Source organism: Stenotrophomonas sp. YJH_SMC_12-1 (assembly GCF_059370935.1).
Window position 1 is genome coordinate 166,702 of record NZ_JCAFUD010000006.1, and the last position, 57,671, is coordinate 224,372.

Consider the following 57,671-nt stretch of genomic DNA (forward strand, 5'->3'; position numbering starts at 1 on the left):
GGGGAGCTCCTATCGGGGAATGGCGGCCACTTTATTCATCGCCCCAGCGGCGATAAATTGGCTCCATCGCAAAACATCTGTTCCCCGGAGAGCCAAATGAGCCGCAAGTTCGACTACCTGGGCGATGTGGAGGTGTTCCTGGCGGTGATCGAGCACGGCTCGTTCACGGCCGGCGCGGTGGCGCTGTCCACCACGCCCTCGGTGCTGAGCCGCGCCGTCACCCGCCTGGAAGCGCGGCTGGGCCGGCAGCTGCTGCAGCGGACCACCCGCCGCGTGGGCCTGACCGACGCAGGGCGGCTCTACCTGGAACAGGTGCGCACCGCCTTCGGCCTGCTGGACGACGCCGAGCGCGACGTACTGGCCCAGGACGGTGCGCTGGCCGGCCGCGTGCGCCTGAGCGTGCCCACCACCTATGGTCACTACCGGCTGCCGCCCGTGCTGGCGCGCTTCGCGCAGCAGTACCCGCAGGTGCAGGTGGAGCTGAACATCACCAACCGCAATGTGGACCTGGTGGCGGAAGGCTTCGACCTGGCCATCCGCCTGGGCCAGCTGCCGGACAGCGGGCTGGTGGGTCGGAAGCTGGAAGATGCGCCGCTGCTGCTGGTGGCTTCGCCGGACTATCTGCAGCGCCATGGCACGCCGCAGACGCTGGACGACCTGCAGCAGCACCTGTGCCTGCCGTTTGTGATGCCGCGTACTGGGCGGCTGGCGCCGTGGATCTTCCGCGACGGCGGGCGCGACGTGGACTGGCTGCCGCGTTCGTCCATCGAGACCTCCGACGATGTACTGGGCGTGGTGTCGCTGGCCGAACAGGGCATCGGCATCTGCCAGAGCTATGCGTTCATCGTGCGCGAGCGGTTGCGGCGCGGGCAGCTGGTGGAAGTGCTGCCGCAGCTGCGCGGGCGGTCGAGGCCGTTCTCGGTGATCTACGCGCCGCATCGGCGCCAGTCGGCGGCGGCAAGGGCGATGATTGAGTTGCTGGTGGGGAATGCGCGTGAGGATGGCGCTGGTTGAAGCCGCTAGGCTCGCTGGCGGTGTCGGGTTTGAACCGATTTTCGGGGTGTGCGGCCGATCGCGGGCCGTTGCTTGGCGAGGCGGACTAAGAACTGTTGCAAAGCAAGCTGTCGCGCTATTCGCTTGTGGTGTGGTCGATTGCGGCACTTGTATTCGCAATCGACAGAGCAACTGCGCGAATGCGTCTGCTGAAGTCGCGGCCTGCACGAATGGTGCGTGCAACAATAGCTCCTCGCTCTCGGATTCCGCGATTCCTTCGCGAATTTCTATTGGCATTCAGAGCGACGGCGTAAACACCATGACGCGCCACCGACAACGGGTGGCCGGGTCTGCAAACCCGCATTGATGTACGCGTCTGTAGTTTGCGCTTGCCCGCCGGCACCGCCCTTAACCGGTGCCGGCGGGCAATCCGTCGGCCTTTCTGGCGGGCGGTGCGTGGGGATCTTCGGATCCACCGGTTCTATGACGCTACATCATCCCGGTTTGCAGCCATGCATCGTCCGCCACCTCTTCACGGTGGCGCTGTTAAGCACAGCCACGGAAGCCGACGCTATGAACGAATCCGATACCTTCACCTCGTACACCGTTGTTGAGCCCATCAACGACGACACGCCCCTGCCCGACCTGAACTCCCTGCTTGGCATCCTCAAGCGCATGCGCGGCTGCGAGGGGGCTGATGGGCATCCTTGGCCAGAAACCGATGTGTCACCTGGCCGTCGCGTGAGTCTGGCCAGGACCGAGCGCGCGATGGTGGGAGCGCTGACGGTACTGGAGCTGCTGCACGCGGCAGACCGCTGCCGGGTGGCAGCGGATCCGGAGCGGCATCTGGATGAGGGGGTTGTGGATGGGCTGTTTCTGGCTTGCCGGGGATTGGTTGAGTGGGCTTGTCAGGAGGTTCGGCCAGACTAACAGCCGCCGGGACGTGGCTAGTGCGCTTCCAAGACGCCAAGACCCGTCGACAAATAGCACTCGATCTAGATTAGATTCAGGCCTGTACCGCTCTTTCTTCCAGTCCAGCAGCTAGAGAATCAGCGTCTCAAGCATCCATCGAAGGACACTTGAGACGCATACTAATCGACCTTTCTCATCCCTTGCGTGGCAGCGAAATACTAGCCCTTTGCCACTTCGGTCAAAAGATCACCAACCGAGCGCGCAACCACATACCGGGCCGGGTTCTCCCCCACCCCCAGCGCAGTGAAATGCGCCTTGCCGCATTCGATCTTGGCGCTTTCCTTGTCGCGCAGGTCATCGGTGAACAGGCTGCTCTTGGTTTCCACCACAAAGTACAGGTGCTGAGTTCCGTCTTCTTCTACCAACACGGCCCAATCGGGGTTGTATGTACCCAGCGGCGTGGGCACTTTGAACCAGCCTGGCAGCTTGGCGTAGAGCTTGATGGCGTCGTTCTTCTCCAGCCCATCGGCGAAGTCGCGTTCGGTGGTCGAGTCGTATACCACATGCTCATAGACCGACTTCTGTGTATCCAGCAACATGTTCTTGAGATAGCCGGTGAGCTCTTCCTTCTCGAACAGCTCCTGCGCATAGACATGCTGGTCACCCAGCTTCTGGTACTTGATGCCATCGACCAGGGCCAAGCGCTTGCAGCGGTTGATGGTTTCGGTGGTCAATTCGATGAACTGCTGCGGATTGCGCTTGAAGTCGTCAAGGCGGCCGCTTCCCGTCAGGATGCTGACGAGGCTGCGCCGGGTGAGCTGGGTGCGGTCCTGCAGGTCGGTCAGCAAATCCGGCAGCTCGATATCCGCCTCGTCCAGCACCACGGTCGCCGCGCCCGCCTTCTCTGTCGCGGCGACACCTGCCTGGCCGATAGAGATGTCAGCCTTGCGCCATTGCAGCCGTGCCTTGGCAATCACCGGGGCATTCTGCAACGCTGCGATGCAATCCGCCACCAGCTTGGCGTTATCGAACTGCACGCGGTACGTTGTCTGGTGCTTGATCCGGTCCCACAGTGCCTTGAACTCGTCGCTCAGATAAACGGCCTTGCCATCTTTGCCCTTGCGAAGCGGCACTTGCCTGCGCTCATCGGCATTCTTGATGTCTAGCCGGCCAGACAGCTTGCGCAGCACTTCGGCAATCTGGGCTTTCTGCGCATCAAACTCGGCCGGCAGTCCCAGGGTGCCATTCTTCAGCGCCGTTTTCAGTGAATCCTGCACCTTGCCCTTGGCATCGATATGTCCGGCAGCTTTCAGGTGCTCCCACAGTGCCTTCGATTGCTCCATGCCCAACGGTGCGGCATGTCCATCAGCGCCGGTCACGGCAATGGCGGCAAATTGGTGCGGCTCCACAATGCCAAAGCGGATGCCCGTGTCTTTCTCGATTTCCTTCTGCAGGTTCTCGGCAAACTGTTCGTAGTTTTCCGTAGCTACCACAGTCAGGGTGTTGACCTCGAAACCGCGCACCCGCTCGCCATTCTGGTTGACGCACAGACGCAGGCCGCGACCAATGGTCTGGCGTCGCTCGCGCTCGGTCTGAATGTCGCGCAAGGTGCAAATTTGGAACACGTTGGGGTTGTCCCAACCCTCCTTGAGCGCAGAGTGGGAGAAGATGAACTTCAGCGGTGTGTTGAAGGACAGCAGTTTTTCCTTCTCCTTCATGATCAGGCTGTAGGCCCGTTCGGCATTCTCCCGGTTGCCCGCATTGTTCTCGGCGGTGTCAGTCCAGCCGCCCTTCTTGTCGATGGAGAAATAGCCGTTGTGCACTTCCTCGGCGGCGGACGCCAAGTCGATCTCGGCAAACAAGCTCTGGTTGGCCGGCAACTTGGCAGCACGGCAATACTCCTCCTCAAACATCTGCGCATACACGCCCTTGACTGGCTGGCCGTCCGCACCGTACTGACGGTACTTGTCCACCGCATCGATGAAGAACAGGCTCAATACCTTGATTCCCAAGGGGCGCAGGTGCTTTTCCTTGTCCAGATGTTCCTTGATCGTGCGGCGGATCATCTCGCGCTGCACGGCCAGCGCATCCACATCACCGTGGGCCTGCCCAAGCTGCAAAAATACTTCGCCGCCAGGGTAACGCAGCTCCATGAACTCTTCGCCCTTGGCCGTATTGATCACGCCCACCCGAAAACCGGCGTAGATCGCGCGGCCATCGGCGCTCTGCTGAAGGTCGTCACCATCGCTGACCGTCACCTCAACCCGCTGCACGCGAGTGGTGGCCTGTTTATCCAGCTCGACGTTGGCGCTGATGTGGCCTCGCTTGTTCTGCACCTTCACCAGGCGCACGAAAGGCTTGTTGTGCGCATCCTCTACCGTGGCCGACGCCACCTCAATCTGTTTGACTAGCTTGCGCTCATAGGCATCCACTGCATCCAAGCGGAACACCATGTGGTGCTTGTCGACATGGGTGGCGGAGTAGCGCAGCGTGCAGAGTGGGTTCATCGCATCCAGCGCTTCCTTCCCCCGGCCTTCTAGGCCGCCATCCACGCTTTGTGGCTCATCCACAATGATGATTGGCCGGGTTGCCTTGATCAGGTCGATGGGCTTCTCGCCACCGGTCTTCTCGTTCTCTTTGTAGAGGCTGTTTACATCCTTCTTGTTGATGGCACCCACTGTCACCACCATGATCTGAATGTTGGAACTAGTGGCGAAGTTGCGCACGGGCCCAGGCTTTGCCGAGTCGTACAGGAAGTAATCGAAGGGCACGCCCGCATACAGCCCCTTGAAGTGCTCCTCGGTGATTTGCAGGGTCTTGTAAACACCCTCCTTGATCGCCACCGAGGGCACGACGATCACGAACTTGGTAAATCCGTAGCGCTTGTTCAGCTCGAAGATTGTGCGAAGGTAAACATAGGTCTTACCGGTACCGGTCTCCATTTCCACTGTGAAGTCGCCGGACGTCAGCGAGCCGGAAGGCGACAGGCCACCACGCAACTGGATGTCTGACAGGTTCTTGAGCAGCTCGTCGTCGAGCAGCGTCAAGCGATTGCCAGAGCCAAGGTCGGACTGTGCCACGCCCAATGACATCTGCGCTTCGTCGGGCAGCTTCATGGTCACCGTGAACTCGGTGCGACAAATCTCCTGACCACGGAAAAGATCGCACACGGCCTCTATGGCCTGCATCTGGTAGTCGAGGTTTGCCTCAAAATGCAGTTTCATAGACTCACACCCTCAACCAAACGGGAATTTTTATCGTGGCGGGCACTGTCTGGATCATCTATCGAAACCACGAGATTTAGCTGTTCAACATATTCTTTCGGCAAGCCGTGTTCCAGAGCACCGGCAATCACGAGGGCTTTGTACCAACCATAAGGCGCTAATGATTCATCTGTCGCTGTTGCCTGGTACGCCTTCGCAATGAGGCTGTTGCCGTCATGTAGGACCTGGGCCTCGATCTCTCCATATCCACGCCCGAGGCCCTCTTCACGGTCGAGAACGTCCTTATCAGAATTTTCAATTCGATAAAGTACGCCAATGACGCGCCTGCCCGGGCAGGCGACAACATCGCACTTCCCCGAGCCGTCTCTGCTTCGCTTGTGCCAGAGAAGTTCATGATCCACCAATTCAGCAACGCCCACGGGATCAGCAGAAGGACAGCGCTCCTGCAGACGGCTGGAAAGCATGTTGGAGCCATAAGCGAAATACAGAAAAGTACCTACTGGCATTACAGACTCCTTAGTTTCTGGATGCCGTACTGTTCCAGAATGGCAGCGAGGTTGGTCTTGACCACGTCATCGGCGAAGGCACTGTCGCGGAATACGCAAGTGGTATCGCCAGCGGGCGCCAGTTGCCTATGCCAGGAGATGATGCCTTGAGCAAGAGATTCCACCTGCCCACGAGTGATCTTCTCAGCCAAACAAGCCAGTAGGACGCCCCCGCCAACGGCATGCACATCGAGCCCTTCCACACTGCTCTTCACAATGGGCACGCACAGGTCGAGGCCGAGCTTGAGCAATAGTTCATAGAGCACATCGCCCTCACCGCGGCCCTCGAGCAAGTGATCCTGATGGTCGAACAGCGAGGCTTCCAGATCATCCGGCCTCGGGTTCCATGCGCGGATATTAGAGGTGTCGAGCTTGAAGACGCGGAAACCGGTATCGCCTTTCCAGCCGGGGTTATCGGCTTTGATTTTTGCTCCGGCGCGGCGCAGGCGCTCCTTGGTTAGCTCGGCGATGGTGCGCGGCCTTCCAATGCTGTCGCAGTATTCGGCAGCTGCCCTTTGGTTCTCAATGGATGGATAAAGCGGCTCCGGGATCTGCGCTAGAATGTATCGCCTACTGCCAGCATCTTTGGCATTCTGCTCCATCACAGCATGACCGCACGGACCCGACCCCGCAAAAAAGTCCAAGAAAATTCCATCATTTCCATGAGCCATCTGAACGACATATCTGATCAGATCCACGGGCTTTGGATAACCGTTGAAGAAAGCCCCAATTTCATTCAGCTGCGCAGTCGCCCTTTGCGCCCCACCAAACCCATTGAGAACAGAAATAACATGACTCTGGTAGTCAGATCGACGCTTAACAGCCTCAACCGAACCCGATCTTGATATTACAAATGAGGTCTCTTGACCCTTACTATCTGCAATTGGCGCGCAATCATTCTTGATAAATTCAAGAACTAAATCTTTTGAACTCCATCCACTTTCAACTATAACGGCGTTTGCCAGCCTTCCATTCTCAATGAATGCATCATCCAGATATGAAGGCCAAGGTGTCACCCTAGATGTTATGCAACCACTTTCAAAGTCAGCGGGAAATCCTTTAGGAAGGGCAATCTTGCTAACTGGATTTTTAGGCCCGTTCTTTACAATGGTATTTCTGATCTCTGGCCGAAATAATTTGCTATCCGCGGGCGTACTCGGATCCACTACCGGCGGGTGAGGGAATTTTTCCAACGACTTTGCATATAGCAGAATGTACTCGTGGCAAACTTTAACTTTTGCCTGATTATCAAAATTGCCGTCAGTGCGCCAACTGAACTGAGCCACGAAGTTCTCTTCACCAAAAATTTCGTCAAATAGCGCCCGCAACCGAGATACTTCAATATCGTCTATAGAGCAGAAAATAACCCCATCTTCACGCAGCAAATTCCTCGCAAGCTTCAACCGCGGGTACATCATATTCAACCAGTCGGTATGAAATCGCCCACCAGCCTCCGTATTGCTACTGACCTTCTGCCCGCCTTCAATTTGCCCGGTCAACTCCAGATAGCTCTTGATGCTGTCCTGAAAATTGTCCGGGTACACAAAATCCTTGCCGGTGTTGTACGGCGGATCGATGTAGATCAGTTTGACCTTGCCGGCATAGCTCTTTTGCAGCAGCTTGAGCACTTCAAGATTATCGCCCTCGATCATCAGGTTCTGGGACGTATCCCAGTCAACGCTTTCTTCCGGGCAGGGGCGCAAGGTACCCGTGCTGGGCGTGAGTGACAGTTGCCGCGCGCGGCGCTTGCCATGCCAGTTGAGGCCGTACTTTTCATCAGCATCGCTCACGGCCGCGTCGCCCACCAAGGCCTTGAGGACGTCCACATTCACGGCCACGCCGTCCGCGCCCTCGGTAATCAAATCCGGGAACAGCGCCTTCAGCTGTTCGATGTTGCTCGTCACCAGATCAGCGGATTGGGCTTCTGGGCTGGCTGCCGTGAATTTTTCCATGATCTTCTCCGTCATTCGTTCAATCTTCAAAGCTGTTGTTGTGCGGCGGCCAGTTCGGCCTCGAGACGCTTAAGCGTCAGGTTCAGTTCCACTTGGCGCGCCAGTTGCTTTTCTTTGGCCGCCGCAGTCCGCAGGCGACTGATCTCGCCTTCCAACCGCTGGCAATCAGCCAATGCCTGTCGGCGCACTACGGCCTGCTCGGGTGTTGCTGCGGCTCGATAAATCTGTGTTCGCCGCGCAGCGTGAAGGGTCTGCACGCATTCGATCCAGCCTTGGTAAAGGGCATGTAGCGAGGCCTGAGGCTGACGCGCGAGGGCAAGCGATTGCATGAAATCCAGCTCGATGTCGGAAGCCAACCTCGTATCTGCTCGAGATGTGCTATCGACTGCCCGAAACAGCGAGGACGACACTAGGTCGCCGTCAAGCACGATCTTGCCCGCCCCATTCTGCGCCCAGCGCTTATGCACCAGCGAGAGGATCAGCGTTGACCCATCAACCAGCAGCAACAGCACGGGATAAGGCACGGCCCGGTGCACCAATTGGCCAAGGCGTGAAAGGCTGGCTGGCTTGATGGCTCCGCGCAAGGTAGTAGCCAGCACCGCGACCTCCAGATATTCGCGCTGCGTATCGCAGTATACCGGCACGCCGATGGTGTTGGGCTTCAGGGCGGCCAGCCACTGAATGTCTTCAATCGCATCGGTGATCAAGCGCGTGTCAGACGCCGTGGGTGCACCGTTTTCCAGCAACAGCTTCTTGGGCACGCGCTGATCTACCCGTGCGCTATCGGGAAGACCCAGGGCACTGACGACATCCGACCCGTTCATCACGAAAGTGCGGATCCAAATGCCTTGACCGTTTCTTCGCTGTCGCGCCCGGCAATGGCTTTGCCCATGGCCTGTTCGATCAGCTTCAACAGTGCGGTGGCGCGTTGGCGGACAAACGCATCGAAGTCATCCGATCGCAGCGCAGGCACCGGAATCACGTGGGAGAGAAGAAACTCGTCCAGGCTATCGGGGGCCACCTGCTTGGCTTTCTGGATGCGGGCGAGGTACACGCTGGGCGCATCCCCGCTGATGAAGCGATTGGTGCCAGCGGCCAGAGGGGCCTTATTGACCACACTGTTCCATTTCTCCTTGGGCAACTTCTGCTTTTCGCACCAGGCACGGGGGAACACATGGTGGATGTCGATGGCGTTGTTGAAGTAGGTGTTGAGGTCGATCGGCGTACCGCTGACGAAATCCCGACCACCGTGTTTCATGAGCAAGGCTGCCAGCCCCTTGTAAGCGGCAGCAAGGCGGCTTTGCAGGGACAGCAGGCGTGTTGGTGCAAAGTTGGCGTCGCGCACCGTGCGCGGTTCGCTGCCACCTTCGACCCAGGCGACCACATCCTGAATGTCCATGCCGAAACGGGTTTCGTTTGCGCCGCCGTACAGCTCGCCCAGAACACCACTCCAGTACCAGCGCAGCAGCTTTTGCTTGACGCCATGTTGCGTTGTGCGGTCTGCCAGGTGCGCACAGATGGCCGACAACGGAACGAGCTGTGTGGCATACGGCAGGCTTCGGTCATCGAAGATTTTTTCCTCAGCCAGCAATTCGGCAGCCCGCTTGAAGCCTTTCTCCAAATCGGACTCCAGCGCCTTGAAGTCCGCCAGCGGCAACTTCAGCACGTCAGCGCGTTTGCAACTGACGGATGTGCCAAGCGCTTTGTGCCTTTGATAACTGGCCAGCAGCGTGACTGCGGTGAGAAAGCTGGTGCCATCCACTGCCATGAGTACATCGTGCTTGGCGGTTATTCGCTCCTGCCGTGCATCCCAGTCATCGCGCAGGTTGAATTCATCCGCTGCGAAGGTGGCGGTCATCAACTCAAACACCGTCAGCGTGACGCCGCCGGTATTGACCTTCTCGAAGACTTGGCACACGGCTTCGCGTGGCGTGTCTTGGGTCAGTTCGATGGCGGGCACCTTGAACTGTTGGAAGCGCAACCAGATTTCGTTGCGGAACCGCTGCATGAACTGCATGGCTTCCGCTGCGAACTGATGGTGTGCGCTGAAGCCGCTTTCCCAGGCCATGAACCCTTGGATGTCGAACAACAATGCCACGGGAAAGAGCCGCTGGCTGTACTGTCGGTCTGGCGTACTGACGTCCAGATCGACCTTTCGGCCGAAATCCGACGTGACTTGCAGCGTCTCTGGCACCGAGAGTACGGCATCTTCACGGTCCGCCGACTCATCCAGGCATTTGCTCATGTCGAGGAAATAAAGACGACGAATATCCGCGCCTTTCTCCGTGCGTGTCAGCACGGGCTGGCCGCTGCGCAGCGCCAGGTACATAGAGGTCAGGCGTTGCTGACCATCAAGCACGAGAGTCTTTGGAGCAGGCGCAGGCTGCAGGTTCACACTGGCAAACAGTCGGGGTTTGAATGGCACCCCACCTGCTTCCAGAAACATGACCGCGCCAATCGGGTAGGAGAGCGAGAGGCTTGCGATCAAGGACCGAATGTGATTGTCATCCCACACCCAACCGCGTTGGAAGTCAGGAAGCTGGATTTGTCCCGATGCAATTCCATCGAGGACATCTTTCAATGCAGGTTCGGCGGTGCGAAAGCTCATGCTGGTCCTTGTATTCAAATACTGAGCTGATCGGGCAACACAACGAGGAATGCCACCACCTCAAAGTCGCCGCTGCCGGCAAACTCGCCTTTCATGGCGTGCGTGCCACCGGGCGTGAACAGGCTGGCCACGGCTCGTTCCTCTTGCTTCCCGGCGACGGAGGCCACCGCCGCAGCGAGCAGCTTCTGGGCGTGGCGCATGTCCTCGCCGCCTTTGGTTGCCTTATCGAAGCGCGCGCAGGCACTGTCATCTGGCCGTTCGCGCCCGAGCGCTAGGCGCTTGAGGCGATCCAGGATGCGCTTGGCCTGCGGGTACTGCAGCAACACGGTGCTGTCATCGCTGACATGCACCAGGTAGTGCGGTGCGAGCGGGTAGTCGGATGTCGTGGCAGGCCTTGCCGCCGGGCCGCAGGCTTGCAGGCAGAAGATCACGCCGGGCGGAATGTCGGCATCCAGCGCGGTGGTGACGGCATAAGCGCCCAGCGGCTGGGTGTCCAGCTTGCCGGGGTGCGTTTTCAGGAACTGCGCCAGGTCGATGCGGAAGTCGGTCAGGGTGAGGTCGGTGATCGCCACGCCAGTCGACAGGTCTTCCATGTCGATCACCGTGTCCTGCAGCTTGAGCAGTTGCTTGCGCCGGTACTCCAGGTCGTTCATGGCGTTGCCGGACTGCTGCTCGATCAGGTTTTCTTCGCCAGTGGCCGAGACATCGAGCAGCACCATGCGGCCGCTGACGCGCTGCTCCAGGTTGATGTATTCCTCCAGCTCCATGTTGGGCCAGAAATTCACGAGCTGGATGCGCTGATTGGGCGAGCCGATGCGGTCGATACGCCCGAAGCGCTGGATGATGCGCACCGGGTTCCAGTGAATGTCGTAGTTGATCAGCCAGTCGCAGTCTTGGAGGTTCTGCCCTTCGGAGATGCAGTCGGTGGCGATCAGCAGGTCGATTTCGCCTTCATCCGCCAGGTCTTGCGGGCGCTCCTTGGCGCGCGGCGCGAAGGCCGAGAGCACGTCGCCCATGCGCTTACTTAAACCCGGCATGGTGGTTTGAATGCCGGCGCTGCCTGTGACGACCGCCGAATGCACAGCCAGCGTGTCCCTGGCCCAGGGGGCAAGTTGGGCGTAGAGATAGTGCGCCGTGTCAGAGAAGGCGGTGAACACGATGATCTTGCGGTTGGCTTTGCCATCGTGGGTGTTGATGGGCTGGGAGCATTTGCGGGCAATCATGTCGCGCAAGGCTGCCAGCTTGGCATCGCGCACGGAATCCACTTGGCGCGCCGCCGCCAGCAGGGTCGCTAAGCGGTTGCGGTCTTCCAGTAGGTCCTGCTTCCAGCGAATCAAATCCACATCGCCCAGCAGCACCTTGACTTTGCGGCCTACCAGCAAGGCCTCAAACGCCGGGTCGTCGATATCGACGTCGGCAATGTCAATTTCTTCCAGCGCTTCAGCATGGGACTCGATGCGTGCCAGCGTGTTCTCTACATCCTTGAGTTGGCGCTGTACGGTCAGGGTGAAGGCCGACACACAGCTTTCCATGCGTTTGAGCACGTTCACACGCAGCAGATGGATCAGGCTTTCTTCACGATCCGCCTGCCGGAAGAAACCTTCGCCGCCACGCACCTGGGTGCTGTACTTGGCGTCGTAGGCCGCCTGCTTGTGGGGCAGCACATAGCGCAGCGGCGCGTAGCTGGCGAGGGTGAGTCGGCGGATTTCCTGGTTGATGTCGCGGATGGCACGGAACTCGCCCGCAAGGTCTACGTCGGCCTTGATGTTGATGGGCGGCAGTCGGTCAGGGAAACGGCCGGTCTCGCTGGTGCCGTAGTACTTCTCCACATGCCGCCTGGAGCGGGCAATGGTGAGATGGTCCAACAGGGTGAAGTAGTCAAAGCCCAGCATCTCCACCAACTGGGTGGGGGTCTTCTCAGCTTCGTCCAGTGCCAGCCAGCGATTGAATTGCGCCTGCGCCTTGCGGGTCGTGGCCTCGATGCTGGCGATGCCGTGTTCCAACAGGGCGGTGTCATCGCCTTCGGTGGCAAAGGCAATCTGGTTGCGCAGGTCGCCCAAGCGGTTGTTGACCGGCGTGGCCGAGAGCATCAGTACCCGGGTCTTGACGCCTTCACGAATGATGCGTCGCATCAGGCGGTCGTAGCGCGATTCCTTGCCCTTGTGCGTGGCCTTGTTGCGGAAGTTGTGCGACTCGTCGATCACTACCAAGTCGTAGTTGCCCCAGTTCACATGAGACAGGTCGATGTCGCCCGACAGGCCGCCATCACGCGACAGGTCGGTGTGGTTGAGCACGTCGTAGTTGAACCGATCAGCCGCGAGGATGTTGCGCTTGTCGTTGGCCTTGTAAAGCGTCCAGTTGTCGCGCAGACGTTTGGGCGCCAGCACCAGCACGCGGTCGTTGCGCAGTTCGTGATACTTGATGATAGCTAAGGCTTCAAAGGTTTTGCCCAAGCCCACACTGTCAGCAATGATGCACCCCCCAAAGCGATTCAGCTTGTCAATGGCCCCGACCACGCCATCGCGCTGAAACCTGAAGAGCTTTTTCCACACAACGGTGTTGCGGATGCCGGTGGCGGAATTGACAATGCGCTCCTCATCCAGCCTGCCCCCGTTCTCACGGAACAAGTGATACAGCATCAAGTTGTAGATTGTGCATGGATCGCGGTGCTCGCCAAGGCCTCTTAGCGCTTCAAGAATCGATTCTTGTTTGCCTTCTGGCCCAGTGTAGGCTTCGACACCCTCCAGGCCGACCCACTGGCGATCGAACCACTGAGCGAGCTGCAAGGCTTCATCGGCAGTTTCTGAGGCTTGAATCAAATTCAGAGGATTACTCGGCGTCACGCCGAGACCTGAAGTGCTGAAAGAGAATGATCCCAGTACGGCCTGTGCAGGCACCCCCCCATGCACCCGCATGACAGCAGCTCCCTGCGGGACCGATCCTTTTGCTAAACGCAGGTCCACCTTCTCACTGATCCATTTCGCACACTGATTTGCCAACCAACGTGCCTGCAGGCGATTTCTCTCGGCACGATCATCATCCGTACCGAGTAGATCAAGAGATTCACTGTCGGCAGGAACGATTAGTCGGACTCGCTCCACGGAGCAAAGCGCCTCTCGGAGTTGTGCAAACGCGTAGAGAGAGAACGAAGGCGTTACGCAGTCAAGCCGATTTCCCGGTTCAAGAAAGGGACGCATCAGATCAAGCACGCGTTGCGAACCAGCATTCGAAATTAGCCTCATACCCCTCTCCCCTTGAATCTCTGAGGCGCCGCGAATTAAGCTCCATCGCTAACTCGCCTGAAGCGGCCACGGCATCCAGTTGCCAGAGAGGGATTAAATCACAAAAAAGCCCGCAGTTACGCGGGCTTGGGGCAGCCGCCTAAGTTTATAGGGGCCTCAACTGAGGTCCAACTCATTCCCACTCAATAGTCGCCGGCGGCTTCCCCGAGATGTCATAAACAACCCTCGACACCCCCCGCAACTCATTGATGATCCGGTTGCTCACCGTACCCAGGAACTCATACGGCAGATGCGCCCAATGCGCAGTCATGAAGTCAATCGTCTCCACCGCCCTTAGCGCAATCACCCACTCATAAGCCCGCGCATCACCCACCACGCCCACCGACTTCACCGGCAGGAACACGGCAAACGCCTGGCTGGTCTTGTCGTACAGATCGGCCTTGCGCAGCTCGTCGATGAAGATGGCATCGGCCTTGGCCAGCAGTTCGGCGTATTCGCGCTTCACTTCGCCCAGAATGCGCACACCCAGGCCCGGGCCCGGGAACGGATGGCGGTAGACCATGGTGCGCGGCAGGCCGAGCTCGACGCCCAGGCGGCGCACTTCATCCTTGAACAGCTCGCGCAGCGGCTCCACCAGGCCCAGCTTCATGTGCTCCGGCAGGCCGCCCACATTGTGGTGGCTCTTGATCACGTGCGCCTTGCCGGTCTTGCTGCCGGCCGACTCGATCACGTCCGGGTAGATGGTGCCCTGCGCCAGCCACTTGGCGTTCTTCAGCTTGTTCGACTCTTCGTCGAAGATCTCAACGAACAGGTTGCCGATGATCTTGCGCTTGGCTTCCGGGTCGCTCACGCCTTCCAGCGCCTTGAAGCAACGGTCCGCGGCGTTCACGCGCACGACCTTCACGCCCATGTGCTCGGCGAACATCGCCATCACCTGGTCGCCTTCCTGCCAGCGCAGCAGGCCGGTATCCACGAACACGCAGGTCAGCTTCTCGCCGATGGCCTTGTGCAGCAGCGCCGCCACCACGGACGAATCGACGCCGCCGGACAGGCCCAGGATCACTTCGTCATCGCCCACTTGATCTCTTACGCGGGCGATCTGGTCGTCGATGATGTTGGCGGCGGTCCACAGGGTCTGGCAGCCGCACACGTCCACCACGAAGCGGCGCAGCAGCGCCTGGCCCTGCAGGGTGTGGGTCACTTCCGGGTGGAACTGCACGCCGTACCAGCGCTTTTCTTCGTTGGCCATGGCGGCCACCGGAATGCGGTCGGTGGTGGCGGTGATGGTGAAGCCCGGCGGTGCAACGGAGACGTGGTCGCCGTGGCTCATCCAGACATTCAGCTTCGGCTCGCCGCCGTGGTCGCTCAGGCCCTTGAACAGTGCATCGGGGTTGATCACGTTCACTTCGGCGTGGCCGAATTCGCGCTGGTCCGCCGCTTCGGTGGCACCGCCCAGCTGCGCGGCCAGGGTCTGCATGCCGTAGCAGATGCCGAAGATCGGCAGGCCGCTGTCGAACACTTCCTGCGGCGCGGCCGGGGCACCCGGCAGCGTGGTCGATTCCGGGCCACCGGACAGGATGATGCCCTTGGCGCCGAACGCCGCGATCTCGGCCGGGTTGTGGTCCCAGGCCCAGATTTCGCAGTAGACGCCCAGCTCGCGGATGCGGCGGGCGATCAGCTGCGTGTACTGCGCGCCGAAATCGAGGATGAGGATCTTGTCGTTATGGATGTTGGTCATGGTGCCCCGGCAATGCAGTAGGGAAAACGAAATCAGATTTACGGCGGCAGATGGAGAAAGAGGAACGGGAAGTGCTTCCCCGTTCCTCTTTGCTCGGCCCGCGTCAGGCGCGGTAGTTCGGCGGCTCTTTGGTGATCGTCACGTCGTGGACGTGGCTCTCACGCTGGCCGGCGCCGCTGATCTTCACGAACTTGGGCTTGCTGCGCATGTCTTCGATGGTGGCGCAGCCCACGTAGCCCATGGTGGCGCGCAGGCCGCCCATCAGCTGGTGGATGATGCCGCCCACCGGGCCGCGATACGGCACGCGGCCTTCGATGCCTTCCGGCACCAGCTTGTCGGCGGTGGCGGCGTCCTGGAAGTAGCGGTCCTTCGACCCCTTCTCCATGGCAGCCAGCGAACCCATGCCGCGGTAGCTCTTGTACGAACGGCCCTGGTACAGCTCGGTCTCGCCCGGCGATTCCTCGGTACCGGCCAGCAGGCCGCCGACCATGATGGTCGAGGCACCGGCGGCCAGCGCCTTGCCGATGTCGCCCGAGTAGCGGATGCCGCCATCGGCGATCAGCGGGATGCGGTCCTGCAAGGCTTCGGCCACCAGGTCAATGGCGGTGACCTGCGGCACGCCGACGCCGGCAACGACGCGGGTCGTGCAGATCGAGCCCGGGCCGATGCCGACCTTGACGGCGTCCGCGCCGCTGTCCAGCAGCGCCAGTGCGGCTTCGCCGGTGCAGATGTTGCCACCGATGACCTGCACGTTCGGGAAGTTCTTCTTGACCCAGCTGACGCGGTCCAGCACGCCCTGCGAGTGGCCGTGCGCGGTATCGACCACGATCACGTCCACGCCGGCGGCGACCAGCGCTTCCACGCGGCGATCGGTATCGCCACCCACGCCGACGGCAGCGCCGACCAGCAGGCGGGTCGACAGATCCTTGGCAGCGTTCGGGAAGTCGGTGTTCTTCTGGATGTCCTTGACGGTGATCAGGCCACGCAGTTCGAACGAATCGTTGACCACCAGCACCTTTTCGATGCGGTTGCGGTGCAGCAGCTGCAGCACTTCGTCGCTGGCGGCGCCTTCCTTGACCGTGATCAGGCGATCCTTCTTGGTCATGATGTGGCGGACCGGATCGTCCAGCTCGGTCTCGAAGCGCATGTCGCGGTGGGTCACGATGCCGGCCAGCTGGCCGTCGCTGCCCACCACCGGCACGCCGGAGATGTTGTGCGCCTGGGTCAGGGCCAGCACGTCGCGGATGGTGGTTTCCGGGCCGACGGTGATCGGGTCGCGGATGACACCGGCCTCGAACTTCTTGACCTTGGCCACTTCCGCGGCCTGCTGTTCCAGGCTGAGATTCTTGTGGATGATGCCCATGCCGCCGAGCTGGGCCATGGCGATGGCCAGGCGGGCTTCGGTGACGGTATCCATCGCGGCGGACAGGATCGGAAGCTTCAGCTTCAGGTCTCGGGTCAACCGCGTTTCGAGGTTGACGTCCTTGGGCAGGATGGTCGAGTGGGCGGGGACGAGCGAGACGTCGTCGTAAGTGAGTGCTTCAGCCTGGATGCGCAGCATCGGCATACCCGAGATGTGGGGAAGCGCGACATTTTACCCCTTTTTCGCGCCGCGTGGCAGGGGGTAGATGCGACGCAGTGTCGCGCCGGCGGCGATTGGTTCAGGGCGGCTTGGGTGGGTGCCAACCTTGGTTGGCACGATGCGTCCGGCACCGGCACCCCAGATGGGCCGATGGCCCCGATGGATGTGTGCCAACCAAGGTTGGCACCTACCAGGAGCAGGCCAACAGTCGGCACCCGCCCCAAAGGTCAGCTCAGCGCTTCCGCGGCTTCCAGGGTGTTCTGCATCAACGTGGCCACGGTCATCGGGCCCACGCCGCCCGGCACCGGGGTGATCCAGCTCGCCCGCTGGGCGGCCGCCTCAAACCCAACGTCGCCCACCAGGCGGCCGTCATCCAGCCGATTGATACCCACGTCGATCACCACCGCGCCCGGCTTCACCCACTCGCCCGGCACGATGCCCGGGCGGCCCACCGCCACCACCAGGATGTCGGCGTTGCGCACGGCCTGTTCCAGCACGTCCTTGGGGGTGAACTTGTGGCAGCTGGTCACGGTGCAGCCGGCAATCAGCAGCTCCAGGCCCATCGGGCGGCCGACGTGGTTGCTGACGCCGACGATGGTAGCGTTGCGGCCACGCACCGGCTGGTCGGTGTGGCCCAGCAGCGTGGTGATGCCGCGCGGGGTGCACGGGCGCAGGCCGAACTCGCGCAGGGCCAGGTGGCCGACGTTTTCCGGGTGGAAGCCGTCCACGTCCTTGCGCGGGTCGATGCGCTGGATCAGCCGGCGCGCGTCGGGGATGCCCGGCAGCGGCAGCTGGATCAGGATGCCGTTGATCTTCGGATCGGCGTTGAGCTGGTCGATCAGGTCGAGCAGCTCGGCCTCGGTGGTACCGGCCGGCAGATCGTAGTCGTGCGCCTCGATGCCGACCTTCTCGGCGGCGCGGCGCTTGTTGCGCACGTAGACGGTCGAGGCCGGGTCCCCACCGACCAGCACCACGGCCAGGCCCGGGCGGCTGCCACCGGCGGCCACGCGAGCGTCGACGCGCACCTTCAGGCTGTCGAGCAGGTCCTCGGCAATGCGGCGGCCATCAAGGATGCGGGCAGGATGCTGGGGGGCGGAATCGTTCATCGGGGGCAGGCGTGGGGCGGCGGGGACGCTATTGTCCCCGATTCAGGCCCCCTCGCCCACCGCCGTGCGCCGACTCCGCGCACCGGTAGTGCCGGCCGCTGGCCGGCAACCCCATGACGTCGGAACGTTTCCGTATCCGCCGGCCAGCGGCCGGCACTACCAACCACCGGCTCCGGCAATTCCCCACACGGGTAGTGCCGGCCGCTGGCCGGCACCCCCATGACGGCGGAACGTTTCCGCATCTGCCGGCCAGCGGCCGGCACGACCGGGCTTTATTCTTCCTCCTCCGGCACGTCCTGCGGGTTCAACGTCTTGCTTGCCCGCTTCGGCGCGGTGAACGGCGTCGGCGTCGGCACGCCCTGGCCGGAGTTGCCGAACACCATCTTGGCGCCGGCGTTCAAACCACCACCCGCAATTTCCAACTCAAATCGCTCGGCATCGCGGCGGCGGATCTGCTCGGCAATCTCCACCGCGTCGTCCTCATCCGCACCCAGTTCCACCAGCGCGGCTTGGCCGAACAGCACCGCCGATTCAAACGTCTCGCGGATCTGGAAATCGACACCGGCATGGATCAGCCGCAGCGAATGCTCGCGGTCGAACGAGCGCACCATCAGCTTGGCCTGCGGGAACTCGTGCGACACCAGTTCGACGATGCGGTCGGCGGCCTCGGCCTTGTCCACGCACACCGCAATCGCACGCGCGGTGGCCGCGCCCGAGGCATGCAGCACGTCCAGTCGCGTACCGTCGCCGTAATAGATCTTGAAACCGAAGCGCGCGGCGCTCTGGATCATCTCCACATCGTTGTCGATGATGGTCACGTCCACGTCGCGCGCCAGCAGCGACTGGCTGGCGACCTGGCCGAAGCGGCCGAAGCCGATCAGCAGCACGCTGCCGGACAGGCCCTCGGCCTCGTCCACGCCGTCCATGTTCACCGTCGGCTTCGGCGCGATGCGCTTGTAGACCAGCACCACCAGCGGGGTCAGCGCCATCGACAGCACCACCACCGCGGTGAAGTTGGCATTGATCTCCAGGTTGATCACGCCGGCCGATGCGGCGGCAGAGAACAGCACGAAGGCGAACTCGCCGCCCTGTGCCATCAGCACGCCCCGGTCCAGCGCCTGCGCGTGGTCGCTGCCCATGATGCGCGCGACCACGTAGATGCACAGCGCCTTGGCTGCCATCAGCGCCAGCACCAGGCCGAGGATCAGCTGCCAGTTGCCGGCCACCACGCCCAGGTCCAGCGCCATGCCCACGCTGAGGAAGAACAGGCCCAGCAGGATGCCGCGGAACGGTTCGATGTCCGCTTCGATCTGGTGGCGGAAGGTCGACTCGCTCAGCAGCACGCCGGCCAGGAACGCGCCCATCGCCATCGACAGGCCGGACAGCTGCATCAGCAGCGCCGCACCCAGCACCACCAGCAGCGCGGCGGCGGTCATCACCTCGCGCGCCTTCGATTCGGCCAGCACGCGGAACAGCGGATTGAGCAGGAAGCGGCCGACCAGCACCAGGCCGACGATGGCGCCCACGCCGATGGCCACCGACAACCAGCGTGAACCCTCGCCATCGGCACTGCCCGCGCTCGGCGCCATCCACGCCACGAGCGCCAGCAGCGGCACGATCAGCAGGTCTTCGAACAGCAGGATCGAAACGATCTTCTGCCCCGACGGCAGCGCGATGTCGCCGCGCTCGGCCAGCAGCTGCATCACCACTGCGGTGGAGGTGAGCACGAAGCCGGTGGCGCCGATGAAGGCGACCTGCCAGGGGAAGCCGAACAGCTTGGCGATGCTGGTCAGCACCAGCGCACAGGTGACGATCTGCAGCGTGCCCAGCCCGAAGATTTCCTTGCGCAGGCTCCACAGGTGCGAGGGCCGCATTTCCAGGCCGATCACGAACAGGAACATCACCACGCCGAGTTCGGCGGTATGCAGGATCGCCTGCGGGTCGGAGAACCAGCCCAGGCCGAACGGTCCGATCGCCAGGCCAGCAGCGAAGTAGCCCAGCACCGAGCCCAGGCCGGCCCGGCGGAACAAGGGCACCATCACCACCGCCGCGCCCAGCAGGGCGACGACCTTGACCAGCTCGCTGGTCGCTGCTTCTACCGCCATGCGGTGTGTTCCCCAAGATCCAGAATCGGGTTCAACAATAGAGCAATGCCGATGACGGCAATAGCACGCATGTTGCGCCGGATTGTCTTGGAGGTGGAACGATGGTGGGTACCCGCCCCAGCATCATCCCGAAACCATTGCACGTCGCTGTAGATCCACGCCCTGCGTGGATGACGCCCGGCCGGATTCACCCACCCCGGCAGAACGCGGCGTAATCGATATACCCCGGGAACGGCACACCCGGCGCACATACCGGGCACTGCGGGTCCGGCCGGATGCCGGTCTCACGAAATCGCATGCCCAGCGCATCGAAGCGCAGCAGCCGACCGACGAGTGGTTCACCGATGCCCAGCAGCAGCTTCAGCACCTCGGTGGCCTGCAACACGCCGGCCAGGCCAGGCAGCACGCCCAGCACGCCGGCCTCGGAACAGTTCGGCGCGAACTCCGGCGGCGGCGGTTCCGGGAACAGGCAGCGGTAGCATGGCGCCACGCCACGCTGGCGGCCGGCATCAAACACGCTTACCTGGCCGTCAAAGCGCTCGATGGCGGCGTAGACCAGCGGCATCGCGTGCTTGATGCAAGCGTCGTTGAGCAGGTAGCGCAGCGGGAAGTTGTCCGACCCATCCAGCACCACGTCCACGCCCTCAAGCAGCGCATCCACATTCTCGGAGGTGACCCGCTCGGGAACCGACTCGACCTCGATCGACGGATTCAACGCCAGCAACCGCTCGCGCGCCGAATCGACCTTGAGCTGGCCGACGCTGGCTTCGGTGTGCACGATCTGGCGGTGCAGGTTGCTGCGCTCCACGCGGTCGTGGTCGGCGAAACGCAGGTGCCCTACCCCGGCGGCGGCCAGGTAGAAGCCGGCTGGCGCACCCAGGCCACCCGCTCCCAGCACCAGCACGCTTGATTGCTGCAGTCGGCGCTGGCCGGCCTCACCCACCTGCGGCAGCAGCAGGTGGCGCGAATAGCGATCAAAGAAGTCACGGTCGGCGGCGCTGGCCAGCGGCTGCACCAGCGGCAGCGACTGCTCGCGCCAGGCCACGGTGCCGCCGGTCACGGAAGCCACATGGGTGTATCCAGCCTCCAGCAGGCACTGCGCGGCATCGGCCGAGCGCTTGCCGCTCTGGCAGATCAGCAGGATCTCCTGGTCGTGCCGCGGCAGATGCGCGGCCGGGTCGGCCTGCAGTTCGCCCTTGGACACGCCGCGCGCGCCCTCTGCCATGCCGCCGGCCCGTTCGTGCGCCTCGCGCACGTCGATCAGCACGGCGCCATGGGCCAGGCGCTCGCGTGCCTGTGCGGGGGAAAGCTCTGGGATGCTCATGGGCGCATTATCACGCACGTGGCGGCAGGCCGCCTTGGCCGATACCTGCAAACATGGGGGAGTGGCGGCTGCTGGCCGGCATGGCCATGAACGCACGGGATGACGCGAGGTTGCCGGCCAGGGGCCGGCACTACCACAGACAAGAAAGGCGGCCCTGCGGCCGCCTTCCCGTGAATCACTTGCCCTTGACGTGCTTCATCAAGCGCCGCTTGGCCTTGACCTGCCGCTCGGTGAGGACGTTCTTCTTGCCCTCGTACGGGTTGGTGCCCTCGCGGAAGATGAAGCTCACCGGCGTACCGATCAGCTTGAAGCGCTTGCGGAAGAAGTTCTCCAGGTAGCGCTTGTACGACTCCTGCAGCTCCTTCAGGCGCGTGCCGTGCACGATGAAGGTCGGTGGGTTGGAACCGGCCGGGTGCACGTAGCGCAGCTTGGAGACGTGGCCGCGGATGGTCGGCGGCGGATTGGTCTCGTACGCGACTTCCAGCGCCTTGTTCACTTCGCTGGTGGTGAAGGTCTTGTTCGCCGATTCGTGCGCGCGGTGCACCGCACGGAACAGCTCACGCAGGCCCGAGCCGTGCTTGGCCGAGATGCGCACCGATTCGGCCCACGGCACGAAGCCCAGCTTCAGCGACAGCATGGTTTCCGCCTGCTCGCGCTGGTACTCGGTCAGGCCATCCCACTTGTTGATGGCGATCACCAGCGCGCGGCCGGCGTCGAGCACGGCACCGAGCACGGTGGCGTCCTGGTCGGTCACGCCTTCGGTGGCGTCGAGCATCAGCACGGCCACCTGGCACTGCTCGATCGACTGCATGGTCTTGACCACCGAGAACTTCTCGACGACCTCATCCACGCGCGAACGGCGGCGCAGGCCGGCGGTGTCGATCAGGCGGTACTCACGGCCGTCGCGCTCCAGGTCCACCGCGATCGAGTCGCGGGTGGTACCCGGCACGTCGGAGGCGATCATGCGCTCCTCGCCGAGGATGCGATTGACCAGGGTCGACTTGCCCACGTTCGGGCGGCCGACGAAGGCGATGCGGATGCGGTTCGGGTCGTTGTCCAGCTCTTCGCCGCTGCCTTCTTCCGGCAGGCGCTGGATCACTTCGTCCAGCAGGTCGTCCAGGCCCTGGCGATGCGCGGCCGAGACGGTCAGCATCTCGCCGAAGCCATAACGGGCGAACTCGGAACGCACGCTGTCCTCGTCGGTGCCGTCGATCTTGTTGATCAGCAGCAGCGTCGGGCGCGACAGCTTGCGCAGCCAGGCCAGGATCTCGTCGTCCAGCGCCGAGGTGCCCTCGCGGGCATCGACGACGAACAGGATCAGATCGGCTTCGGCCGCGGCCGCACGGGCCTGGCGCGTGGTGGCGCCGGCCAGGCCTTCGTCTTCCCCGGCGATACCGCCGGTATCCACGACGAGGAAATGATTGTCCTCGTCGAGGCGGCAGACACCGTAGTTGCGGTCGCGGGTGACGCCGGGCTGGTCGTGGACCAGCGCGTCACGGGTGCGCGTAAGCGCATTGAAAATAGTCGACTTGCCGACATTCGGCCGTCCAACCAGGGCGACCAGAGGCAGCATCGCGATTACTCCAATTTTTTAGTTTGCCAACCGGAAGGCGGTCAGCTTGCCATCCACGTTCTGCACCAGCAGCACCCCGTCGACGACGACCGGCTGGGCCAGCAGGGCGTCACCGCCGCTCTTCGCCCGTGCCGCCATCGCACCATCGGAGGTCTTCAACCAGTGCACGTATCCCTTGTAGTCGCCGACGACCACGTAATCACCGTGCAGCGCCGGGCCGGTCAGCGAACGACGCGCCAGCTCGGTCTGCGACCACATGGCAGCGCCGGTCGCCTTGTCCAGGCCGAACACGCCACCCTTGTTGTCGGTGACGAACACATTGCCCGACGACACTGCCACGCCACCTGCACCGCCATGGTCGCGCGCCCACAGCGGGCGACCGGTCGGGCCTTCGATGGCCATGGTCTGGTTCTTGAAGCTGCTCACGAAGAGGGTGTTGCCCTCCAGCACCGGGGCACCGTCGACATCGGCCATGCGGTCCAGCTCGGTACGGCCTTCGCCGTTGCCAAGGTTCTGTTCCCACAGGGTTCGCCCATCCTGCATGGCCAGCGCGGCAACCGCGCCTTCGTCCTTGCCGATGAACAACACGCCCGGACCGGTGACCACCGGCGCGTTGCCGCGCACGGTCAGCGCCGGCAGTTCGCTCGGGTTGAACCACTTCTGCGTGCCGTTGCCGGCATCGAACGCGGTGACGCGGCCGTCGTTGCTGCGCACGAACACCAGGCCCTGGGCCACGGCCGGCGCGGCAATGACCTCACCCGGAACACGGGCGCGCCACTTCTCGCTGCCGTCATTGATGTCCAGGGCGATGACCTGGCCATCGAGCGTGCCGATCACGACCAGGTTCTCACCGACACCCGGGCCGCCGGACAGGCGCAGCTTCGGCTTCTTCTTTTCCTTCTGCGGCTCCCAGGTCCAGACCTTCTTGCCGGTCTGCAGGTCGATGGCGTGCACGCCGCCGGTGATCGCCGCAGCGAACACGTGGCCATTGGCAACGGCCGGGCCCTGGCGCACGCCGATGCGGCGCTCGCCCTTGCCGAGGTTGACCGACCAGGCCTTGTTGACCTTGACGCTCGGCTCGAACTTGACCAGCTCAGCCGGCTCCTGGGCCTTCTTCGCTGCCGCGTCCTTGCCGGCGAACCAGCCCTTCATGGTGCTGCAGCCGGTCAGGGCCATGCCCATCAGGAGCACGGTGGCGACGCGGGTGATCATGACCTTCTGACTCATCAAACCGACTCCGCAGGGGCGGCGACCGTGCCGCCGGCATCCATAACCTTGGTTTCCAGCAGGCGCCGCTGCGGCGCTGCCACGTCCAGCGACTTCAGCGCCTTCTCGTACTGTGCGCGGGCGTCATCGCGCTTGCCCTGCGCCATCAGCGCATCGCCATGGATTTCCAGGCTGCTGCTGTCAGTGGCGCTGCCCAGCAGCTTGATCGCCTCGTCGCTCTTGCCGGTGGCCACCAGCAGGCGGGCCACACGCTGGTCGACCACGCGCTGCAGGTCGCTTTCGACCTTCACGGCGCGCAGGGTGGCCAGCGCTTCTTCGTTCTTGCCGGCGTCGACCTGGGCCTTGGCCAGCTGCAGCGCCGCGAGGTCGCCATAGATGCTGGACGGGCCCGCTTCGAGCGCCTTCACTGCCTTGGCAGCGTCGTCGAGCTTGTTCTGCTGAAGACCGACCAGGGCCTTCTGGTATTCCACGTTGGCCGAGGCCAGCTTGCCGCCCTGATCCTTCTGGTACCACTGCCAGCCGGCAATGGCACCGATGGCGATGACTACGCCACCGAGGATGCTGGCGCCATTCTTCCGCAGCCAGCTGCGGACGCGTTCACTTTGTTCGTGCTCGTCGAGCAGATCGTCGATCGCCATGCGTACTCTCGCCCCGCCCATCGGGAGGGACCATTGGGATTATCGAAGGTGGTGAAACCGCGCCTCAGTGCGAAACTGGGACCACGGAGCCTTCAGAGGATACCTGAAAGCGTGCCACGTTGGCTCGCTGGTAGGGGGTCAGATCGACGATAGCGCCGTTCTGCTGAACCTGGACCGCCGAGGCGTTGCCCAGGGTCACCCGGGTCACCTGGCCCGGCGTGAAGCTGCGGGTTTCGCCGGACCTGATCAGCGCCTTCTCGACGGTGCTGCCGTCCGGGCCGCCGATGTCGACCCAGCTGTCGCCGCTGAACTGCATCTCCAGCGTATTGGCGGCTGCGGGCGCAGCGGGTGCCGAACGCGGCACCGGGGACAGCGAAGCGACATACGGGGTTGCGGCCGGCTTGCTGGCCGGGGCACTCGCGACTTCAGCCGGGGCTGCCGGCTCGACACCCGCAGCGGACGGGGCCACCGGCACAGCGGCCGGGATTGCGTCCAGCGAGGCCGTGTTCGGCGACGGCGTGGTGCTGCCATCGAAATGGCCGCGGGTGGCGAACCACACCGGCACGGCCAGCACGGCGGTGATGCCGACGTACAGCACGCGCCGGCCGAGATTCTCGGCAATGCGGCGCGCACGCGGGGTATGGGTATGGCTGACCAGGGTGGGCGGCACGACAGGGCCCACCTGGGCCTGCTCCAGCAGCTGGCTCACATCGACGTCGAGCAGGCGCGCGTAGCTGCGCAACTGGCCGCGCACGAAGACGGGCGCGCCCAGCTTCTGCCACTGCTCTTCCTCCAGCGACCTGACCACCTGGACCGGCATGCGCAGGCGCGAGCCGACATCCTCAAGGGTCAGTCCGGCCGCTTCACGGGCCTGGCGCAGGCGGGTGCCGCAGCCGGCCGCAGTCTCGAGAGCGCTCACAGTCTGGTCATCAATCACAATGCATCAACCCTGGAGTTAGGAGCCCGCTTCCTGCGGAAATTCCTGTCGAATGCGCTGAAGATAGCGGTCAGATGCCGCCCGATCACCCAGCCGCGCTTCGATTTGAGACGCAAGTTGTAACACGGAACGCGTTGCGGGTGCAGCCGCAATCCTACGTTCGGCGAAGGCCCGGGCCTCCATGTAGCGGCCCTGGCGGAAGCTGAGCTGGGCCATGGCCTCCAGCGCGACCGGGTTTCCCGGCAGCGCCGACAGCGCCGCGCGCAGGTCGCGCTCGGCACGCTCGAACTGGCCTGCATCCAGCGCACAGCTGCCGGCATTGGACTGCGCTTCGGCGACGGCGGGATTGCCCGGCGCCCGCTGGGCACGATCGAACCACACCAGCGATTCGGCCGCCTGGCCCTGTTGGCACAGCCAGGCACCATAGTTGTTGAGCACGTCGCCACGTTGCGGCGCCAGCTCGGCAGCCTTGCGGAAGTTCTCGCCGGCCTGCTGGCTGCGACCGCGACGCTCGTCGATGCCCGCAAGCAGGACCAGGCCGTCGGGGGCCGTCGGCACCAGCTTCTGGGCTTCGCGCGCCTTGCGCTCGGCAGCATCGAGATTGCCGCCCTGGATGTCGCGGCCGGCCAGGGTCAGCAATTCCTGCCAGCGCACCTGCTGCCGCACCCCTTCCGGATCACGGACGGAGTAGACCGGCGCCTCGCTCGGGCCAAGCTTGGCCTTGGGATGGGATTTGCAGCCGCCGACCGCGAGGGCCAGCGTGCCTGCGAGCAGAACCAGCCAGAGGCGGTCAGGCCGCGGCATCGCTCCCCTTCCCCGCCTGCAGCGTCTTGTTGAACTCCGCCTGGCGGCGGGTGCGGTCCATCACCTGGCCCTTGAGCTGGCCACAGGCGGCGTCGATGTCGTCGCCACGGGTACGGCGGACCATGGTCAGCACGTTGCTGTCGAGCAGGATCTTCTGGAAGGCGCGGATGTGCGCCTCTTCCGAACGCTCGTAGCGGGTACCCGGGAACGGGTTGAAGGGGATCAGGTTGACCTTGCCCGAATCCTTGGCCTGCACCGCGTTGTCGAACTGGCGCATCAGGCGGGCCAGCTCGCGGGCATGCTCGGGCTTGTCGTTGATGCCCTTCATCAGGGTGTATTCGAAGGTGACCGATTCGCGGCGCTTGTTGGCGCGCAGGTAGCGTGCGCACGAGGCCATCAGCTCGGCGATCGGGTACTTCTTGTTGAGCGGCACCAGGGTCTCGCGCAGCGCGTCGTTCGGCGCATGCAGCGACACCGCCAGCGACACGTCGCTTTCGGCAGACAGGCGGTCGATCTGCGGCACCAGGCCGGAGGTCGACAGGGTCACGCGCTTGTTGGCCAGGCCGTAGCCAAGGTCGTCGCGCATCACGCTCATGGCGCGCACGACGTTGTCGAAATTCATCAGCGGCTCGCCCATGCCCATCATCACCACGTTGGTGAGGCGGCGCATCTGGTGCGGCACGTTGCCCAGGTGGCGCGCGGCAACCCACACCTGGCCGATGATCTCGGCGGTGGTCAGGTTGCGGTTGAAGCCCTGGGTAGCAGTGGAGCAGAACGTGCAGTTCAGGCCGCAACCGACCTGCGAGGACACGCACAGCGTGCCGCGGGTCTTGTCCGGGATGTACACGGTCTCGATGGCGTTCTTGCCATCCACGCCCATCGCCAGCAGCCACTTGTGGGTGCCGTCGGCGGAGGGCTTGTCGAACACGATGTTGGGAACCAGCACCTCGGCATGGGCCTGCAGCTTGGCGCGCAGGACCTTGCCGAGGTCGGTCATTTCATCGAAGTCGGTGACGTAGCGATGGTGGATCCACTTCATCACCTGATGGGCACGGAACTTCTTTTCGCCGAGAACCTCGACGAAGAACTTCTCCAGGCCCGCGCGATCGAGGTCGAGCAGGTTCTGCTTGCCAGCCGTGGGTGCCGACTTCGGCAGCGGCTGGATGGCGGGGGACTGTACGACCTCGTTCACGGCATTACTCTCAGCGCGAAACGACTTCGGTGGCGGCGAAGAAGTAGGCGATCTCAATCGCGGCATTCTCGACCGAGTCCGAGCCGTGGGCGGCGTTGGCATCGATGGATTCGGCGAAGTCGGCGCGGATGGTGCCCGGCGCGGCTTCCTTCGGGTTGGTGGCGCCCAGCAGGTCGCGGTGGGCCAGGACGGCGTTCTCGCCTTCCAGGGCCTGGATCATCACCGGGCCGGAGATCATGAACTCGACCAGCGCGTTGAAGAACGGACGCTCGCGGTGCACGGCGTAGAAGCCTTCGGCTTCACGGCGCGACAGCTGCTTGTACTTGGCGGCCACGACCTTCAGGCCGGCCTTCTCGAAGCGGGCGTAGATTTCGCCGATGACGTTCTTGGCAACGGCGTCCGGCTTGATGATCGAAAGGGTGCGCTCCAGCGCCATGGGATGTCTCCAATGGAATCGGGCCGCTGATGGCCCGAAGGGTAACATGAAAAAAACCCGCGTCGGGACGCGGGCTTAGCCTGATAAACGTAGGCGAATTGTAAAAGATAAAGCGGCGGCATGGTAGTGCCGGCCGCTGGCCGGCATAGGGCGCCATTCAACCTCGGGGCTGCCGGCCAGCGGCCGGCACTACCCCATTCACCGACCTGAGTGAAATCTGACCGGGTCGGCCGATTTTGCTGCACTGCAAAATGCCATACGGTACCGTCTGGTCCTAGTATCAAACAATCGTTTGATTAAGGTCCGACCACCGATGGCCAAGCCCGCCCACTTCTCGACCAAGGACCGGATCCTCGGTGCCGCCGAGGAGCTGTTCGCCCAGCACGGCTTCGCCGGCACCTCGCTGCGCCAGGTGACCAGCCAGGCCGACGTCAACATCGCGGCGGTCAACTACCACTTCGGCTCCAAGGAAAACCTGGTCAACGAGGTGTTCCGCCGCCGCATGGACGAGATGACCGGCGCCCGCCTGTCGCAGCTGGAACGCGCCCGCACGGAGCACCCGGGCGAACTGCGCCCGGTGCTGGCCGCCTTCGTCGAGCCTGCCCTGGCGCTGGCCCAGGACCGCCAGAACGGCGGCGCCTTCGTGCGCGTGATCGCCCGTGCCTACGCCGAGAAGAACGACAACCTGCGCAAGTTCCTGTCCGACCACTACGGCCACGTGCTGCGTGCGTTCGGCAAGGCCATCGGCGAGTGCGTGCCGGACCTGAGCAAGGAGGAGCTGTACTGGCGCCTCGACTTCCTGGCCGGCTCGCTGACCTATGCGATGGCCGACTTCGGGCTGATCAAGCGTCCCGCCGGTGTCACCGAAGCGGCGCATCGTGCCCATGCCGCCCACGAACTGATCCATTTCGCCGAAGCCGGGTTCCGCGCCGCCGCACGCGCCAGCGCCCTGCCCGCTTCCCTTGATTCCACCCAGTAACTGCTGACCAACAAAGGCCCTACACCATGTCCAATTCCCTGCTAGTCCGCCGCGCCGCCGTGCTGGGTGCCGGCGTCATGGGTGCCCAGATCGCCGCCCACCTCACCAACGCCGGCGTCGACACCGTGCTGTTCGACCTGCCTGCGAAGGAAGGTCCGGCCGATGGCATCGTGCTGAAGGCGATCGCCAACCTGGGCAAGCTGAGCCCGGCGCCGCTGGCCAGCAAGTCGCTGGCCGAAGCCATCACCCCGGCCAATTACGACTCCGGCCTGGAGCAGCTGAAGGACTGCGACCTGATCATCGAGGCCATCGCCGAGCGCATGGACTGGAAGCAGGACCTGTACAAGAAGATTGCGCCGTTCGTGGCCGACCACGCGGTGCTGGCCTCCAACACCTCGGGCCTGGGCATCAACAAGCTGGCCGACGTGCTGCCCGAACAGCTGCGCCACCGCTTCTGCGGCGTGCACTTCTTCAACCCGCCGCGCTACATGCACCTGGCCGAGCTGATCCCGGCCACCACCACCGACGCCGCCGTGCTGGAAGGCCTGGAAGCCTTCCTGGTCACCACCCTGGGCAAGGGCGTGGTGTACGCCAAGGACACCCCGAACTTCATCGGCAACCGCATCGGCGTGTTCTCGATCCTGTCCACCATCCACCACACCCAGCAGTTCGGCCTGGGCTTCGATGAAGTGGACGGCCTGACCGGCCCGCTGGTCGGTCGCCCGAAGTCGGCGACCTATCGCACCTCCGACGTGGTCGGCCTGGACACCATGGCGCACGTCATCAAGACCATGGGCGACACCCTGCCGAATGATCCGTGGCATGAGTTCTTCAAGTCGCCGAAGTGGCTGGACGCGCTGATCTCCAAGGGCGCACTGGGTCAGAAGACCGGCGCCGGCATCTTCCGCAAGGTCGGCAAGGACATCGTGGTGCTGGACCTGGAGAAGCAGGACTACCGCCCGGCCGATCGCGCTGCCGCGCCGGAAGTGGTCGAGATCCTGAAGATCAAGAACCCGGCCGAGAAGTTCGCCAAGCTGCGCGAGAGCCAGCACCCGCAGGCGCAGTTCCTGTGGGCGACCTTCCGCGACCTGTTCCACTACAGCGCCTACCACCTGGCCGACATCGCCGAGACCGCGCGCGACGTCGACCTGGCCATCCGCTGGGGTTACGGCTGGTCGCTGGGCCCGTTCGAGACCTGGCAGGCCGCCGGCTGGAAGCAAGTGGCACAGTGGATCGCCGATGACATCGTGGCCGGCAAGAGCATGAGCAACGCCCCGCTGCCGGACTGGGTGTTCGATGGCCGCGACGGCGTGCATGCCGCCGAAGGCAGCTACAGCCCGTCGCGCAACGCCAAGCTGCCGCGCTCGTCGCTGCCGGTGTACCAGCGCCAGCGCTTCCCCGATCCGCTGCTGGGCGAGAAGTTCGCGCCGGGCGAGACCGTGTTCGAGAACGACGGCCTGCGCATGTGGCACGACGGCGATGGCATCGCGGTGGTCAGTTTCAAGACCAAGATGAACACCGTCTCCGACCAGGTGCTGGACGGCCTGCAGGAATGCGTCAGCCGCGCCGAGAAGGACTTCCAGGGCCTGGTGATCTGGCAGCAGAAGGAACCCTTCTCCGCCGGTGCCGACCTTGCCGGTGCACTGGGCCTGCTGCAGGCCGGCAAGGTCGACCAGTTCGAAGAAATGGTCGCCAACTTCCAGCACACCAGCCAGCGCATCAAGTACTCCCTGGTGCCGGTGGTGGCCGCCGTGCGTGGCCTGGCCCTGGGCGGCGGCTGCGAGTTCCAGATGCACAGCGCCAAGACCGTTGCCTTCCTGGAAAGCTACATCGGCCTGGTCGAAGCCGGCGTCGGCCTGCTGCCGGCCGGTGGCGGCCTGAAGGAACTGGCCGTGCGTGCCTCGCAGGCCGCAGGCCCGGGCGGCGACGTGTTCGCCGAACTGAAGAAGACCTTCGAGACCGTGGCGATGGCCAAGGTGTCCAACTCAGCGGTCAACGCCAAGGAGCTGGGCCTGCTGCGCAGCACCGACAAGGTGGTGTTCAACAGCTACGAGGCCCTGCATATCGCCAAGGCCGAAGCACGCGCCCTGGCAGAAGCGGGCTACCGCCCGCCGCTGCCGGCACGCCGCATCCAGGTCGCCGGTGACGTGGGTATCGCCACCTTCAAGATGATGCTGGTCAACATGCTGGAAGGCCGCTTCATCAGCCCGTACGACTACGAGATCGCCGAGCGCATCGCCACCGTGCTGTGCGGCGGCAAGGTCGACCGCGGCACCCTGGTGGACGAAGAGTGGCTGCTGACCCTGGAGCGCAAGCACTTCGTCGAACTGGCCCAGCAGGAAAAGACCCAGGCCCGCATCGCGCACATGCTGAAGACCGGCAAGCCGCTGCGGAACTGACGGAAGACATCGGTAGTGCCGGCCGCTGGCCGGCAACCTCTTCCACCCCCTATTCAAGAGATCACTGCAATGACCAAGCAAATCCAGGACGCCTACATCGTCGCCGCCACCCGCACCCCGGTCGGCAAGGCGCCCAAGGGCATGTTCCGCAACACCCGCCCCGACGACATGCTTGCGCACGTGCTGCGCAGCGTCGTCGCGCAGGCCCCGGGCGTGGACGTCAACCGCATCGATGACGCGATCATCGGCTGCGCCATGCCGGAAGCCGAGCAGGGCATGAACGTGGCACGCATCGGCGTGCTGCTGGCCGGCCTGCCGAACACCATCGCCGCGCAGACCGTGAACCGCTTCTGCTCCTCCGGCCTGCAGGCCGTGGCGCAGGCCGCCGACGCGATCCGCCTGGGCAACGCCGACCTGATGCTGGCCGGTGGCACCGAGTCGATGTCGATGGTGCCGATGATGGGCAACAAGATCGCCATGGCGCCGAGCGTGTTCGACAACGACCACGTGGCCATCGCCTACGGCATGGGCATCACTGCCGAGAAGGTCGCCGAAGAGTGGAAGGTCTCGCGCGAAGACCAGGACGCCTTCGCCCTCGCCTCGCACCAGAAGGCCATGGCCGCGATCCAGAACGGCGAGTTCAAGGACGAGATCAGCCCGTACGAGATCGTCTCGCACCTGCCGGACCTGGCCGACGGCCAGCGCATCATCACCCGCAACAAGATCGCCGACACCGACGAAGGCCCGCGCCCGGATTCCTCGGCTGAAGGCCTGGCCAAGCTGCGCCCGGTGTTCCGCAACGGCCAGTTCGGCGGCACTGTGACCGCCGGCAACTCGTCGCAGATGAGCGATGGCGCCGGTGCCGTGCTGCTGGCCTCGGAACAGGCGATCAAGGACTACGGCCTGACCCCGCTGGCCCGTTTCGTCAGCTTCTCGGTGGCCGGCGTGCGCCCGGAAGTGATGGGCATCGGCCCGATCGCCGCGATCCCGAAGGCACTGAAGCAGGCCGGCCTGACCCAGGACCAGCTGGATTGGATTGAACTGAACGAAGCGTTCGCCGCGCAGTCGCTGGCGGTGATCCGCGATTGCGGCCTGGACCCGAGCAAGGTCAACCCGCTGGGTGGCGCGATTGCCCTGGGCCACCCGCTGGGTGCGACCGGCGCGATCCGTACCGCCACCCTGCTGCACGGCCTGCGTCGTCGCCAGCAGAAGTACGGCATGGTGACGATGTGCATCGGCACCGGCATGGGCGCAGCGGGTATTTTCGAGGCGCTGTAAGGATCAAGGCGTTGCCGGCTGATTGTTGGTTGGCTGTGGGGCCCGGGTGGGTGAGGCTGCCCGGGACACGCCGTGAACCCCCAGACCGGCCCAGCCGCTGGCGGCTGTGCGTTCGGGCGCTTGCGAAGCAGTGCTTCGCAAGCAAAGCGCCCTCACCCATGGGGGCTTGGCAGCGGCTTGCTAGCGTGCGCAATCCTGCGCACGCAGCAAGGCCGGGGTTGGGCGTCCTGCCCAACCCGCCAGGCGCATGCGCCTGGCCCATGCCGCTGACAGTCCCGGTCAGCCTCACCCACCCGCGCCACCCAACATTCCGCGCGGCGGAGGGTTTAGCAAAAGCAAGGTCAAAAGCTGGGGTCAGAGCCCTTTGCTACGCAAAGGGATCTGACCCCAACAATCAAAAAAGGCAGCCATAGGCTGCCTTTTTTGATTGTGCTCCCGCCCTTGATTCCGCCCTTCCCGTCCGCGCCCGCAGGAAACCTGGCAGGCGGGACGGGTGGGCCTTTGCAGGACCGTTGGCGCCATGGGCCCGAGGCATGCCTCGGGCGGGTTGGGCAGGACGCCCAACCCCGGTCTTGCCGTGTGCGCAGGACAGCGCACACGAGCAAGGCGCCATCGAGCCCCCATGGATGGGTTTACGGCGTGTCCTGCAAAGGCCCACCCGTACCCCCCACCACGTATCAATCAAGGCGCCGCGAACGGAGCGCTTGATAAAACCCTTACTCCGCCAACATCGCCGTCAGCTTCTCCCGCGCCGGCCCTGCGAGCTTCGGGTTGTCCAGCGCGAAGCGGATCGTCGCTTCCACCAGCCCCAGGTGCGTACCGCAGTCGAAACGAGTGCCCTCGAAACGGTAGGCATCCACCTCTTCGGTCTTCAGCAGCTGCGCGATCGCATCGGTCAGCTGGATCTCGCCGCCGGCACCGCTGCCGGTCTGCTCCAGCAGCTCGAAGATCTTCGGGCTCAGCACGTAGCGGCCGACCACGGCCAGGTCGCTCGGCGCGTCCTCCGGCTTCGGCTTCTCCACGATCTGCGAAATACGGCCCTTGCGGCCATCGAAGGCCTCGGTCGCGACGATGCCGTAACTGGCGGTCTTGTCGTGCGGCACATCTTCAACGGCAATGACGCTGGCGCCACTGGCTTCGTTGAGATCGGCCATCTGCTTCAGCGCACTGTCGCCGCGGTTCCAGATCAGGTCGTCCGGCAGCAGCACCGCGAACGGCTCGTCACCGATCACGGCCTTGGCACACAGCACCGCATGGCCCAGGCCCAGCGCCTCGGCCTGGGTCACGAAGATCGCGCGCACCCCATTGGGCAGCACGTGACGGATCAGCTCCAGCTGCTCCTGCTTGCCGGCGCGCTCGAGCTTCTGCTCCAGCTCGTAGGCCTTGTCGAAGTAGTCGGCGACCGCGTGCTTGTAGCGGTTGGTGATGAACACCAGCGTGTCACAGCCGGCCTCGATTGCTTCATCCACTGCGTACTGGATCAGCGGCCGGTCAATGATCGGCAGCATCTCCTTCGGCACGGTCTTGGTTGCTGGCAAAAAACGCGTCCCCAAACCCGCTACGGGGAAAACTGCCTTGCGAATTCGCTTGCTCATTGGTGCCTGTTGGCCTCGCGTGCGGGAAAGGGCACGACTTTAGCGGATGAAATGTAAGCATCCTGTTCGATTGGCGAGAACTCGGGCATCGTCGCGAACAGGACTTCCTTGATGGTTTCGGTGTCGTAGCTGCACACCGCCTCGCGCAGGCGCGGGACGTTGCCCAGCACCAGATCGCGCGAGAACATGCGCACGCCGGCCTCGAGGACCTTCGGATGCGCGGTTGCGCGGTAGTCCTCGTCCGAATAGAACAGCGTCTCGTGCAGCTTCTCGCCCGGACGCAGGCCGGTATAGATGATCTGCACATCCTTGTACGGCTGCTTGCCCGCCAGACGGATCATCTGCTCGGCCAGCAGCCGGATCGGCACCGGCTCGCCCATGTCGAGCGTGTAGATCGCACCGTGCGAGGCCGAGGCCGCGGCCTGCAGGATCAACTGGCAGGCCTCGGGGATGGTCATGAAGTAGCGGGTGACTTCCGGATCGGTGACCGTGACCGGGCCACCGCGCAGGATCTGCTCGCGGAACAGCGGCACCACGCTGCCGGCCGAGGCCAGCACGTTGCCGAAGCGCACGGTAACGAAACGGGTGTGCGTGGACTTCTGGTCCAGGCTCTGGCAGATCATCTCGGCATAGCGCTTGCTGGCACCCAGCGCGTTGACCGGATCGACCGCCTTGTCGGTGGAGATGAACACGAAATGCTCGACGCGCGCTTCCAGGCAGGCGCGGGCCACGTTCTCGGTCGCCAGGATGTTGTTGCGCACGGCTTCGCGCAGCTGCCGCTCCAGCACCGGCACATGCTTGTACGCTGCGGCATGGAACGCGGTGTCGACCGGATGCAGCGACAGCGCATGGCGGATCACCGCAGGATCGCCACAGTCGCCCAGCACCGCTTCGATCTCGATATCGGGGAAGCTGCGACGCAGCTCACCCTCGATGGTCAGCAGCAGCAGTTCGCTGATCTCCAGCAGGATGATGCGGCCGGCACCGTGGCGCGCGCACTGGCGGCACAGCTCCGAGCCGATCGAGCCACCGGCACCGGTCACCATCACGGTGCGACCGCCCAACCAGCCACGGATCAGGTTCCAGTCCGGGGTGATCGGCTTGCGGCCGAGCAGATCCTCGATCGCCACCTCCTTCAGTTGGCCGGGCAGCGACTGCCCCTGCAGGATGTCGCTCAGCTTGGGCACGGTGCGGAACGGCACGCCGGTGCTTTCGCAGATGGCGACCACCCGCTGCATGCCTGCGGCATCCAGCGAGGGCATGGCGATCACCAGCAACTTGGCTGCAGTCTCGCGGACCACCGCCGGGGCATCATCGAGGCTGCCCAGGATCGGCAGGCCCTGCAGCTTGGCGCCGCGCAGGTGCGGTGCGTCGTCCAGCAGGCCGACCGGTTCGAAGTTGCCGGAGCGGCGCAGATCGCGGACCAGCGTCTCGGCGGCTTGCCCCGCACCGAGGATCAGCACGCGGCGCGCGCTCGAATCCGACTGCAGTGCCTGGTAATCCTTCCAGGCCCGGTAGAGCAGGCGCGGCGCGCCGAGCAGCGCCGACAGCGCGAACGGATAGATCACCAGCACCGACATCGGCACGCCGTCGAAACGCTTCCACATCAGCACCAGCACGATGCCGACCAGGCCGATGAAGCTGGCCTTGAAGATGTTCAGCAGGTCGCTGACGCTGGCGAAACGCCACAGCCCGCGATACAGGCCCACGCGCCAGAACACCAGGCCCTGCAGCAGCAGCACCAGGGTGGTGTCGACATTCCAGAGCGGAAGCGAGGGCGCGTTGGGGAGGATCGAGTACCGCCCGGCGTGGAGCAGCTGCCAGCATGCCCAGACCATGAACAGGTCGTGGCAGACGATGGCCGAACGCGGCATCAGGCCGAGGATTCTGTCCCGCCAGGGTGAAGCCATAAGTCAGGTATTTCCTTGTCGGTGACGCAATCCATTGCGCAGGAGGATCCAGAGGACGCTCAGCGCGAGAAACCACGCGACCGCCAGGACAGCCTCCCACCTCGGCTGCAAATTGGAGCAGACATTAAGCACTGTAATACTGAACAGGCCCAGAGCAAAGTACATCCCTGTCACCTGGGCGTGGCTGGCTCCTGCCTGCACCGCCCGCTGGTAGACGTGCTGGGTATGGGGTTCCATCCAGCGTTGTCCGGAGATGATGCGCGCCGCCAGTGTGAAGCCCGCGTCCACGAGGAACGCCGAAGCCGGCACCAGCAGCAGGATCCAGTTGATATCGGTACGCACCGCAGCGATCGCCAGGACGACGGCGACTGCATAGCCCAGCGCGCCACTTCCGACATCACCCATGAAGATCCGGGCCCGCGGGAAATTGAACGGCAGGAAGCCCAGGCAGGCCAGGCCCAGCGCCACCGCGGCCAGCGAATACGGCCAGGGCAGCACCGGCGCCAGGCCCAGCGCAACAACAATGGCCTGGCTGGCGGCAATACCGTTGATGCCATCCATGAAGTTCCAGATGTTGATCAACGAGGCGGTGAATACCAGCACCAGCCCGGCCAGCAACCAGCTTCCACCATGCACCTTGACCAGGGCGGCCAGCAGCGCGGCGGCAATGAAGTGCACCAGCAGGCGGCGCATGGCCGGCAACGGCCGGTGGTCGTCCCACCAGCCGATGCCCGCCACCAGCACCAGGCCCAGGCCGGCCACCAGCAGGCTCGGTGTCGATTCAGGCCAGACCCACATCGCTGCACCGGCGGTGACCAGCAGGCTGATGACGATGGCGATGCCACCACCGCGCGGCGTTGCCACGCTATGGCTGCGACGCTCGCCGGGGTGATCCAGCAGTTGCTGGCGCAGGGCATAACCCCGTGCCGCCCAGGTCAACCCCGCACTCAGCAGGGCCAGCCCCAGCAGCGCGCCCATCACGAGCCACGGCATGGATCAGAGCACCGCGTAGTTCAGCAGTGGCTTGACCGTGCCCCATTCCTTGCAGCTCGGGCACTGCCAGTGGTGGGTGCGTGCACCGAACCCGCAACGGGTGCAGCGGTAAGCGGGATTGCGCACCAGCAGCTGGTCGGTGATGTGCTTGAGGTCATGCAGGGTCGCCGTGGAATCGGCGCCCTCGGCCAGGGTCAGGTCGATCAGCGCCGATTCGCCACGCACCGACGGACGATCCTTGAGCTGGCGGCCAAGGTAGGCTCGGGCCGGAGCCACGCCCTCCTGCTCTTCCATCAGCCGGGTCAGGGCCAGCACCGGGGCGATGCCACGGTAGTGCTCGGTCATTTCCGACAGGAACGCACGTGCGCCTGCCAGATCGCCTACCTTGCGGTAGTTTTCCATCAACGCCGGCAGCAGCTCCGGCAGGTACTCCGGATCGTTGCGCGCAGCGCGCTCGAAGGCGCGCACGGCCGCTTCCGGATTGCCGGCATCGGTTTCCAGGCGACCTTCAATGATGCCGGCACGCACCGACATCGCATCGGCCTGGTAGGCGCGTGTGATCGCTGCCCTCGCCTCTTCCAGCTTGCCGGCGCCGCGGAAGCGCTCGGCCAGTTCGCACTCGAACTGCCCGATCAGCTTGCCCATCGGCTCGCCGGTGACGTCTTCGAAGCGGGTGGCGTTGTCGATCGCCTTTTCCCAGTCGCGCTCGGCCTGGTAGATGCCGATCAGGTGCTTGAGCGCCTGCGGGGCGCGCTGGTCCAGCTGCGCCAGCTCGGTGAACACCGTCTCTGCACGGTCCAGCAGGCCGGACTTCATATAGTCCTCGCCCAGCGCCAGCAGGGCCTGCACGCGCTGCGCGTCGCTCAGGTCGTGGCGGTTGACCAGCCCCTGGTGCAGGCGGATGGCGCGGTCGACTTCACCGCGGCGGCGGAACAGGTGGCCCAGCGCGACCTGGGTCTCGAAGGTTTCCTTGTCCAGCTCGGCGATGTGCAGGAACAGTTCGATGGCCTTGTCCGGCTGCTCGTTGAGCAGGTAGTTCAGGCCACGGAAGTAGGTGCTGGACAGGCGGCTGACCTGGTTGTCACCGTGGCGCTGGCCACCACGCCGGCCGATCACCCACCCGGCCAGTGCGGCCAGCGGAACGAACAGGAAAAACCACAGCCACTCGGTGACGAAATCCATCTTCGATCAGCGTCCATCAAAAGATTGGGGGGAAACACCCGCGGCCGGCGTTGCCGCCACGGACTTGTTGGCACGGCGCAGCTGGCTGTAGAGCGGAATGACCACGCTCACCAGTACCAGGCCGGCACCGACCACGACACCCACCAGCAGTGCAGCGATCAGCGCCACGCCCACCGAGGTGTGCAATTGAGTGAAAAGCAGGTTGATCGACATCGCGGTCATGTTGACCGCACCAATGATCAGCCCAAGGATCAGGACCGCCAGCAGGACCAGCAGACGAAAGACCTTCATGCGACAGCTCCAGTGGCAGGAGTCCGTAGCTTATCCGACCCGCGGCTGGATTCGCACGCGGTGGCGCGACGGGGGCTCAGGCCGGATCGGCGTCCAGCGGCAGCACACTGCTGACCCGCTCGCGCAGTTCCTTGCCCGGCTTGAAATGGGGGACGTGCTTGCCCGGCAGGGCAACCGATTCGCCGGTCTTCGGGTTGCGACCCAGGCGCGGCGGACGATAGTGCAGCGAGAAGCTGCCAAAACCACGGATTTCGATGCGATCCCCGGCGGACAGCGATCCGCCCATCATCTCCAGCAACGACTTCACCGCCAGATCGACATCATCGGCCTTCAGGTGCGCCTGGCGGCGCGCAAGGATTTCGATCAGTTCGGATTTGGTCATCACCGGCTCACATCAGGGGCATCTCAGCCTGAAACGGCCCGGGCAGAAGCCCGGGCCGTCCAGGAAACAACAAACAGCGTAAGGCCGATTACTCGGACTTGTTGCCGTTCAGCTGTGCACGCAGCAGCGCGCCCAGCTGGGTGGTGCCGCTGGAAGCCGAAGAGGACTGGTATTCCTCCAGCACTTCGCGCATTTCCGCGTCGTCCTTGGCCTTGATCGACAGCTGCAGGGTGCGGCCCTTGCGGTCCATGCCCACGAACTTGGCTTCGATCTTGTCGCCGACCTTCAGGTGCTGGGTGGCGTCGTCAACGCGCTCGTTGGCGATGTCGCGAGCCGAAACGTAACCCTCGATGCCGTCAGCCAGCTCGATGATCGCGCCCTTGGCGTCGACTTCCTTCACCACGCCTTCGACCTTGGAGCCCTTCGGATTGGCAGCCATGTACTGGCCGAACGGATCCTGCTCCAGCTGCTTCACGCCCAGGGAGATGCGCTCGCGCTCCGGATCGACAGCCAGGACGACGGCGTCCAGGGTATCGCCCTTCTTGAAGTTGCGAACGACGTCTTCGCCGGTGGTGTTCCAGCTGATGTCGGACAGGTGGACCAGGCCGTCGATGCCGCCGTCCAGGCCGATGAAGATGCCGAAGTCGGTGATCGACTTGATCTGGCCCGACACCTTGTCACCCTTCTTGTGGGTGGCAGCGAAGGTTTCCCACGGATTGGCGGCAACCTGCTTCATGCCCAGCGAGATACGGCGACGCTCTTCATCGACGTCCAGCACCATCACTTCGACTTCGTCACCAACCTGCACAACCTTGGACGGGTTGACGTTCTTGTTGGTCCAATCCATCTCGGAGACGTGCACCAGGCCTTCGACGCCCGGCTCGATCTCAACGAACGCACCGTAATCGGTGACGTTGGAGACCTTGCCGAAGACGCGGCTGTTGGCCGGGTAACGACGGCCGATGTTGTCCCACGGATCCTCGCCCAGCTGCTTCAGGCCCAGCGAAACGCGGTTGCGCTCGCGGTCGAACTTCAGCACGCGGACGTCCAGCTCGTCGCCGACGTTCACGACTTCCGACGGGTGACGCACGCGCTTCCACGCCATGTCGGTGATGTGCAGCAGGCCGTCGATGCCGCCCAGGTCCACGAACGCGCCGTAATCGGTCAGGTTCTTGACGACACCCTTCAGGATCGCGCCTTCCTGCAGCTTGTCCATCAGCTGCTCGCGCTCTTCCGAGTGCTCGCTTTCGACGACAGCGCGGCGCGAGACCACGACGTTGTTACGCTTGCGGTCCAGCTTGATGAGCTTGAACTCGAGTTCCTTGCCTTCCAGGTAGGCCGGATCGCGCACCGGGCGCACATCGACCAGGGAACCCGGCAGGAAGGCGCGGACATCCTTGATGTCCACGGTGAAACCACCCTTGACCTTGCCGCTGATGCGGCCGGTGATGGTTTCGTTCTTTTCCAACGCTTCTTCCAGCTCGTCCCACACCATCGCGCGCTTGGCCTTCTCGCGCGACAGGACGGTTTCGCCGAAGCCGTTCTCGATCGAGTCGAGGGCGACCTTGACGATGTCGCCTTCGGCGACGTCGATTTCGCCAGCGTCGTTACGGAACTGTTCGATCGGCACGATGCCTTCGGACTTCAGGCCAGCGTTGATCACCACGACGTCGCCGCGGACTTCAACAACGGTACCGCTGACGATGGCGCCCGGCTTCAGCTTGGCCAGGTTGGCCTGGCTGGCTTCAAACAGTTCGGCAAATGATTCGGTCATTAGATTTACTCTGTTGGACACATGGGTCGGTGGCGTCCCCTTCAGGGGAATGGCGACCGCCCGCCTGTTGGTCGACCCCGGAAACGCAGGTCGTGTGTAGTAGGAAAACCGCCACGCATCATTGCGCGACGGAGCTGGTACAGCACTGCTTTGCGCGACCACCACCGATGCAGCTGGCAGTGCTCCCGCGCGAACGGATCAGGCAGCCGGAACTGGAAGCAGATCCATCACTCGGGCAACGACATCATCGATGCCGATGCCTGTGGTGTCGATGAGGACAGCATCGTCTGCCGGCTTCAGGGGCGCCACGGTACGCTGGGCATCACGGGCGTCGCGGGCCATGATCTCGCGCAGGAGGTCATCAAAGTTAACAGAAACCCCCTTGTCTTTCAACTGCTTATGCCGGCGCTCGGCGCGCTCCTCGGCACTGGCGGTCAGGAAGACCTTGTAGGGGGCGTCCTTGAAGATCACCGTGCCCATGTCGCGGCCATCGGCGACCAGGCCGGGCAGCTCCCTGAATGCGCGCTGGCGCTCCTTCAGCGCGGCGCGCACCTCGGGAATGGCGGCGATGGCAGAAGCCAGGGCGCCAGTGGTCTCCAGGCGCAGTTCGTCGGTGGCATCGGTGCCGTTGACCATGACCCGCATCGACTCGCCCTGTTCAACAAACTGAACATGGGTGTCGAAGGTGCAGCGCACCAGCGCCGAGGCGTCGGAGGTGTCGATGTCGGCCCAGCTCGCGGCCACGCCCACCGCGCGGTACAGCGCCCCCGAATCCAGGTAATGCCAGCCCATCCGGCGCGCGATGATGCGGCTGATGGTACCCTTGCCGGCCCCGGAAGGGCCGTCGATGGTCAGGACGGGAGCGAGTGGATTCATGGGGTTCCCAGAGCGTGTGAAGGGGCCATTCTAGCCCCTGCCAGACACCCCCAGCGGGATCTTTTGTGCAACCACTTGAAACCACGAGGAAAAGCCCGGTAGAATGGCGGGCTTGAACGAGCGTCAACTGCCGATTGTCTTTCGCATATCGCGGCCACGCTCCACCCGAACAACTACTGTTTACGCCGAGGTATGCCATGAAAGTCCTGTCCTCCCTGAAGTCGGCGAAGGCCCGTCACCGCGACTGCAAGGTCGTCCGTCGTCGCGGCAAGATCTTCGTCATCTGCAAGTCGAACCCGCGTTTCAAGGCGCGTCAGCGCTAAGCCCAACAGCCTTCACGGCTGCGGCTGGCCCTACGCGGGGCCGACCCGATGCAAGAAACCGCCTTCGGGCGGTTTTTTGTTTATGCGGCTTTTTCCTGCTGATTTTGCTGTAATCGCCTTTCTTGACCACTGGGGAGTAGATCGAGATGAAGCGTTACCTGTCCGCCCTGGCCGTGATGGCCACCCTGGCCGCCGCCACGCCGGCGCTGGCCGATACCCTGCTTGTCGACCGCGCCCGCGAGAAGCCGGCCGGTGCCCTGCCCGTGCGCGGCCAGAGCATGCAGCAGGTACAGGCGCAGTTCGGCGCGCCGAGCGAACAGCTGCAGCCGCGTGGCGGGCAGAAGCGGCAATGGCCGACCATCAACCGCTGGGTGTACCCGCAGTTCACCGTCTACTTCGAGAAGCAGAAGGTGATCGACGTGGTGGCCAACCAGGCGGACCCGAACGAAATCGGCCCGAAACCACCGATCCGTTGATCCCTTTACCCGCCGTGGGCGGGCCTGTGTAGCGAGACCATGAACCAGACCCTTCGTTTTCCTGCCGAGTGGGAAGCCCAGAGCGGCGTCCTGATTGCCTGGCCCACCGCCGACACCGACTGGGCCGACCGCCTGGGCCAGGTGGAAGAGACCTACATCGCCCTGGTCGCGGCCATCACCCGCTTCCAGCCGGTGCTGATCTGCGTGGCCGACGACGATGTGGAGACCTATGCCGAAATGCGGCTGCGCTCCAACCGCATCGACATGGACAAGGTCCACTTCACCACGGCCGCCTACGACGATACCTGGCTGCGCGACTCCGGCCCGATCACCCTGCGCCGTGCCGACGGCGGTTTCCAGCTGCTGGATTTCCGCTTCACCGGCTGGGGCGGCAAGTTCGACGCCACCCTGGATGACCAGCTGGTGGGCGTGCTGGACCGAGCCGGCGTGTTCAACGACGCGCCGGTGCGCAGCATCCCGTTCGCGCTGGAAGGCGGCGGCATCGAGACCGATGGCGAAGGCACCCTGCTGACCACCTGGAAGTGCCTGCACGAGCGCCATCCGGACCGCGACCGCGCCAGCCTGAGCGCCGACCTGGCCGACTGGCTGCAGCAGGACCGCGTGCTGTGGCTGGACCACGGCTACCTGGAAGGCGACGACACCGACGCGCACATCGACACCCTCGCCCGCTTCGCCTCGGCCGACAGCATCGTCTACCAGGCCTGTGACGACGAGAGCGACTCGCACTACGCCGAACTGCAGGCGATGGGCAACGAGCTGGCCGCACTGCGCACCAAGGATGGGCAGCCGTACCGCCTGTTCCCGCTGCCGTGGGCACAGCCGGTGATCGACGAAGGCCGCCGCCTGGCTGCGTCGTACGCCAACTACCTGATCGTCAATGGTGCGGTGCTGATGCCGGCCTATGGCGACCCGGCCGACGACCTGGCCCGCGATGTGCTGGCCCAGGCGCACCCGGGCCGCGAGATCGTGCAGGTGCCCTGCCGCTCGCTGATCTGGCAGAACGGCAGCCTGCACTGCATCACCATGCAGCTGCCGGAAGGGCTGTTGAAGGTCTGACGGTAGTGCCGGCCGCTGGCCGGCAACCCTGCACCGCCTGATGGATCCACGGGATTGCCGGCCAGCGGCCGGCACTACCGAGCGCACCCATTCAGCGCGCGACACGCCGTCGCCGTCCATCCGCGCTAACATGCTGGTTTTCCCCCGCAGGAACGCCCCGCATGAACTCGCGCAGCCCCCTTACCGTCGCCCTGATCCAGGAGCGCAACCACGGTGATGCCGCCGCCAACCTGGCGGTGATCGAAGCACGCGTGGCCGAGGCGGCTGCGCAGGGTGCCAAGCTTGTGCTGCTGCAGGAACTGCATAACGGTCCGTACTTCTGCCAGCACGAATCGGTGGACGAATTCGACCTGGCCGAGCCGATTCCGGGCCCCAGCACCGAGCGCCTGGGCGCGCTGGCGAAGAAGCACGGCGTGGTGCTGGTCGGCTCGCTGTTCGAACGCCGCGCTGCCGGCCTGTACCACAACACCGCCGTGGTGTTCGAGAAGGACGGTACGCTGCTCGGCAAGTACCGCAAGATGCATATTCCGGACGATCCGGGCTTCTACGAGAAGTTCTACTTCACCCCGGGCGACATCGGCTTCAAGCCGATCGATACCTCGGTGGGTCGCCTTGGCGTGCTGGTGTGCTGGGACCAGTGGTACCCGGAAGCGGCGCGCCTGATGGCGCTGGCCGGTGCCGAACTGCTGCTCTACCCGACCGCGATCGGCTGGGACCCGGACGACATGCAGGACGAGAAGACCCGCCAGCGCGACGCCTGGGTGCTGAGCCACCGCGGCCACGCCGTGGCCAACGGCCTGCCGGTACTGAGCTGCAATCGCGTCGGCCACGAGGCCTCGCCGCTGGGCGCCTCCGGCATCCAGTTCTGGGGCAACAGCCACGTGCTGGGCCCGCAGGGCGAGTTCCTGGCCGAAGCCGGCACCGATGCCACGGTTCTGTTGTGCGATGTCGACCTGCAGCGCAGCGAGCATGTGCGCCGCATCTGGCCGTTCCTGCGCGACCGCCGCATCGATGCCTACGGCGACCTGCTCAAGCGCTACATCGACTGAGCCGGAGCCCGCGCATGGCCGTCCTCATCCGTGATGCCGGCCCGGCCGACATCGCCGCGATCACCGCGATCTACGCGGTGGAAGTGACCGACTTCGTCAACACTTACGAGTACGACATCCCGGACGCGTCCGAGATGCTGCGCCGCATGCGCGACATCATCGACCGCGGCTTCCCCTACCTGGTCGCCGAGATTGACGGCCAGGTGGCCGGCTATGCCTACGCCAACACCTACCGCACCCGCGTTGCCTACCAGTGGACCGTGGAGAACTCGGTCTACGTCGATGCCCGTTTCCAGGGCCAGGGTGTCGGCACCGGCCTGCTGCAGGCGTTGATCGACGCCTGCGTGGCGCGTGGCTACCGGCAGATGGTGGCGGTCATCGGCGAACCGACCAATACCGCTTCAATCAAGCTGCACGAACGCTTCGGCTTCGAGCTGGTCGGCGTGTTCCGTGGCCTCGGCCGCAAGCATGGCCGCTGGCTGGATACCGTGCAGATGCAGCGCGCGCTCGGCGATGGCGCCGACACTGCACCTTCCAATGAATGAACCCATGACCGAAACCCTTCCCGAGACCGGCGACGACCTGTTCGCCGGCCAGCCGGTACGCGTTGTTGAACGCGACGGCGTGCGCTACACCCTGCTGGGCACCGCCCATGTCTCACGCGCCAGCGTCGAGGCGGTGGAGAAAGCCATCGACAGCGGTCGCTTCGACGCGGTGGCCGTTGAACTGGACCCGCAGCGCCTGCAGGCGCTGAGCGACCCGGACACGCTGGCCAAGCTCGACCTGGTCGAGGTGATCCGCAAGGGCCGCGTCGCCCTGTTCGCCGCCAACCTGGCCCTGTCCGCCTACCAGCGCCGCCTGGCCGAACAGCTCGACATCGAGCCGGGCGCGGAACTGAAGCGCGCGGTGGAACTGGCGCGCGAACGCGACCTGCCGGTGCACCTGATTGACCGCGAGGTCGGCCTGACCTTCCGCCGCGCCTCGCAGCGGCTGGGTTTCTTCGGCAAGCTGAAGCTGGTTGCCGGTCTCGGCGCCGGCCTGTTCTCGTCCGAGGAGGTGGGCGAGAACGAGATCGAGAAGCTCAAGCAGGGCGACATGCTGGAATCGAGCTTCGGCGAGTTCGCCAGCGAGAGCCCGGCACTGTACGAGACCATCATCGGCGAGCGCGACCGCTACATGGCTACGCGCCTGCGCGAGGAACACAACCCGCAGCAGCGTGAAGTGCTGGCGGTTGTCGGTGCGGGTCACCTGGCAGGCCTGGCGCGTTACCTGGAAACCGACACCGAGGCACCGGCACCGCTGCGCGCCGAGCTGGAGGCGGTGCCGAAGAAGCGCAACATTCCGTGGTTCACGCTGGGCATCCTGGCCATCGTGGCGACCGGCATCGGCGTGGGCTTCTACCGCGGTGGTCTGGGCGTGGGCACCGAACTGCTGGCGACCTGGGCGATGTATACCGGCGGCCTGGCGGGCCTGGGCTGCCTGCTGGCAGGCGGTCACCCGCTGAGCATCCTCACCGCGATCGCGGTGGCCCCGTTCAAGCCGTTCCGCCTGAGCATCCCGACCGGCGCGTTCTCGGCGCTGGTGGAAGCGCGCCTGCGCAAGCCGGCGTACGAGGACTTCCTGAAGCTGCGCGACGACGCGCAGAGCCTGAACGGCTGGTACCGCAATCGGGTCACGCGCGTGGTGCTGACATTCATGCTGACCAACATCGGCAGCATGCTCGGCCTGTGGCTGACCACGTTCAAGGTGTGGGGCAAGGTCGCCGGTTGATTGTTTTGTGTAGCGTCGAGCCATGCTCGACTGCGCTCTGGTAGGTGCCAACCTTGGTTGGCACGCGATGCCCGGCAAAAAAAGGGGGAGGCCGCCCCACTACGACCGGCCTCCCCCACACCACAACACATTGATGTGCATTACAGCCGGGCAGCGCCCGGCTCTACCATTTCCGCTCCACGCGCGCGGCGGATCAACCGCGTCACGGCATTGCGCAGGTCATCCAGCACCGCATAGATGGTCGGCAGGAACAGCAGGCTGACCACGGTCGAGAACGCCAGGCCGCCGGCAATCGCGCGCGCCATCGGCGCGTACTCCGGGCCATTGCCGAACATCTGCGTATTGGTCAGCGAGATCGGCACCATCGCCAGGATCGCCGTGCCCATCGTCATCATGATCGGGCGCAGGCGCTCGCGTGAACCCTCCACCAGCGCCTGCGTGCGTCCCATGCCGCCGCGCCGCAGGTTGTTGATGTGCTCGATCATCACGATGCCGTTGTTCACCACCACGCCCATCAGCACCAGGATGCCGATGAAGGACATGATCCCGAACGAGGTACCGGTGATCCAGAACAGCCAGAACACACCGAAGATCGAGAACAGCACGCCACTCATGATCGCCGCCGGGAACAGCAGCGACTCGAACACCGCCGCCATCACCACGTAGATCATCACCAGCGCGATCAGCAGGTTGAACACCATCTGCTGCATCGCTTCGTCGTCGTTGCCGTAGTCGCCGCCATCGAAGGTGAAGCCATAGCCGGCCGGGAAGTTCATCGGCTTGAGCACCGATTCCATCGCCTTGCGGCCATCGGGCGCGGTGACCTTCTCGGCCAGGTTGGCCTTGATGGTCAGCGTGGTCTGGCGGTTGGTGCGACCGATCTGGGTCGCCGATGAACCGACGTCAACGGTGACCAGGCTCAGCAGTGGCACGCTGCGGCCGTCGCCGGTGCGCACGCTGAAGCCAGCCAGGTCCTCCGGGCTGCTCTGCTCGGCGCCAGCGAAGCGCACCCATACCGGTACTTCATTGTCGCCGCGGCGGAACTCGCGCATCGGCGCACCGCGCAGGGCCAGGCCGACGAAGCTGGCGACCTGCTCGGCATTGAAGCCGAATGCGGCGGCACGCTCGCGGTCGACGCGCACCTTCAGCTCGCCGCCCTTCTCGCCATTGTCGATGCGCACGTCGCGCAGCTCGGCACGCTGGGCCAGCAGCGGCACCACTTCCTGGCCGATCTCCTGCAGCATCGAACTGGAGTCGCCCACCAGCTGCACCTGCACTCCCTGGTTGCCGCCACCGCCGCCATCACCGCCCTGGTTGCCAACGAAGTAGTCGGTGCGGGCCGACTTCGGCAGGCCCTTGCGCAGCTCTTCCTGCAGCGCCTTGATGTCCTTGGCGTACTTCTCGTCCAGGGTGACCACGGTCGAGCTGCCTTCCTGCTCGCTGTACCAGGAGTACACCTGCTTGACGTGCAGGCGCTCGCGGTTGGCGTCGATCCAGTTCTCCACGCGCGCCACTTCCTCGGACATCTGCCGGTAGGTGTAGGCGCCCTTCCACATGTAGCCGATGAAGATGTCCTTGCCGCCATCGCCGCCGAACATGTCGACCTTGGTCAGCTTCATCGGCACCAGGCTGACCAGCACCACCAGCACGATGCCGAGCAGGCTCCAGCCACGATGGTGCAGCGACCAGTCCAGCAGCCTGGCGTAGCGGCGCTGCAGCCGCGCGATCAGGCCGGTCTGCGAGTGCACCAGCTTGGGCGTGGCCATCCGCGCGGACAGCATCGGGATCAGGCTGACCGCGACCAGCCACGAGGCCAGCAGCGAGACCGAGATGGTGATCGCGATCTGCGCCATGAAGATGCTGATGTTGTTGGTCTCGCCGAACAGGTTCGGCACGAACACGATGCAGTGGCACAAGGTGCCAGCGCTGAGCGCGATGGCCACGTTGCGGGTGCCGATGATCGAGGCCAGGCGCGGCTGTCCCGGCATGCGCTCGCGCTCCTGGTAGATGCTCTCCACCACCACCACGGCGTTGTCGACCAGCATGCCCACCGCCAACAGCAGGCCCATCATGGTCAGGATGTTCAGCGTCACCCCGACGAAGTACATGAAGCCCAGGGTGATGGTGAAGCAGATCGGAATGGCCAGGGTCACCATCAGCGTGGACGGCCAATGGCGCAGGAAGAAGAACAGCACCGTGATCGACAGGATCAGGCCGACCGCACCGGCCTCGGCCAGTTCCAGCAGCGAGGAGGTCACCGCCTTGCCCTGGTTGTCGATCACCTTGATCTGCACGTCGCGCATCGACGCTTCGGCACGGATCGCTTCAACCTCGGCCAGCGCCGCGCGCGACACCTCCACCAGGTTGGCACTGCGCTCCTTGAAGATGTCCAGCCCGACCGCCGGGTTGCCGTCCAGGCGGCGCCCGTAGTTCATCCGCGCCGGCTTCAGGCGCACGTCGGCGATGTCGCCCAGGCGCAGGCCCTTGGCGTTGATCACCAGGTCGCGCATTTCCTGCAGGTCGGTGATCTCGCCCACCGGCTGCACGCGCACGCGCCGGCCGTTGTCGTCGATCTGCCCGGCCGAGATCGAGAAGTTCAGCGTGCGCAGGCGGTCACTCAGCTCATTGATGCTCAGCCCATGCGCGTTGAGCCGGTTCGGATCAATGGCGATCTCCACCTCGTTCGGCGGCGCGCCGGTAATGTCGACGCGGGCCACGCCGGGGATACGCTCGATGCGCCGCTTGAACTCGCGGTCGAGCATGTCGTAAGCGGTGGTCAGGTCGGTGGTGCTGGCCAGGCGCACCTTCAGCACCGGCTGGTCGCTGCTGGACCACTTGAACACGTTGTAGCGCTGCAGGTCGTCCGGCAGATCGCTGCGGATCGCGTCGATGCGTTCGCGTGCGTCGGAGGCGGCGATGGCGATGTCGCGGTCCCAGTCGCTGAACTCGATGAAGATCAGCGCCGCCTCGGAGGTGGCCGACGAGCGCATGCGCTTGATGCCGGTCATCGTCGCCAGCGATTCCTCCACCGGGCGGATGATGGTCCGCTCCACTTCCTCCGGGGTTGAACCGGTGTACGGAATCTGCACGAACAGGAAGGGCGCGGAAATGTCCGGCAACGCTTCCAGCGGCAACCGGAACGAGGCGATCAGGCCGATCACCACCAGTGACACGAAGCACATGATGGTGGTGACCGGGCGGCGGATGGAGAACTCGGCAACACTCATGCCGGCTCCTCCGCACCCGCCGCGCTGCCTGCTGCGCCCGGCTCGATCTCGCCGGCGTGCTTGCGGCCACGCTCGCGGTAATAGGCATCACCACGGCGGTCCATCAGGTCGTAGACCACCGGGATCACCAGCAGGGTCAGCAGGGTCGACACCAGCAGGCCACCGATCACGGTGATCGCCATCGGCGCGCGCACTTCGGCGCCCTCGCCCATCGCCACCGCCAGCGGCAGGAAGCCGAACAGCGTGCACAGCGTGGTCATGATGATCGGCCGCAGGCGCGAACGTGCACCTTCCACCAGGGCCTCGTGCTTGGCCACGCCGGCCTCGCGCAGCTGGTTGACCTTGTCGATCAGGATGATCGCGTTCTTGGTGACCAGGCCGACCAGCAGGATCAGGCCGATGAACACCACCACCGAGATGGGCTTGCCGGTCAGCATCAGTGCCAGGATCGCGCCGACCAGCGCCAGCGGGATGGTGAACAGGATCACGAACGGATGCAGCATCGATTCGAACTGCGAGGCCATCACCAGGTAGACCAGGAAGATCGCCAGGCCGAAGGCGAAGATCAGCGACTTCGCCGCCTGCGCCAGCTCCTCGCCCTGGCCACCGATGTGCAGGCCGACACCCGCGCCCAGCGGTTGTTCGGCCACCATCTGCTGCACTTCGCGCATGGCCGCGCCGAGGTCGATGTCGCGCAGGTTGGCCGAGACCACCGCAACGCGGGTCTGGTCGGCGCGATGGATCTCGCTGGGGCCGGTGGTGGCAACCACGTCGGCCACCGCATCCAGCGTGACCGGCCGGGTGCTGCCCGGATTGACGATCAACCGGCGGATGCTCTCCACGCTGGCGCGGTCGCCTTCCTGGGCACGCACCAGCACGTCGATCTTGCGGTCGCGGAAGCTGTAGCGGGTAGCCACGTCGCCGCGCACCTTCTTCACCACCACGTCGGCGATCTGGCGGGTGGTCAGGCCCAGCGCACCGGCACGTTCCTGGTCGAAGCGGATCTGGATTTCCGGAAAGCCCTCTTCCACCGTGGACTTCACGTCGGCGTAGTGCGCATTGCCACGCAGCATCGCCGCCAGGCGCTGGCCAGCCACTTCCAACGTCGCCATGTCCTGCCCGCGCAGCTCGATTTCCAGCGGCGTGGAGAAGCTGAACAGCGCCGGCCGCGCGAAGTCGACCTGTGCCCCCGGATGCTGGCCCATGCTGTCGCGCAGGCGCTCGGTGATCTCGGCTTCAGTGCGTGCATTGCCACCGCCTTCCATCACCACGGTCAGCTTGCCGATGTTCTCGCCGCTCTCGGTCGGGCTGGCATCCAGGCGGGTGCCGCTGCCACTGACACCGTACAGCGAGGCCACGCCCTCGCCGTTGCCGTGGGCCAGCTGCAGCTCACGCACCAGCGCATCGGTCTGCTTGAGCGGTGTGCCGGCCGGCAGCTTCACCGTCATCTCGAAACGGTCCTGCGCCAGCTGCGGGATCAGGTCGGCACCGAGCATCGGCACCAGCGCCATGGTCGCCACGAAGATGATCGTGGCCACGCCGAGCACCTTGCCCGGATGGGCCAGCGCGCTCGGCAACAGGCGCAGATAGCCGCGCTCGGCACCGGCGTAGGGCTTCATTGCCAGGTCGCTGGCCTTGCGCATCACCGGGCCGACCACTGCCACGACGCCCCGCCACGCACGTACGACCAGCCAGGCCAGCGCATAGAAGCTCCAGCGCGCGGTTGCGACGGCACCACGACGGCCCAGTGCCACCGGCTTCTGCCAGCGGTTCTGCGGCTGCCACGGTTCGTTCGGCGCCTCTTCCGGGAATGCCAGCGGCGGCCGGCCCTTCAGCGAGCTCAGCATCGGAATCAGCGTCATCGATACCAGCAGCGAGATCGCGATGGCGATCGCCACGGTCAATGCCTGGTCGCGGAACAGCTGGCCGGCGATGCCATCGACGAACACCAGCGGCAGGAACACCGCGATGGTGGTCAGGGTCGAGGCGACCACCGCCATGCTCACTTCGCGGGTACCGACGATCGCTGCCTGCAGGATGCCCAGGCCACGCTCGCGGGCCTTGGCAATGCTCTCCAGCACCACGATCGAGTCGTCCACCACCAGGCCGGTCGCCAATGCCAGGCCGCCCAGCGACATCACGTTCAAGCTGAGGCCGAGCTGGCCCATGAAGAAGAACGTGGCGATGATCGAGACCGGCAAGGACAGGCTGATCACGAACGTGCTCCAGCCATCACGCAGGAACAGGAAGATGATCAGGATCGCCAGCAGGCCACCGATCACCGCATCCTTCTTGACGTCGGCGATGGCGTGCTCGATGAAGCGCGACTGGTCCTCGATGGTGGTCATCTCGACGTCGGACGGGAACGTGCCCTTGATCTGCTCTAGGCGCTTGCGCAGCGCTTCGGCGGTGGACACGGTGTTGGCGTCGCCTTCCTTGTAGATGGCCAGTTCAACCGATTCCTTGCCGCCCAGGCGGATCACCGCTTCGCGCTCCTTGTAACCCTGGCGAACGGTGGCCACGTCCTTCAGGCGTACCGGCACGCCATTGGCGACCACGCTGGAGCCAGCACCGGACGATGCGCTCTGCGCCGCCGAGGCCGCTGCGATGGCCGCGGCCGAACCGGTCGACGCGGCGATGTTGAACATCTGCTGCAATGCCGAGTCGGCTGCACTTCCGTTCGAACCCTGGGTGGTGACCAGCAGGTTGCGGATCTCCTCCAGGTCGGCGAACTGGTTGACGGTGCGCACCAGGAAGCGCTGCGACCCCTCCTCCAGACGACCGCCGGAGATGTTGATGTTCTCGTCCTTCAGGCGCTTGATGACGGTGTCGATCGGCAGGTTCAGCTGTGCCAGCTTCTGCTGGTCGATGTCGACCTGGATCTCATCTTCCAGACCGCCACCGACCTTGACCGCTGCCACGCCGGCAACCGGCTCCAGCTTCTTCTTCAGGTCTTCATCGGCATAGCGGCGCAGGCCGGTCAGCTCGCGGACCGCATCGGCATCGCTGGTCGGCGCCACCTTGTTCGACAGCACCAGGCGCATGATCGGCTCGGTGGACGGATTGAAGCGCAGCAGCACCGGGGCCTTGGCCTCCAGTGGCAGGTTCAGCGCTTCCATCTTGTCACGAACCTCCAGGCTGGCCTGGTCCATGTTGGTGCCCCAGGCGAACTCCAGCACCACGTCGCTCTGGCCGGTGCGCGAGACCGACTTCAGCTTGCGCAGGTTCTTGACCACGCCGACGGCCTCTTCGACCGGCTGGGTGATCAGGGTTTCGATTTCGGTCGGCGCCGAACCGGTGTACTCGGTGCGCACGGTCAGCGTCGGGTAGCTCAGGTCGGGCAGCAGGTTGACCTTGAGGTTGCCCAGCGCGATCAGGCCGAACAGCAGCAGGGTGACCGTGCACATGGCGATGGTCACGCGGCGGCGGGTGGCGAATTCCACCAGGCCGCCGCGCATGCCGGCGGCGGCGCCATCGCTCGCCGGCGAGGCACCGTGGTCGTGGCCCGGGGCGGTCATTGCTTGCTCCCGGCCTTGTCTGCCGGCTTGGCGGCCGCTGCGACCGTCTTCGCCTTTGCCTTCGGATCGGCGATCACCTGCACCGCGGTACCGTCGCGCAGCGCGACCTTGCCGGCGGTGACCACCTGATCACCGGCCGCCAGGCCATCACGGATCTCCACCCACGGGCCCTCGGCGTAACCGAGCTTGACCGGAACGCGTGCGACCTTGCCTTCGCGCACCCGGAACACCGCCGGCTCACCGTCGTCGAGCAGCGCCAGGCGCGGCACCACGAGCGCATCGGCACGCTGGTCGTAATCGATGCGGATGCGCCCGAACATGCCGGGCTGCAGCGCGTGCGCGGCGCCATCGAAGGCGCTGACCACGCGAAACGTGCCGCTGCCCGAATCCACCACCGGCGCGATGCGATCGACGGTGCCGGTGAAGCTCTGGCCCGGCAGCGCATCGGCGGCCAACGTCACCGGCTGGCCGGCACGCAGCGTGGCCAGCTCGCGTTCGGGCACGTTGAGGGTGGCTTCCAGGCGCGAGTTGTCGACGATGCGGAAGATCGGCGTGTTGATCTGCACGAAGTTGCCGGTCTTGATCGAGCGCGATGCGATCACACCGGAAATCGGCGCCACGACGGTGGTGTAGGACAGCTCCAGCGTCGCCAGACGGTACTGCGCACGGACGTTTTCCAGATCAAAGCGCAGCTGGTCGACATCGGCAGCACTGACCATCTGCTGGCCAACCAGTTTCTGTGCACGCTGGTAGTTGTTTTCCAGCTTGCGCATCTGCGCTTCGCTCTGCGCTACGGCCAGGCGTGCGCGGTCCGGGTCCAGGCGCACCAGCGGCTGGCCGGCGGTGACCCGCTGGCCTTCCTCGACCAGCACCGCCAGCGCCACACCGGAGGTCTTGGCCACCACCTGCGACTCGGCGCGTGGTTCCAGCGCGGCGGTGCCTGTGTAACTGGCCGCGACCGCGCGATGGCTGGCCACGGCCACTTCGACCGGGACCGCATCGACCTTCTTCTCCTCCTTGGTCTCGGCGGCCTTGGCTTCGGAATTGGGCCCTGCGGCGCAACCGCCCAGCAGCAGGGAGGTGGAGATCAGCAGTGCGGCAGCGCAGATTCCGCTGCGACGGCCGGACAGGAAGGTTGGGTGCGACATCGTCAGGTCCCTGGAGGATGCGTGGACAGGTGTGGTAGCAAAGTAATGCACCACTTCACGGCAACACCATATCCCAAAGGTCATGGTGTCTTCACGCCGCTGGTCGGCCCGACCCCATTTCAGCTAGATGAAACCTGGGGCTATACTCGGGGCGTTCCGTACCCCACGCCGGAACGACCAGACCCGAATCCCCGGAAACGACACCATGCGCCCGCAGCCGCTCGCCGCTTGTCTCGCTCTGGCCGTCCTCCTGCCCCTTGGGGCCGCCGCACAGCCCGCTCCTGCTCCTGCCACACCCGCTCCGGCCCCGGCTCCTGCCGCCGCGCCGGCGCCTGCCGCGCCCACCGGCAACTTCGACAATGGCCGCGTGCTGGCCTACACCTGCCAGGGGTGCCACGGCATCACCGGCTACAAGAACGCCTACCCCAGCTACCGGGTGCCGAAGATCGGCGGCCAGACCCAGCAGTACCTGGCCCAGGCCCTGACCGAGTACCGCCAGGGCAAGCGCCGGCATCCGACGATGCAGGCGCAGTCGATGAGTTTCAGCGAACAGGAGATCGCCGATCTCTCTGTTTACCTGTCCACCGTCAAGTAAGGCCCGCCCATGTCGAAAGCCGCGCATCCGCTGCGTCACGCCATCGCCCTGTCCGTTGCCCTGCTGCTGGCGGCCTGTTCACAGTCGCAGGTGGAAAACAGCGAGAAATCCGCCGCCGATCCGGGCCATGCCAGTGGCGAACACGGCTCTTCTTCTTCGGCTGGCCTGCCTGCAGGTCGCGAGGCCGCCGGTGAAGCCCGCGCCAAGGTGAAGGGCAAGGCCACCAACCAGAGCTGCATCGACTGCCACGGGGCCGATGGCAATGCGCCGATCGATCCGACCTATCCGAAGCTGGGTGGGCAGTACGGTGACTACCTGGCGCATGCGCTGCAGGCCTACCGCGCCGGTGACCGCCAGCACATGCTGATGACGCCGCAGGCGAAGGACCTGAGCGATCAGGACATCGCCGATCTGGCGGCGTATTTCGGCAGCCGGCCGAGCCAACTGCGGGATCTGCACGGGGTCAAATGACCGCAGGCCCCCGGTGGGTGCGGATCGTTGATTGGTAGGTGCGGACCGTTGGTCCGCACATGTCCGGATATCCACGCATGGCGTGGATCTACCAGGCATCGGCGTCGGTGGGTGCGGACCTTGGTCCGCACTGATGCCACCATCCACGCATGGCGTGGATCTACTGATTCTCGACTCGATCAATCGGCGCACTTCTGGCGCCGACCGATACTCAGCCTTCCAGCTCTTCCCAGCGCGCGTAAGCGGCATCCAGCTCGGCCTGCACCTTGGCCAGCTGCTGGGTGTGCGCGGTCACTTCGGCGCTGCTGCGGGTATAGAACGACGGGTCGTTCATCGCCGAGGTCAGGCCTTCGACATCGCCTTCCAGCTTCTCGATGGTCTTCGGCAGCTGCTCCAGTTCGCGCGCTTCCTTGTAGGCCAGCTTGCGCTTGGGTGCGGCCGGAGCTGCGGTAGCCGGGGTGGCCGGCGCAGCGGCCGCCGGCTTGGCCGCAGGGGCCGCGGCAGGCGCTGCGATGCTGGCCGCATAACGCTGCCAGTCGCTGTAACCGCCCACGTACTCGCCGATCACGCCATCGCCTTCCATCACCAGCGTGGAGGTGACCACGTTGTCGATGAAGTCACGGTCGTGGCTGACCAGCAGCAGGGTGCCGGTGTATTCGCCCAGCAGCTCTTCCAGCAGCTCCAGCGTTTCCACGTCCAGGTCGTTGGTCGGTTCGTCCATCACCAGCAGGTTGGACGGCTGCGCGAACAGCTTGGCCAGCAGCAGGCGGTTGCGCTCGCCACCGGACAGGCGGGTAATCGGCGCACGCGCGCGCTCCGGGGTGAACATGAAGTCCTGCAGGTAGGCATGCACATGCTTGCGCTTGCCGTTGAACTCGAGGAAATCGCGGCCTTCGGCGACGTTCTCGATCGCGCTCCAGTCTTCGCGCAGCACAGCGCGGTACTGGTCGAAATACGCGATCTGCAGGTTGGTGCCGGCGTTGACTTCGCCCTTGGCCGGCTGCAGTTCGCCCAGCAGCAGCTTGAGCAGCGTGGTCTTGCCGCTGCCGTTGGGACCGATCAGGCCGATGCGGTCGCCGCGCATGATGGTGGTGGTGAAATCGCGGACCATGGTGCGCTCGCCGAAGGCGAACGAAATGTCCTTGACGTCGATGACCTTCTTGCCGGAGCTGACGCCCTGCGCGGCCTCCATCTTGACGTTGCCGCTGAGGTCGCGACGCTGCGAACGCTCCACGCGCATCGCCTTCAGGCGGCGCACGCGGCCTTCGTCGCGGGTGCGACGGGCCTTGATGCCCTGCCGGATCCAGACTTCTTCCTGCGCCAGCAGCTTGTCGAAGCGGGCGTTTTCCTGCGCCTGCGCATTGAGGCGTTCCTCGCGGCGGCGCTCGTAGTTGGCCCAGTCGCCTGGCCAGCTGGTGACCTGGCCGCGGTCGATCTCGACGATGCGGGTGGCCAGGGCACGCAGGAAGCGACGGTCATGGGTGACGAACACCACGCTGCCGCTCCAACCCTTCAGGAACGCTTCGAGCCAGTCGATGGCTTCGATGTCCAGGTGGTTGGTCGGTTCGTCCAGCAGCAGCACATCGGGGCTGGACACCAGCGCGCGGGCGAGCAGCACGCGGCGCTTCATGCCGCCGGACAGGCGGCCGAACTCGGCCTCACCATCCAGGTCGAGCTTGGTCAGGGTTTCGCTGACGCGCTGGTCCAGGCCCCAGCCGTTGGCGGCATCGATCTTGGCCTGCACGTTGCCGAGGGCTTCGCCATCGAAGACTTCGGCATGGCTGAGGTGGTGGAATTCGGCCAGCCATTGGCCCAGCTCGCCAAGGCCGTCGGCGACGACGTCGAACACCGAGCCGGCCGCGCCGTGCGGCACTTCCTGCTCCAGGCGGGTGACGCGCACGCCCTGCTGCACGCGGACTTCGCCGTCATCGGGCTTGTGGTCGCCGGACAGCAGCTTGAGCAGGGTGGATTTGCCGGCGCCGTTGCGGCCGATCAGGGCGATGCGTTCGCCCGGCTCGATCGACAGTTCGGCCTTTTCCAGCAACAACGGGCCGCCGACGCTGAAGTCGACGTTCTGCAGAGTAATCAGAGGCATCCGGATATTGTACGGGTTGGGGGCGTCGGCCGGGTTGCACCCGGCACCCGCGGTAGTGCCGGCCGCTGGCCGGCAACTTCAACGGCAACGTGAAAAGCTGGTTTCCTGTGGGATGGCGGAGCGGT

The 57,671-nt window shown here is 64.6% G+C and carries 43 protein-coding genes; 13 read left to right on the forward strand and 30 right to left on the reverse strand.

Annotated features, from left to right (window positions below; genetic code table 11):
• The first annotated feature begins 96 nt into the window (after positions 1 to 96).
• Both AC5P8Y_RS12765 and AC5P8Y_RS12770 read left to right on the forward strand, forming a co-directional pair.
• Complete coding sequence (locus AC5P8Y_RS12765; protein WP_495201994.1) at positions 97 to 1,014, forward strand: LysR family transcriptional regulator; 918 nt, start codon at positions 97 to 99, stop codon at positions 1,012 to 1,014.
• Positions 1,015 to 1,566: 552 nt separating this feature from the next.
• The gene (locus tag AC5P8Y_RS12770) at positions 1,567 to 1,923 is read left to right on the forward strand and encodes a hypothetical protein (RefSeq protein WP_495201995.1); all 357 of its coding nucleotides are present in this window, start codon (positions 1,567 to 1,569) and stop codon (positions 1,921 to 1,923) included.
• A 200-nt stretch (positions 1,924 to 2,123) separates the two neighbouring features.
• Here AC5P8Y_RS12770 and AC5P8Y_RS12775 read toward each other — a convergent pair whose 3' ends face one another.
• The 18 genes from AC5P8Y_RS12775 to ndk all read right to left on the reverse strand — a co-directional run bounded on the left by AC5P8Y_RS12775 (position 2,124) and on the right by ndk (position 28,138).
• Positions 2,124 to 5,129 carry a type III restriction-modification system endonuclease gene (locus AC5P8Y_RS12775; protein WP_495201996.1) on the reverse strand — a complete coding sequence of 1,002 codons (3,006 nt, stop codon included), beginning with the start codon at positions 5,127 to 5,129 and terminating at the stop codon, positions 2,124 to 2,126.
• The gene (locus AC5P8Y_RS12780; protein WP_495201997.1) at positions 5,126 to 5,635 is read right to left on the reverse strand and encodes a gamma-glutamylcyclotransferase family protein; all 510 of its coding nucleotides are present in this window, start codon (positions 5,633 to 5,635) and stop codon (positions 5,126 to 5,128) included. The genes AC5P8Y_RS12775 and AC5P8Y_RS12780 overlap by 4 nt, the downstream gene beginning before the upstream one ends.
• On the reverse strand, positions 5,635 to 7,641 hold the full coding sequence (locus tag AC5P8Y_RS12785; RefSeq protein WP_495201998.1) for a site-specific DNA-methyltransferase: 2,007 nt from the start codon (positions 7,639 to 7,641) through the stop codon (positions 5,635 to 5,637). Before AC5P8Y_RS12785 ends, AC5P8Y_RS12780 begins: the two co-directional genes overlap by 1 nt.
• Before the next feature lie 11 nt (positions 7,642 to 7,652).
• Complete coding sequence (locus tag AC5P8Y_RS12790) at positions 7,653 to 8,450, reverse strand: DUF4391 domain-containing protein (RefSeq protein ID WP_495201999.1); 798 nt, start codon at positions 8,448 to 8,450, stop codon at positions 7,653 to 7,655.
• A complete protein-coding gene (locus AC5P8Y_RS12795; protein ID WP_495202000.1) occupies positions 8,450 to 10,234 on the reverse strand; it encodes a GmrSD restriction endonuclease domain-containing protein in 1,785 nt (594 codons plus the stop codon). The genes AC5P8Y_RS12790 and AC5P8Y_RS12795 overlap by 1 nt, the downstream gene beginning before the upstream one ends.
• A gap of 14 nt (positions 10,235 to 10,248) precedes the next feature.
• Positions 10,249 to 13,443: a helicase-related protein gene (locus AC5P8Y_RS12800; RefSeq protein ID WP_495202001.1), complete on the reverse strand. Its 3,195-nt coding sequence runs from the start codon at positions 13,441 to 13,443 to the stop codon at positions 10,249 to 10,251.
• A gap of 205 nt (positions 13,444 to 13,648) precedes the next feature.
• Entirely contained in the window at positions 13,649 to 15,214 is a 1,566-nt protein-coding gene (gene guaA / locus AC5P8Y_RS12805; RefSeq protein ID WP_495202002.1) for a glutamine-hydrolyzing GMP synthase, read from the reverse strand.
• A gap of 103 nt (positions 15,215 to 15,317) precedes the next feature.
• On the reverse strand, positions 15,318 to 16,775 hold the full coding sequence (gene guaB, locus AC5P8Y_RS12810; RefSeq protein WP_005416248.1) for an IMP dehydrogenase: 1,458 nt from the start codon (positions 16,773 to 16,775) through the stop codon (positions 15,318 to 15,320).
• Between the two features lie 248 nt (positions 16,776 to 17,023).
• Positions 17,024 to 17,902: a bifunctional methylenetetrahydrofolate dehydrogenase/methenyltetrahydrofolate cyclohydrolase FolD gene (gene folD, locus AC5P8Y_RS12815; RefSeq protein ID WP_164133639.1), complete on the reverse strand. Its 879-nt coding sequence runs from the start codon at positions 17,900 to 17,902 to the stop codon at positions 17,024 to 17,026.
• Between the two features lie 272 nt (positions 17,903 to 18,174).
• Positions 18,175 to 20,007 carry a monovalent cation:proton antiporter-2 (CPA2) family protein gene (locus AC5P8Y_RS12820; protein WP_049464725.1) on the reverse strand — a complete coding sequence of 611 codons (1,833 nt, stop codon included), beginning with the start codon at positions 20,005 to 20,007 and terminating at the stop codon, positions 18,175 to 18,177.
• 187 nt (positions 20,008 to 20,194) lie between these two features.
• Entirely contained in the window at positions 20,195 to 21,331 is a 1,137-nt protein-coding gene (gene moeB, locus AC5P8Y_RS12825; protein ID WP_164133479.1) for a molybdopterin-synthase adenylyltransferase MoeB, read from the reverse strand.
• 175 nt (positions 21,332 to 21,506) lie between these two features.
• Positions 21,507 to 22,904, reverse strand: a complete 1,398-nt coding sequence (gene der / locus AC5P8Y_RS12830) for a ribosome biogenesis GTPase Der (protein ID WP_005413118.1) — start codon at positions 22,902 to 22,904, stop codon at positions 21,507 to 21,509.
• A gap of 18 nt (positions 22,905 to 22,922) precedes the next feature.
• Positions 22,923 to 24,131, reverse strand: coding sequence for an outer membrane protein assembly factor BamB (gene bamB / locus AC5P8Y_RS12835; protein WP_005409300.1), 1,209 nt, complete (start codon positions 24,129 to 24,131; stop codon positions 22,923 to 22,925).
• Positions 24,131 to 24,769 carry a YfgM family protein gene (locus tag AC5P8Y_RS12840; RefSeq protein WP_033834897.1) on the reverse strand — a complete coding sequence of 213 codons (639 nt, stop codon included), beginning with the start codon at positions 24,767 to 24,769 and terminating at the stop codon, positions 24,131 to 24,133. The genes bamB and AC5P8Y_RS12840 overlap by 1 nt, the downstream gene beginning before the upstream one ends.
• A 64-nt stretch (positions 24,770 to 24,833) precedes the next feature.
• A complete protein-coding gene (locus tag AC5P8Y_RS12845; protein ID WP_495202003.1) occupies positions 24,834 to 25,706 on the reverse strand; it encodes a RodZ domain-containing protein in 873 nt (290 codons plus the stop codon).
• 18 nt (positions 25,707 to 25,724) lie between these two features.
• Positions 25,725 to 26,510, reverse strand: coding sequence for a tetratricopeptide repeat protein (locus tag AC5P8Y_RS12850; protein WP_005409297.1), 786 nt, complete (start codon positions 26,508 to 26,510; stop codon positions 25,725 to 25,727).
• Entirely contained in the window at positions 26,497 to 27,702 is a 1,206-nt protein-coding gene (gene rlmN, locus AC5P8Y_RS12855) for a dual-specificity RNA methyltransferase RlmN (protein ID WP_005409296.1), read from the reverse strand. The genes AC5P8Y_RS12850 and rlmN overlap by 14 nt, the downstream gene beginning before the upstream one ends.
• Positions 27,703 to 27,712: 10 nt before the next feature.
• A complete protein-coding gene (gene ndk / locus AC5P8Y_RS12860) occupies positions 27,713 to 28,138 on the reverse strand; it encodes a nucleoside-diphosphate kinase (RefSeq protein WP_005409295.1) in 426 nt (141 codons plus the stop codon).
• A 313-nt stretch (positions 28,139 to 28,451) separates the two neighbouring features.
• Between ndk and AC5P8Y_RS12865 the strand changes: the two genes are divergently transcribed.
• The 3 genes from AC5P8Y_RS12865 (at position 28,452) to AC5P8Y_RS12875 (ending at position 32,794) form a co-directional block, all read left to right on the forward strand.
• Positions 28,452 to 29,117: a TetR/AcrR family transcriptional regulator gene (locus tag AC5P8Y_RS12865; RefSeq protein WP_111172590.1), complete on the forward strand. Its 666-nt coding sequence runs from the start codon at positions 28,452 to 28,454 to the stop codon at positions 29,115 to 29,117.
• Positions 29,118 to 29,143: 26 nt separating this feature from the next.
• Positions 29,144 to 31,516, forward strand: a complete 2,373-nt coding sequence (locus AC5P8Y_RS12870) for a 3-hydroxyacyl-CoA dehydrogenase/enoyl-CoA hydratase family protein (RefSeq protein ID WP_111172591.1) — start codon at positions 29,144 to 29,146, stop codon at positions 31,514 to 31,516.
• Positions 31,517 to 31,585: 69 nt separating this feature from the next.
• Complete coding sequence (locus tag AC5P8Y_RS12875; RefSeq protein WP_005409292.1) at positions 31,586 to 32,794, forward strand: acetyl-CoA C-acyltransferase; 1,209 nt, start codon at positions 31,586 to 31,588, stop codon at positions 32,792 to 32,794.
• Between the two features lie 716 nt (positions 32,795 to 33,510).
• On the opposite strand, the gene galU is transcribed toward AC5P8Y_RS12875, so the two are convergent.
• The 8 genes from galU to cmk form a co-directional block, all read right to left on the reverse strand.
• Entirely contained in the window at positions 33,511 to 34,389 is an 879-nt protein-coding gene (gene galU, locus AC5P8Y_RS12880) for a UTP--glucose-1-phosphate uridylyltransferase GalU (protein ID WP_005409291.1), read from the reverse strand.
• Positions 34,386 to 36,299: a polysaccharide biosynthesis protein gene (locus tag AC5P8Y_RS12885; protein ID WP_005413043.1), complete on the reverse strand. Its 1,914-nt coding sequence runs from the start codon at positions 36,297 to 36,299 to the stop codon at positions 34,386 to 34,388. The genes galU and AC5P8Y_RS12885 overlap by 4 nt, the downstream gene beginning before the upstream one ends.
• Before the next feature lie 3 nt (positions 36,300 to 36,302).
• Positions 36,303 to 37,292 (reverse strand): MraY family glycosyltransferase, encoded by a 990-nt coding sequence (locus AC5P8Y_RS12890; RefSeq protein ID WP_288469432.1) that lies wholly within the window; start codon positions 37,290 to 37,292, stop codon positions 36,303 to 36,305.
• Between the two features lie 3 nt (positions 37,293 to 37,295).
• Positions 37,296 to 38,474: a lipopolysaccharide assembly protein LapB gene (lapB, locus tag AC5P8Y_RS12895; protein ID WP_033834904.1), complete on the reverse strand. Its 1,179-nt coding sequence runs from the start codon at positions 38,472 to 38,474 to the stop codon at positions 37,296 to 37,298.
• 6 nt (positions 38,475 to 38,480) lie between these two features.
• The gene (locus AC5P8Y_RS12900) at positions 38,481 to 38,765 is read right to left on the reverse strand and encodes a lipopolysaccharide assembly protein LapA domain-containing protein (RefSeq protein ID WP_005409287.1); all 285 of its coding nucleotides are present in this window, start codon (positions 38,763 to 38,765) and stop codon (positions 38,481 to 38,483) included.
• Between the two features lie 76 nt (positions 38,766 to 38,841).
• Positions 38,842 to 39,147, reverse strand: a complete 306-nt coding sequence (locus AC5P8Y_RS12905) for an integration host factor subunit beta (RefSeq protein ID WP_005409286.1) — start codon at positions 39,145 to 39,147, stop codon at positions 38,842 to 38,844.
• A gap of 88 nt (positions 39,148 to 39,235) precedes the next feature.
• Complete coding sequence (rpsA, locus tag AC5P8Y_RS12910; RefSeq protein WP_005409285.1) at positions 39,236 to 40,921, reverse strand: 30S ribosomal protein S1; 1,686 nt, start codon at positions 40,919 to 40,921, stop codon at positions 39,236 to 39,238.
• 198 nt (positions 40,922 to 41,119) lie between these two features.
• Positions 41,120 to 41,797: a (d)CMP kinase gene (gene cmk / locus AC5P8Y_RS12915; protein WP_005409284.1), complete on the reverse strand. Its 678-nt coding sequence runs from the start codon at positions 41,795 to 41,797 to the stop codon at positions 41,120 to 41,122.
• A 197-nt stretch (positions 41,798 to 41,994) separates the two neighbouring features.
• Between cmk and ykgO the strand changes: the two genes are divergently transcribed.
• The 6 genes from ykgO to AC5P8Y_RS12945 all read left to right on the forward strand — a co-directional run bounded on the left by ykgO (position 41,995) and on the right by AC5P8Y_RS12945 (position 46,492).
• Complete coding sequence (gene ykgO, locus AC5P8Y_RS12920; protein ID WP_005409283.1) at positions 41,995 to 42,120, forward strand: type B 50S ribosomal protein L36; 126 nt, start codon at positions 41,995 to 41,997, stop codon at positions 42,118 to 42,120.
• A 176-nt stretch (positions 42,121 to 42,296) separates the two neighbouring features.
• The gene (locus AC5P8Y_RS12925) at positions 42,297 to 42,596 is read left to right on the forward strand and encodes a hypothetical protein (RefSeq protein WP_227837998.1); all 300 of its coding nucleotides are present in this window, start codon (positions 42,297 to 42,299) and stop codon (positions 42,594 to 42,596) included.
• Positions 42,597 to 42,635: 39 nt separating this feature from the next.
• A complete protein-coding gene (locus AC5P8Y_RS12930) occupies positions 42,636 to 43,673 on the forward strand; it encodes an agmatine deiminase family protein (RefSeq protein ID WP_288469435.1) in 1,038 nt (345 codons plus the stop codon).
• A gap of 161 nt (positions 43,674 to 43,834) precedes the next feature.
• Complete coding sequence (locus AC5P8Y_RS12935; RefSeq protein ID WP_164133476.1) at positions 43,835 to 44,722, forward strand: carbon-nitrogen hydrolase; 888 nt, start codon at positions 43,835 to 43,837, stop codon at positions 44,720 to 44,722.
• Between the two features lie 14 nt (positions 44,723 to 44,736).
• Positions 44,737 to 45,267: a GNAT family N-acetyltransferase gene (locus AC5P8Y_RS12940; RefSeq protein WP_049403951.1), complete on the forward strand. Its 531-nt coding sequence runs from the start codon at positions 44,737 to 44,739 to the stop codon at positions 45,265 to 45,267.
• Between the two features lie 4 nt (positions 45,268 to 45,271).
• Positions 45,272 to 46,492: a TraB/GumN family protein gene (locus tag AC5P8Y_RS12945; protein WP_425532928.1), complete on the forward strand. Its 1,221-nt coding sequence runs from the start codon at positions 45,272 to 45,274 to the stop codon at positions 46,490 to 46,492.
• Between the two features lie 140 nt (positions 46,493 to 46,632).
• Here AC5P8Y_RS12945 and AC5P8Y_RS12950 read toward each other — a convergent pair whose 3' ends face one another.
• The 3 genes from AC5P8Y_RS12950 to AC5P8Y_RS12960 are packed head-to-tail and all read right to left on the reverse strand — an operon-like array spanning position 46,633 to position 54,385.
• Complete coding sequence (locus AC5P8Y_RS12950) at positions 46,633 to 49,719, reverse strand: efflux RND transporter permease subunit (RefSeq protein ID WP_111108663.1); 3,087 nt, start codon at positions 49,717 to 49,719, stop codon at positions 46,633 to 46,635.
• On the reverse strand, positions 49,716 to 53,237 hold the full coding sequence (locus AC5P8Y_RS12955; RefSeq protein WP_164133474.1) for an efflux RND transporter permease subunit: 3,522 nt from the start codon (positions 53,235 to 53,237) through the stop codon (positions 49,716 to 49,718). Before AC5P8Y_RS12955 ends, AC5P8Y_RS12950 begins: the two co-directional genes overlap by 4 nt.
• Positions 53,234 to 54,385, reverse strand: a complete 1,152-nt coding sequence (locus AC5P8Y_RS12960) for an efflux RND transporter periplasmic adaptor subunit (RefSeq protein ID WP_021204157.1) — start codon at positions 54,383 to 54,385, stop codon at positions 53,234 to 53,236. Before AC5P8Y_RS12960 ends, AC5P8Y_RS12955 begins: the two co-directional genes overlap by 4 nt.
• A gap of 205 nt (positions 54,386 to 54,590) precedes the next feature.
• Here AC5P8Y_RS12960 and AC5P8Y_RS12965 point away from each other — a divergent pair, with 205 nt between their 5' ends.
• Both AC5P8Y_RS12965 and AC5P8Y_RS12970 read left to right on the forward strand, forming a co-directional pair.
• The gene (locus AC5P8Y_RS12965) at positions 54,591 to 54,980 is read left to right on the forward strand and encodes a c-type cytochrome (protein ID WP_005413034.1); all 390 of its coding nucleotides are present in this window, start codon (positions 54,591 to 54,593) and stop codon (positions 54,978 to 54,980) included.
• Between the two features lie 9 nt (positions 54,981 to 54,989).
• Positions 54,990 to 55,451, forward strand: coding sequence for a c-type cytochrome (locus AC5P8Y_RS12970; RefSeq protein ID WP_005409273.1), 462 nt, complete (start codon positions 54,990 to 54,992; stop codon positions 55,449 to 55,451).
• A 211-nt stretch (positions 55,452 to 55,662) separates the two neighbouring features.
• Here AC5P8Y_RS12970 and AC5P8Y_RS12975 read toward each other — a convergent pair whose 3' ends face one another.
• Positions 55,663 to 57,546, reverse strand: coding sequence for an ATP-binding cassette domain-containing protein (locus AC5P8Y_RS12975; protein WP_005409272.1), 1,884 nt, complete (start codon positions 57,544 to 57,546; stop codon positions 55,663 to 55,665).
• Positions 57,547 to 57,671: the final 125 nt, after the last annotated feature.

What these genes read in the sequence shown, in the direction of transcription:
- AC5P8Y_RS12765 (WP_495201994.1), top strand. Translation starts at nt 97, where the DNA reads ATGAGCCGCAAGTTCGACTACCTGGGCGATGTGGAGGTGTTCCTGGCG.
- AC5P8Y_RS12770 (WP_495201995.1), top strand. Translation starts at nt 1,567, where the DNA reads ATGAACGAATCCGATACCTTCACCTCGTACACCGTTGTTGAGCCCATC.
- AC5P8Y_RS12775 (WP_495201996.1), bottom strand. Translation starts at nt 5,129, where the DNA reads ATGAAACTGCATTTTGAGGCAAACCTCGACTACCAGATGCAGGCCATA.
- AC5P8Y_RS12780 (WP_495201997.1), bottom strand. Translation starts at nt 5,635, where the DNA reads ATGCCAGTAGGTACTTTTCTGTATTTCGCTTATGGCTCCAACATGCTT.
- AC5P8Y_RS12785 (WP_495201998.1), bottom strand. Translation starts at nt 7,641, where the DNA reads ATGACGGAGAAGATCATGGAAAAATTCACGGCAGCCAGCCCAGAAGCC.
- AC5P8Y_RS12790 (WP_495201999.1), bottom strand. Translation starts at nt 8,450, where the DNA reads ATGAACGGGTCGGATGTCGTCAGTGCCCTGGGTCTTCCCGATAGCGCA.
- AC5P8Y_RS12795 (WP_495202000.1), bottom strand. Translation starts at nt 10,234, where the DNA reads ATGAGCTTTCGCACCGCCGAACCTGCATTGAAAGATGTCCTCGATGGA.
- guaA (WP_495202002.1), bottom strand. Translation starts at nt 15,214, where the DNA reads ATGACCAACATCCATAACGACAAGATCCTCATCCTCGATTTCGGCGCG.
- guaB (WP_005416248.1), bottom strand. Translation starts at nt 16,775, where the DNA reads ATGCTGCGCATCCAGGCTGAAGCACTCACTTACGACGACGTCTCGCTC.
- folD (WP_164133639.1), bottom strand. Translation starts at nt 17,902, where the DNA reads ATGAACGATTCCGCCCCCCAGCATCCTGCCCGCATCCTTGATGGCCGC.
- AC5P8Y_RS12820 (WP_049464725.1), bottom strand. Translation starts at nt 20,007, where the DNA reads ATGGCGGTAGAAGCAGCGACCAGCGAGCTGGTCAAGGTCGTCGCCCTG.
- moeB (WP_164133479.1), bottom strand. Translation starts at nt 21,331, where the DNA reads ATGAGCATCCCAGAGCTTTCCCCCGCACAGGCACGCGAGCGCCTGGCC.
- der (WP_005413118.1), bottom strand. Translation starts at nt 22,904, where the DNA reads ATGCTGCCTCTGGTCGCCCTGGTTGGACGGCCGAATGTCGGCAAGTCG.
- bamB (WP_005409300.1), bottom strand. Translation starts at nt 24,131, where the DNA reads ATGAGTCAGAAGGTCATGATCACCCGCGTCGCCACCGTGCTCCTGATG.
- AC5P8Y_RS12840 (WP_033834897.1), bottom strand. Translation starts at nt 24,769, where the DNA reads ATGGCGATCGACGATCTGCTCGACGAGCACGAACAAAGTGAACGCGTC.
- AC5P8Y_RS12850 (WP_005409297.1), bottom strand. Translation starts at nt 26,510, where the DNA reads ATGCCGCGGCCTGACCGCCTCTGGCTGGTTCTGCTCGCAGGCACGCTG.
- ndk (WP_005409295.1), bottom strand. Translation starts at nt 28,138, where the DNA reads ATGGCGCTGGAGCGCACCCTTTCGATCATCAAGCCGGACGCCGTTGCC.
- AC5P8Y_RS12865 (WP_111172590.1), top strand. Translation starts at nt 28,452, where the DNA reads ATGGCCAAGCCCGCCCACTTCTCGACCAAGGACCGGATCCTCGGTGCC.
- AC5P8Y_RS12870 (WP_111172591.1), top strand. Translation starts at nt 29,144, where the DNA reads ATGTCCAATTCCCTGCTAGTCCGCCGCGCCGCCGTGCTGGGTGCCGGC.
- AC5P8Y_RS12875 (WP_005409292.1), top strand. Translation starts at nt 31,586, where the DNA reads ATGACCAAGCAAATCCAGGACGCCTACATCGTCGCCGCCACCCGCACC.
- galU (WP_005409291.1), bottom strand. Translation starts at nt 34,389, where the DNA reads ATGAGCAAGCGAATTCGCAAGGCAGTTTTCCCCGTAGCGGGTTTGGGG.
- AC5P8Y_RS12885 (WP_005413043.1), bottom strand. Translation starts at nt 36,299, where the DNA reads ATGGCTTCACCCTGGCGGGACAGAATCCTCGGCCTGATGCCGCGTTCG.
- AC5P8Y_RS12890 (WP_288469432.1), bottom strand. Translation starts at nt 37,292, where the DNA reads ATGCCGTGGCTCGTGATGGGCGCGCTGCTGGGGCTGGCCCTGCTGAGT.
- lapB (WP_033834904.1), bottom strand. Translation starts at nt 38,474, where the DNA reads ATGGATTTCGTCACCGAGTGGCTGTGGTTTTTCCTGTTCGTTCCGCTG.
- AC5P8Y_RS12900 (WP_005409287.1), bottom strand. Translation starts at nt 38,765, where the DNA reads ATGAAGGTCTTTCGTCTGCTGGTCCTGCTGGCGGTCCTGATCCTTGGG.
- AC5P8Y_RS12905 (WP_005409286.1), bottom strand. Translation starts at nt 39,147, where the DNA reads ATGACCAAATCCGAACTGATCGAAATCCTTGCGCGCCGCCAGGCGCAC.
- rpsA (WP_005409285.1), bottom strand. Translation starts at nt 40,921, where the DNA reads ATGACCGAATCATTTGCCGAACTGTTTGAAGCCAGCCAGGCCAACCTG.
- cmk (WP_005409284.1), bottom strand. Translation starts at nt 41,797, where the DNA reads ATGAATCCACTCGCTCCCGTCCTGACCATCGACGGCCCTTCCGGGGCC.
- ykgO (WP_005409283.1), top strand. Translation starts at nt 41,995, where the DNA reads ATGAAAGTCCTGTCCTCCCTGAAGTCGGCGAAGGCCCGTCACCGCGAC.
- AC5P8Y_RS12925 (WP_227837998.1), top strand. Translation starts at nt 42,297, where the DNA reads ATGGCCACCCTGGCCGCCGCCACGCCGGCGCTGGCCGATACCCTGCTT.
- AC5P8Y_RS12930 (WP_288469435.1), top strand. Translation starts at nt 42,636, where the DNA reads ATGAACCAGACCCTTCGTTTTCCTGCCGAGTGGGAAGCCCAGAGCGGC.
- AC5P8Y_RS12935 (WP_164133476.1), top strand. Translation starts at nt 43,835, where the DNA reads ATGAACTCGCGCAGCCCCCTTACCGTCGCCCTGATCCAGGAGCGCAAC.
- AC5P8Y_RS12940 (WP_049403951.1), top strand. Translation starts at nt 44,737, where the DNA reads ATGGCCGTCCTCATCCGTGATGCCGGCCCGGCCGACATCGCCGCGATC.
- AC5P8Y_RS12945 (WP_425532928.1), top strand. Translation starts at nt 45,272, where the DNA reads ATGACCGAAACCCTTCCCGAGACCGGCGACGACCTGTTCGCCGGCCAG.
- AC5P8Y_RS12950 (WP_111108663.1), bottom strand. Translation starts at nt 49,719, where the DNA reads ATGAGTGTTGCCGAGTTCTCCATCCGCCGCCCGGTCACCACCATCATG.
- AC5P8Y_RS12955 (WP_164133474.1), bottom strand. Translation starts at nt 53,237, where the DNA reads ATGACCGCCCCGGGCCACGACCACGGTGCCTCGCCGGCGAGCGATGGC.
- AC5P8Y_RS12960 (WP_021204157.1), bottom strand. Translation starts at nt 54,385, where the DNA reads ATGTCGCACCCAACCTTCCTGTCCGGCCGTCGCAGCGGAATCTGCGCT.
- AC5P8Y_RS12965 (WP_005413034.1), top strand. Translation starts at nt 54,591, where the DNA reads ATGCGCCCGCAGCCGCTCGCCGCTTGTCTCGCTCTGGCCGTCCTCCTG.
- AC5P8Y_RS12970 (WP_005409273.1), top strand. Translation starts at nt 54,990, where the DNA reads ATGTCGAAAGCCGCGCATCCGCTGCGTCACGCCATCGCCCTGTCCGTT.
- AC5P8Y_RS12975 (WP_005409272.1), bottom strand. Translation starts at nt 57,546, where the DNA reads ATGCCTCTGATTACTCTGCAGAACGTCGACTTCAGCGTCGGCGGCCCG.